Here is a 56,358-nt window from a genome sequence, read left to right as displayed (position 1 = left end):
ACATGCAGCTTGCGATTGCCGATCACACGTGCGTATTCGAGAGCCGTTTCGATGCTGCGGCGGAACTCGTCTTCACGTCCGGGCAGCGTTGCGATGCCGCGCTCGCCGCTGGCCCAGTCGCCCGGCGGCGCGTTGAAGAGCGCTTGTGTCAGACCGTTGGCGTCGAGCCGCGCCTTGATTTCCGCGGCGCGAAAATCATACGGAAACAGAAACTCGACCGCTTTGAAACCGTCTTTTGCGGCAGCAGCGAAACGGTCCAGAAAAGCGTGCTCGTTGTACATCATCGACAGATTGGCGGCGAAGCGAGGCATGGCGGCAACTCCTTTGAAGCTGTGTTCAGCGCGCGGCAACCGAAGCTGTGCAGCAACGTATGGGCCGCGCGGCGCTTTTAGCGATTGACCAGTCTGGCCGGCGTGAGCCACGTAGCAATCGCGCCGATCACCAGCATGCCGGCCAGCACATACATGCCGGTCTGCGTGCTGTGCGTGAGATCTTTCAGGTAGCCGATCATGTAGGGACTCGCGAAACCCGCGAGATTACCGATCGAATTGATGATCGCGATGCCGGCCGCTGCGGTCGCGCCCGACATGAACGCCGTCGGCAGCGACCAGAAGAGCGGCGCGCAAGTCAGCACGCCGGCAGCGGCGAGCGACAGAAACGCGATGGACACCACCGTGTTGCTGGCGAACGAAGCCGCGACCGTGAAGCCCACGGCGCCGAACAACGCCGGCACGATCAGATGCCAGCGGCGCTCACGGCGCTTGTCCGCGCTATGTCCCATCAGATTCATCACGACGATCGCGCAGACAAACGGAATCGCGCTCAGCAGACCGATGTTGAATGCGCCGCTCACGCCCGTGGATTTGACGAGCGTCGGCATCCAGAACGTCAGGCCGTATTGCCCGGTGACGAACGCGAAGTAGATGAGCGACATCCACCATGTACGCGGATCGCGGAACACCGCGCGCAGCGAATGAGCGTTTGCTTTTTCCTTCGGCTGCGATGCGGCGATTTCATCGGTCAACAGGCGCTTTTCGCTTTCGCTCAGCCACTTTGCGCTCGCAATTCCGTTGTCGAGATACAGGATCGTGGCGATACCGATCGCCACCGCCGGAATTGCTTCGATCAGGAACATCCATTGCCAGCCCTGGAGACCCGAGCTGTGATGGAACGCCTGCATGATCCAGCCTGACAGCGGATTGCCGAAGATGCCCGACACCGGAATGGCCGACATGAACACCGCAATGATCTTGGCACGCCGATGCGACGGAAACCAGTAAGTCAGATACAGGATCACGCCCGGATAAAAACCTGCTTCGGCGAGACCAAGTAGAAAGCGCAGTATGTAGAACTGGGTCGGCGTCTTTACGAACACGAATAGCGCTGACATCACGCCCCAGGTAATCATGATCCGTGCGATCCAGATCCGCGCGCCGAGCTTGTGCATCAGAATGTTGCTCGGCAATTCAAACAGGAAGTAGCCGATAAAGAACACGCCTGCACCGAGGCCGAACACCGTTTCGCTGAACGCGAGGTCTTGCGACATTTGCAGCTTTGCAAAGCCGACGTTCACGCGATCCAGATACGCGACCACGTAGCAAAGCATCAGAAATGGCACGATGCGCCAGAACACTTTCTTGTATGTGCGCTCGACTTCCGCGGCGCCGGGTTGACCCGCGGCCGCCGCGAACGGCTGGCTGGATACGGCCTGATACGAACTCATGCAATGTCTCCTGGGATGGTTGTATAACGCGTCGCCTTGGGCGATCTGATTGATGTGAGCGGTTGCTACCAGCGCGCGCCGAACGCGCTGCGCAGTTCTTCGAGCGACGCTTCGTCGAGCGGCGCCGGTCGAGGATTGGTCATGAGCCACAAACGCGCGGTCTCTTCGAGTTCTTCGAGTGCATACGATGCATGCGCGACCGAACGTTCCCAGACCACCGGGCCTAGACGCTCGAGCAGCACCGCGCGAACGCTATCGGCGAGCGCGGCGATCTGCGCGGCCACTTGCGGATCGCCGGGCCGCCGGTAACGAATCAGCGGCACGTGGCCCACTTTCATCACGTAGTACGGCGTAATCGGCGGCAATACGTCGGTCTCACTCCACACGCCCGCCAGTGTCAGTGCGACCAGATGCGTCGAATGCGTATGCACGATGCCGCGCGTTTCGCCGTTGCGCGCATAGATGCCGCGATGCAGCGCGAGCGTTTTCGACGGCTTGCCGCCCGACACCGCATTGCCGTCGAAGTCGACCTTGGCGATGTCGGCCGGATCGAGCCGACCGAGGCACGCGTCGGTCGGCGTGATCAGCCAGCCGTCATCGAGCCGCGCGCTGATGTTGCCTGCGCTGCCGACTGTATAGCCTCGTTGATAAAGACTCGCGCCAGTCACGCATATTTCCTCGCGTACGCGCGCTTCGTTCGTGGCGTGGACTGCGGGCGCGTTGCTCATTGCGCGGCTCCGTTCAGATGACTCAGCGCTTTTTCGAAGAAATCCGTCGTGCCGAAGTTGCCGGATTTCAGTGCCAGCGCGAGCGGTTGCGTGCCTACGGTTGCAGTCGCCGGAACGCCAGGATCGATCTGCGCGCCGATGCGCAACGTGCGAACGTTCAGCGCCTGCACGACCGCGCCCGAGGTCTCGCCGCCCGCTACGACGAACTTGCGCACGCCGCGTTCATGCAGGCCGCGCGCAATCGCCGCCAACGTCGATTCGACCAGATGTCCTGCCCGGTCCACGCCGAGTTCGCGTTGCACCGCTTTCACTTCGTCGGGCGTGGCGGTCGCGTAAATGAGCATGGGTTCGGCTTTGTCGAGATATGTTTGCGCGAAGGCCAGCGCCTGTTCGACAACCGCTTCGCCGCGCGCAGCCGCAAGCGGGTCGATGCGAAACGCAGGCCGTGTTTCGCGCCAGGCGGCGACTTGGGCATTGGTCGCTTTCGACGCGCTGCCGGCGAGCACTGCGGACATTCCTTCGACGTGGGGCAGTTGCGCGGCATCAGCTTGCGAATCGAGCAGGCCCGCGCGACGGAAGTTACCCGGCAAGCCCAACGCAATACCGGAGCCGCCTGTGATCAATGTCAGATCGGCGCACGCTTCGCCAAGCACGTATAGGTCGACGTCGGAGACCGCGTCGGCAATTGCCATGCGCACGCCCTGGTTACGCAATGCGTCGAACGATTCGCGCACGGCCGATACACCTTGGGCCACCGCGTCGTAACGCACGAGCCCGACTTTCGATTGCGTCTGACGTTGCAACACGCGCACGAGGTTGGCGTCGCGCATCGGCGTGAGCGGATGGTTCTCCATGCCCGACTCGTTGAGCAACGTATCGCCGACAAAGAGATGACCGCGAAAAATCGTGCGGCCGTTCTCGGGGAACGCGGGGCAGGCAATCGTGAAAGCACTGGCAGAACCTTGCGCGGATAGCGCGTTCAGCAACGCATCCGTCACCGGCCCGATGTTGCCCGCGTCAGTCGAATCGAAGGTCGAGCAATATTTGAAAACGAACTGGCGGCAGCCTTGGGCGCGCAGCCAGTCGAGGGCGGCAAGCGATTGCGCGACTGCGTCGGCTGCGGGGATCGTGCGCGACTTCAGCGCGACCACGAGCGCGTCGGCTTCGATCGTTTCTCCCTTCTCAGGCACGCCGATGGTTTGCACCGTGCGCATGCCGCCGCGCACCAGCATGTTGGCGAGATCGGTTGCGCCGGTGAAATCGTCGGCGATACAGCCGAGCAGCGCGCGTTGTGTCGTAGCGGTCATGACGCGCTCCTGTTCACTTTGCCGCCGGCACGTCGATGCCGGGGAAAATCTTGATGACCGCGGAGTCGTCTTCGCCGCCGTGACCGGCCGTGGACGCCATCATGAACATCTGGTGCGCCGCCGCCGATAGCGGCAGCGGAAATTTCGAACGGCGCGCGGTATCGAGCACGAGGCCGAGATCCTTGACGAAAATGTCGACGGCCGACAGCGGCGTGTAATCGCCGTTGAGTATGTGCGGTACGCGGTTCTCGAACATCCACGAATTGCCGGCGCTGTGCGTGATCACGTCGTAAAGTGCGTCCGGATCGACGCCTTCGCGCAAGCCGAGCGCCATCGCCTCCGCGGCCACGGCGATATGCACGCCGGCCAGCAACTGGTTGATGATCTTGACCTTCGATCCCGCGCCATGCGCGGAGCCCAGGCGATAAACCTTGCCCGCCATCGCGGCGAGCACGTCCTCACAGGCCGCGTAGGCGGCGGCGGGACCGGACGTCATCATCGTCATCTCGCCCGATGCGGCGCGCGCCGCCCCGCCCGAGACCGGCGCATCGAGCATCTGCAAACCTGATGCCTCAATCCGCTTGCCAAGTTCGATTGCGAAGTCGGGCGCGACCGTCGCGCTCGCGATCACGACGCCGCCCGGCTTCATCGCCGCGACCGCGCCCTGCTCGCCGAACAACACGGCCTCGGTTTGCGCGGCGTTCACGACCAGCGTGATGACCACGTCGCATTGCGCACCGAGTTCGGCGGGCGACGCACAACCCACGCCGCCTTCTTTTACGAACGCCTGCAGGACTTCGCTGCGCAGATCGCACGCGTGGACCCGCAAGCCCGCACGCAGCAACGAACGCGCGACGCCCAAACCCATTGCACCGAGACCGATGACACCGACATTTCTGGACATGCTGCACCTCTATGGAATCTGTTACGCGCTTGTGGGAATTGCATCGCGTGCGCCGAGCCCACGGCACTCGCCGGCGTGCCACGGCATCATCGAATGCCCGCTTCCGCGAGCCGCCTTGCCGCGTTGTACATGTGCGTTTGCGCCGCGTTGCGCGCGGCCATGGGATCGCCGGCACGAATTGCGGCTGCAATGGCCGCGTGCTCTTCGCGCACCTGACGCGAGAAGTCTTCGCGCAGTGCTTCGTTGCGGCGCGTGACAACCGTGCCGGCTTCGAGATACTGATTCAGGAACGTCAGCGTCTTGAGGAAATACGGATTGCCGGTTGCTCCCGCAATCGCGCGATGAAACGCGACGTCTTCGGTCACGCCGTCCTCGCCTTCCGCGACGGCTTCGTCGATCTTCGCGAGGGCCGCGTCGATGGACATCATGTCGGCGTCGGTGCGACGCATCGCGGCCTCGGATGCGACTTCCGCTTCAATCGCCCGCCGCAGCGCGAGAATCTGTACGACCGACCCCGGCTCGACCGCTTCGGCGTAGTCGATACGCAGCGGCCGGATCGCGCCGTGCGCCGCGATGAAGACGCCGCTGCCTTGGCGCGGCTCGACCACACCTTCGTTCTTCAGCCGCGAAATCGCCTCGCGGATCACCGTGCGGCTCACGCCGAATTGCTGCGCGAGCACGGCCTCGGTGGGCAGCTTGCCGCCGCGTGCGAAGGTGCCCTTGTCGATCTGCTTGAGAAGCTGCTGCGCGACGGTGTCGCTCAATGCGCGGGCTGGAATCTTGTCGAACATCGAATCTCTCGATTGTCATGTCATCGGGTCATCATACAAATTTTCGATGCCGGTTACATCCACGCAAACCCTGGGTTTTTTGTCCGAAGACCCGTGAAGTTGGCGAAACAGAAGGCTTAAGCTATCGTCACGCCTTTGCGCACCGTCGCGACCATCGAGTCACCGCGGACGGTATCCAAGCCTTACGAACGCACGTTTCGCACACATTTCCAGGTCCATGAGCAAAGCCCCGCCGCCGTCCCCCGACGTTTCCGCCAGCGCCGAACCGGCCCCGGACAAACCGGGCGACTCGTACGTGCAATCGTTCGCGCGCGGCCTCGCGGTGATTCGCGCGTTCGACGCAACGCGCCCCGAGCAGACGCTTACCGACGTCGCCGCTGCCACGGGCCTCACGCGCGCGGGCGCGCGGCGCATCCTGCTGACATTGCAGACGCTCGGCTACGTCGAAGCCGAGGGCCGCCTGTTTCGCCTGACGCCGAAAATTCTCGACCTCGGATTCGCGTACCTGACGTCGATGCCGTTCTGGAATCTGGCCGAGCCAGTCATGGAAGAACTGTCCGCACAGGTGCACGAAAGCTGCTCGGCGGCCGTGCTCGACCGCACGGAGATCGTCTACGTGTTGCGGGTGCCGACTCACAAGATCATGACGATCAACCTGTCCATCGGCAGCCGCCTGCCCGCGTATTGCACGTCGATGGGCCGCGTGCTGCTCTCCGCACTCGACGACGAGACGCTCGAAACCACGCTGAATTCGTCGCCGCTCTACGCTCACACGCCGCGCACGGTAACGGACAAAGAAGAACTGAAGAAACTGATCGCGCAGGTGCGCCGCCAAGGATGGGCGATTGTCGATCAGGAACTGGAAGGCGGTTTGATTTCGCTGTCGGCGCCTATCCGCAATCGTCAGGGACGCGTGATCGCGGCAATGAATATCAGCGGCAACGCGCAACGCAATTCGGCCAGACAGATGGTCAAGGCGTTTCTCGAGCCGCTGCAGCAGGCTGCGCAAACCGTATCGGAGATGGTGGCAAGGCGCGGTTGAAATTCAGCGACAGTTTTGCCACCGCTGTTCGAATGTTCACGCCCCGCGCCCGCAACTGCGGTCAGCGGCTGAGGTACCTCTCCACCAGCCGCGTCCAGAATGCCGCACCAACCGGCAGGTTCTGGTCGTTGAAGTCGTAATGCGGGTTGTGCACCATGCAGCCGTCCTCGCCCACTCCGTTGCCGATGCGTAGAAACGTGCCCGGCCGCTTCTGCAGCATGAATGCGAAGTCCTCGCTACCCATCAGTATGTCGGTCTGCGCAACGACCTTGTCGTCGCCTACCAGTTCGCGCGCCACTTCTACCGCGAAATCTGTTTCGTCATCCGAATTAACGACAACCGGATAACCTTCGATATATTCGACCACGGCCTTGCCGCCATAACTCGCGGCCTGCGTTTGCGCGAGTTCGGTAATGCGCTTTTTAAGCAACGCACGCACTTCAGGGCTGAACGAACGCACGCTCAGTTCGAGCCTCGCCGTGCTCGCGATCACGTTGTTTGCTGTACCCGCATGCATCGAGCCAACTGTCACGACAGCAGGTTGCGACGGATCGACGTTACGCGCAACGATGGTCTGCAACGCCATGACGATGCTGGCCGCCACCACCACCGGATCGACCGTCAGATGCGGGCGCGCCGCGTGGCCGCCCACGCCTTCTACCGTGATGATCGCCTTGTCGCCCGCCGACATGAACGGCCCCTTGCGGAACAGCAGCACGCCCGGCTCCGCGCCTGGATGATTGTGCAGACCGAACACGGCGTCGCACGGAAAGCGCTCGAACAGGCCGTCTTCGATCATTTTCTTCGCGCCGCTGTCGATGCCGCTTTCTTCGGCCGGCTGAAAGTACAAGTGCACCGTGCCCGAGAAATTGCGCGTGGCGGCGAGACGTTGCGCGGCACCGAGCAGGATCGTCGTGTGGCCGTCGTGGCCGCACGCATGCATCTTGCCGTGCGTGCCGCTTGCGTAAGGCAGACCGGTTTGCTCGATGATCGGCAGCGCGTCCATGTCGGCGCGAATGCCGATGCTGCGCTTGCCGTCGCCTACTTTGAGCGTGCCGACCACACCGGTTTGACCGACACCGCGCGTGACCTGCCAGCCCCATTCCTCGAGCTTTCCGGCGACGAGCGCGCCGGTTTGCAACTCTTCGTAGGCAAGCTCGGGATGGTGATGAATGTGATGGCGAATTTCGCGCAGGCTTTCGGCCGCGGGGATCAGATCGGCTACTTCGGTGTAACGCGCGCTTTCGCTCATTTGCAAGAGACTCCGTGAAGTGAAGCTGTATGAAAGCGGATGCCAAGGCAGCAGTAAGACTGCTACCTGCTTACCGCCGATGCAGCAAAGGCGAGAACTATAGCCCGGCTTTGGCTTCGAGGAATGCGATCAGCGCATGACCCGCCTCTTCCAGTTCGCCTGAATTGTCGATTGATTTGCAGCGGACGCCATCGGGCAAAGAAAAAGGCGCGTGCCGTGCGAGCCGCGCGGCTACTTGCTCCGCCGATTCGCGCGCCCGCGCGCCGAGTCGCGCTTCGAGAATATGCGGCGCAGCGTCCACATGCACGACTTCGGTACGAGGATAGCGCGCAAGCGCATGATGCAAGTACTGGCGCGAGCCATTCACGACTACCGTGCAACCGCGCGCGAGCCATGCGTCGAGTTCGATACCCACGCCATAGCGCAGTGAATGACTGGACCATTCGAGCGCGAAGAGACCCAGCAACGAACGAGCGGCGAATTCCTCGACGCTTAACGCGATATGTTCTTCGCCGTTGCCGCTTGGCCGCGTAATGTAACGATGCGCGAAGAGAATCGGCTCGCCCGCAAGGCGCTTGCGAGCGAAACCCAGCAACGCGTCTTTGCCCGCGCCGGACGGCCCCATCACATAGACCAGGCGACCTGTCATTGGCCCCTCACCTCGTGGCATTGAAACGGCACACTTTGCCATAACGCGACGCTTTGCGGGACCCGCTCAGCGCGACGTTTTCACGTGGACAGCGGCACGCGCTCCGGTTCGTCGGTCTCGAACCAGGCGGGGTTACGCGCGGCGATGGGACCGAGCGACACGAGGATTTCACGCAGATGGCTGCGCATGGCGTCTTCGGCGGCGATGGGATCGTGCGCGCGCAAGCCGGCCAGGATCTTCGCGTGTTGCTTGATCAGCAGATCGAGGGGCGACACGTCCGGCAAACTCAAGTAGCGCACGCGATCCATTTGCGCCTTGATGTCCTGAATGGTTTCCCACGCGGCAGTGCAGTCTATCGCCTGCGAAATCGCGTAGTGGAATGCTTCGTCGAGCGCGAGGAACGCGGCCGTGTCATTCGATTTTGCCGCGAGCTTCTGTTCGCGCAGATTGTCGGCGAGCGCCTGCAATTGCTCATCGGTAATCGACACTGCTGCTTTGCGCACTACCGCCGTCTCGATCGCTTCGCGGATAAAGCGCCCTTCGCGCACCTGGCGCGGAGAGATGCGCTTCACGAAGGTGCCGCGTTGCGGCAAGACCTGCAGCACGCCCGCTTCGACCAGTTTGATGAATGCCTCGCGCACCGGTTGCCGCGACACCTGGAACATGTCCGACACTTCCTTCTCCGAGAGCGGCGTGCCGGGTACCATCTGGCCGACGAAAATGGCCTGTCGCAAAGCGCGGAAGATCTGCTTGCCGATGGGCTCGTGCGAATCGAACGATACGTTCTCGGTTAGATCTGGCAGTGGGACCTGCACGCCCGCCTGCGCGCCCGCACGACGCCGCGCACGAGGTTCAGCGAGCGTGGCGTTCGCTCCAATGGGCGGCTTGCTGGCGGAGAGATTCCTAGTCGACATTTTGCAAACTACGAAAGAGCATCGAGTGGATAGCTGCCTCGGCGCAACGGTGCCTGGCCGTTACTGAATGCACGGTGATGCACCCTGCGAAGCTGTGCACCATACTACCATGCACGTTCCACCGCCAGCGTGCTTGCGCGCGGCTCGCGAATCCACACGAGGGAGCACACCGCGCCGAGTACCGCGATCCCTCCCGCCAGCACGAATGCGCTGCCATACGCGCCGTGGGTCGCCTGAACGATGAAGCCGGTGACAGCCGGCCCGATCACGCCCGCAAGATTCGCCAGCAGATGCACGAAGCCGCCGACGCCGCCCACGTGTTCACGCGGAACCGTGTCCTGAATGACGGCCCAATAAACAGCGCCCGTCACATACAGGAAGAAGATGGACACCGACATCAGCGCAACCGCGCTTTCCGTGCTGGCGACGCGGCCCGCCAGTGCAACGCACACCGCCGCCGCGCCAAGACATGTCCCCAGTACGATCTTGCGCGACAACAGCGGCTTGCCCGTCAAACGCAGAATCAGGTCAGAGATAAAGCCGCCGGCTGCAAGTCCGATGCTGCCGAGCACCCATGGAATCACCGTGGCGATGCTCATGTCATGCAGGCTCAGGTGGTGTGCCTCGGTCAGATAGGTCGGAAACCACGAGAGAAAGAAAAACAGCACGTAGTTGTACGAGAAGAACGCAAAGGCAGTTGCGAGAATAATCGGCTTGCGCAGAAAGTGACCGAGGCCGAGCTTCGAGCCGTCGGCGGAATGCGCGAGCGCGTGTTCATCGGCCTGGCCTGCGAGAATCAATTGCATCTCGTCGCTTGTGACGCGCGAATTCTGTTGCGGATGCTCGGTCGTGGTCGCGGCCCAAAAGACGAGCCATAGCAGCCCGAGCAACATGATCGCGACGAACGCCCAACGCCAGCCGAACTGCACCGCCATGAAACCCACCACCGGGCCCGCCAGCGCGCCGCCGAGCGGCGTGCCCGAACTGATCACGCCAATCGCGCTCGCCACTTCCTTGCGAGGAAACCAGTTGTTGACCATCTTGCTGTTCGACGAACTGAACGGCCCCTCGCCCATGCCGAACAGCACACGCAACACGATCAGCGAACCGATGCCGGTCGCGAGCGCCGTGGCGCCGCAGAACAAAGACCACACGCCCATTGCAGTGCCGAACACGCGTTTCGCGCCGACCTTGTCCGACAGCACGCCGCCAACGAAATTGAACAACGCATAGCCCACGAAGAAACTGCTGAACACAACGCCCATTTGCGCGTGCGAAAAGTTCAGGTCCTTCTGAATGAGCGGCGCGGCGATAGATAGTGCCGAGCGGTCGAGATAATTGATGACGCCCGCCAGAAAGAGCAGTGCGACAACAAACCAGCGTTGACTCTTTATCATGCGATGTCTCCTTCATTGCGCCTCTTGACGGGCGTTGGAACGGCTTGTGAATGTGTTGCGCCCATCGGGGCACGTGTTTGCAACGCGCCTGCGGGCGTGCGGGTTCAGTCGAAACTCAGATGTACCTTCATGGACTGCGAGCGGTCCAGAGCGACCTCGAATGCCCGGTTCGCATCGCTCATCGCGAATGCGTGCGTCATTAGCGGACGCAGGTCGACCTTGCCCGATGCGATTTCATCGGCGGCAATTGCATATTCGTCGGTGAAGCGAAACGAACCTTGATAGCGAAGCTCTTTCGACATCACAAGATTGGCCGCAACCGGCGACTGTCCAGCAGGCAGATTACCGACCTGGATTACCGCGCCGCCTGCACGCGCTGACCGTAAAGCCGTTTCGAGTCCCGCGGGACTGCCGGACGCTTCGATCACCACGTCGAACGTGCCGCGCTGTGCGGACCATTGCTCGATCGTCGCGCTGTCGGCGGCATTGACCGTCTGGTCCGCGCCCAGTTGAGCGGCAACCTGCAAAGCCCGGCTCGACAGATCGACGGCGACGACCCGATGTGCGCCTGCACGCCGCGCCACCGAAAGCAGGATGCAGCCGATCGGGCCGCAGCCGATCAACAGCACGCTTGCGCCGACCAGCGAGCCTGCCCGTTTCACCGCATGCAGCGCGACGGCGAGCGGCTCGGCCATCGACGCCTGCGCGAAGTCGACGCTGTCCGCGACTGGAATGCACTGGCGCGCCGCCACGACAATGTACTGGCGGAACATGCCCTGCGTGTGAGGAAACGTGGACGCGCTGCCCATGAAGCGCATGTTCAGACAATGATTAGCCATCCCTATCGTACAGTACTTGCATGTTCCGCATGCGAGCCCTGGGTTCACGGCGACGCGCTGACCCGGCACGAGGCGCGCATCGGCGCTCACGCCTTCACCCAGCGAATCGATTTCGCCCGCCACTTCGTGCCCGAGCACGAACGGCTCGCGCACCGCGAAATCGCCGCTCTTGCCCTTGAAGTAATACGAGAGATCCGAACCGCAAATACCGCCGGCGCGCACTCGCACTCGCACCTGACCGGGTCCGGGCTCCGGCGGATCGACCTCGTCGATGCGAATCAGTTTGGGTTCGTGAAGCACGGCTGCAAGCATGGTGGACTCCGGTGTGGCAGATGCGCGAATTCGATTAATTCGATTAAGCGCGGCAAAAGGCGGGGTAAATAAGACCTGAGCGACGGCGCCGCATCACTCGTCGGTCACCAGTTCCACAGCGTGCCGTCCTCGAGACGTGCAACGGGCAAATAAGCCGGATCGTAGGGGAAACGCGCAGCGGCGGCTTCGTCGATGTCGACCCCATGACCCGGTGCATCGCCCGGATGCATCATGCCGTGATCGAAGCGCCATGCATGAGTGAACACTTCGAGCGCCTCTTCGGGAAAGCCCATATATTCCTGCACGCCGAAGTTCGGCACCCACAGGTCGAAATGCAGCGCCGCACCCATGCAGACCGGCGAGAGATCCGACGGCCCATGACAGCCCGTGCGCACCTGGTAAAGCGAAGCAAAATCAGCAATGCGCCGAAGATGCGTAATGCCGCCCGCGTGCGTCAACGTCGCGCGGATATAGTCGATCAGTTGCTCCTCGATCAACTGCTTGCAGTCCCAGATACTGTTGAACACTTCGCCGACCGCAATGGGCGTGACCGTATGCTCACGTATCAGCCGGAAGCCAGCCTGGTTCTCGGCGGGCGTGGGGTCTTCCATCCAGAACAGACGATACGGCTCAACGGATTTACCGAGGCGCGCCGCCTCGATCGGCGTCAGGCGATGGTGCACGTCGTGCAGCAGATGCGTGTCGAAACCGAACTTGTCGCGCACCGCTTCGAAGAGTTTCGGCACGAAGTCGAGATACTTTTCCGACGACCAGCTTTGCTCTTCAACGGCGCCCTTCGTCGCCGGCTCGTACATGCCGCTGCCTTTCGATACGCCATATACCGAGCGCATGTTCGGCACACCGCATTGGATGCGAATCGCCTGATAGCCGGCCTCGATGTGCTCGGCGTAACGGTCGAGCGCTTCTGGAATGTCCCGACCCGTGGCGTGTCCGTACACCATCACGCCTTCGCGCGATGCCCCGCCGAGCAGCTTGTACAGCGGCATCCCCGTGACCTTGCCGAGAATGTCCCATAGCGCCATGTCGACTGCGGCGATGGCCGTCATCGTGACTGGACCGCGGCGCCAGTACGCGCCTTTGTACAGATACTGCCAGGTGTCTTCGATACGGCCCGGATCGCGGCCGATCAGTAGCGGACAAACGTGATCTTTCAGATACGAGGCAACCGCTAGTTCGCGACCGTTGAGCGTGGCGTCGCCGATGCCGTGCACGCCTTCATCGGTGACGATCTTGAGCGTGACGAAGTTGCGGCCGGGGCACGTGACGATCACATCGGCGCGAACGATTTTCATGTTTCCTTCCTTGCTTCAATCAGGTCTGGCGTGACACCGAACGCGAGCTTGACGCTGAATTCACGGCTGCGGTGTCATGGCGCTTTCAACGAAGCATGCAACTGCATATCCGGCTTCAGCCTGCTTGCCTCGAATCGTTTGAACGATGCTACCATACAAGTATATTGACACGTCAAATCAGGGTTTTCCCGCTGATTTACGGCGTTTCAAGCCTGTCACGTCATCTGGACTTCACACCATGAGCACGCCAGCTTCAATGCCTCGCCTTACCCGTCATGCGTTGTCCGCCCTGAGTCAGCATGTGTTGTCATCGGAGCATGCTGCGTGGCGCGAGCCGTCCATCGGCATCGTGCATCTCGGCATTGGCAATTTTCATCGCGCGCATCAGGCGCTTTATACGGAAGAAGCCATGCTCGCCGAAGGCGGCGACTGGGGCATCTGCGGCGTCACGCTGCAAGGCGACGTGGCGAAGCGCAATGCGCTGACGGAGCAGGAAGGTGTGTACAGCGTCGTCGAACGTGGACCCGAGGGTGCAAAGGTCACAGTTGTGCGCGCATTGCGCGAAGTGCTTGCAATGCCGCACGACCACGACGCATTGTTCGAGCGGCTCGCTGATCCGTCCGTGCGGATCGTTTCGTTGACGGTCACGGAAAAAGGCTATTGCCGCAATGCGAAGACGGGCGATGTCGCACTCGAAAATCCCGCCGTCGTACACGATCTATTGCATCCGCACGCACCACGCAGCGTGCCTGGCATTCTGGTTGCCGCGTTGCGCCAGCGCCGCGATGCAGCGAGAGAACCCTTCACCGTGCTGTCGTGCGACAACCTCGGGCACAACGGCGCCGCTCTGCGCCAGGTGGTATGTTCTTTTGCACGCGAGTTCGATCCGGCACTCGCTGACTGGATTGCAGCAGAAGTTGCGTTCCCGTCGACCATGGTCGACCGCATCGTGCCGGCCACGACCGACTCCGAGCACGCCACCGTGGCAGCGGCGCTCGGCTATCGTGACGCCGCGCCCGTGCCTTGCGAGCCGTTCCGGCAATGGGTGATCGAAGATCGTTTTCCGGCGGGACGTCCTGCATGGCATGCGGTGGGCGCACAACTCGTCGGCGACGTCACGCCGTTCGAACTGGCGAAGCTGCGCATGCTCAACGGCACGCATTCCACCCTCGCCTATCTGTCGATGCTTGCCGGCTTCGCCACGATCGACGAGGCGATCGCCGACCCCGCCATGCGCAATCTCATCCACGCGATGATGACCGAAGAAATCGCGCCGACGCTGAACATGCCGGCGTCGTTCGATGTCGCCAACTATCGCGATGCACTGCTCGCGCGCTATGCGAACCCGGCGCTCAAGCACCGCTGCGCGCAGATTGCGATGGACGGCAGCCAGAAGATTCCGCCGCGCCTCCTTGGAACCATCGCCGCAAGAATCGACGCGGGGCAGCCGTTCACGCGCCTCGCACTAGCGGTCGCGGGATGGATGACGTTCTTGCGCGGTTATGCAGACGACGGTTCGCGCTATGACATCAGCGACCCGCTCGCCGAAAACTTGAAAGCGCTCGCGGCATCTGCGAATGGCGATCCTCGGGCGCTGATGGATGCGCTGCTCGGCGTGCGCGAAATATTCACCGCGGAGTTGGCCGCGCAGCCCGCGTTCAGAGCGGCGTTGCTTCATGCGTTGCAGTTGCTGCAAGACAATGGCGCACGCGCAGCGGTAGCGGCATTGCAATAACGCGCCGCATTTCATATGTCAGCCAGGCCGTGGGCTCGGCCTCGTGTCACTCGGTCGCACTTTCGCCGGCTTGCAAGTGCACGGCTTCGGTCTGGTCCGCCTGCTTGCGCCGGCGTGCCTCGAGCACGTCGCGATAACGCAAATATGCGCAACGCCCTCCCGATTTCGCCGCATACATCGCGGCGTCAGCGTTCAGCAGCAGTTCCTCCGCCGTGCCGCTGTCGTCGGGGAACTGGCTGATGCCGATGCTCGCGCCCACCGTCATGCCCTGGCCATCCATCACAATCTCTTCGTTGAGCGTAGTCATGATGCGTGAGGCGATGCCCGGCGCCGCCTCCGCCGAGCGCGGTCCCTCGATCAGCACGATGAATTCGTCGCCGCCGAGACGCGCGACGACATCCGCCGAATGAAGCACTTGCTTGAGCCTCAGCGCCACCGCAACGAGCACCTTGTCGCCGACCGAATGGCCGAACTGGTCGTTGATCTGCTTGAAGCGGTCGAGGTCCACGAACAACACCGCGAGTCCTTCGCGGCGGCGCGTCGCATCGTCGATTGCACGCTCGAGCTTCTCCATGAACAGCATGCGGTTCGGCAGTCCGGTGAGCACGTCGTGCGTGGCGAGATGCACGAGTTCGCGCTGTTTCACATGCAGCGCGTCCATCTGCGATCTGATCTCGCGGCGCAGACGATCGAAGCAGCGCGCGAGTATGCCGATCTCGTCCGTGCGTTTGACCGGCAATGTCTCCATCGCGTGTTCGGCGAAAAGATGCGTGGCCGCATACGCGAGGATATGCAACGGCTTGGTTAGCGCACGCGCAAAAAGAATCGCGAGAAGCAGTGCGAGCGCGCTGAAAATCAACACCATGCGAATGATGCTGCCGCCCAGCAGTTGCGCGCCCGACAACACGTCTTCAAGCGGCTTGCCAAGCCCGATCACGATGAAGCGATTGCCCTCGGACGCGCCGAACGGCCGGCGCACGAAGGCGAGTACTTGCCCTTCGGCCTGACGCGGTCGCGCGAGGCCGTTCACGAGTACTTCGCTTTCCTTCTGTTCGAAAAGCGGCTTGGTGACGGAAAAGCTATCCTGCATCAGCACGCGGCGCCCGCTATCGAAGCCGAACGTTTTCGACGCGTCGGGATGAACCAGAAAGTCGCCCCATTCGTTGGCGAGATAGACCTCATAATCGCTTGGCAAATCGCTTTGCAAGCGTTTGAGCAAATCGGCGAGATTGATATCGATCACGACGACGCCGATCACCGAGCCTTGCGCGTTCGCAACGGGCGTGCCGACCCGCAACGTCGGTTTGCCCTGCGCCGCGTGAGCGCCGTACTCATGATTGACGGCAATCGGCGACGTGTAAATGCGTCCGGGCGAAAATGTGAGTGGCTCGAACACATACGGGAACTGCCCTTTCTCCTGCAGATCGCCGCCGTCCACGCGCATCAGTCCGTCGGCGTCGCGGTCAAAACGAATGATTTCGAGGCCGTGATGCGCGCGGCTGATAAGCCGTATCTGCAGGTACTCGGCGTGATGGATCATGAAGCTGGAGTACACCTGCGCGAGCCGTTCGCGCGAAGCGCTCGCCGCAGATCCGTCGCCGGTCGCCAGGACCTCGGCCGACGAAGGCAAGCTCGCGAGCACGAGTGCGTCGGCGCCCACGTCGTCGATGGAGGCGGAAAAACGCTGACCCAGCAGCTCTGTGGACGTCAGCAAGCTGTGGCCGGCTTCCTTCACGAGCATTGCGCGGTTCGCGTGATACGCGTAATAACCGGTCGCGCCCGATGCCAGCACGCCAATGCAGGCGAGCAGAAGGGACAGCTTGAAGGTGAGGCCGGGGCGGATCATCAGAAGCGCTCCGAGCGGTCACCGGAGACGATTCTGATCCACAGGTCCTCGCGCCGTTGAATGTTTTCGACCGGACCGATCCACACGATGCGAGCGCTATCGCTATGCGCAGCCGGATCGGTCAATGTGTTCGCGAGTCCTTGCCGCTGTGTCAGTAACCGGCTCACGTCCGGTTCGAGCATGTAATTGATCCATGCGAGCGCGAGCGCCGGATCAGCGGCTGCACGCGTCATCGACCAGCAATCGAGCCAGGCCAGCACGCCTTCGTCGGGAATCACGTAGCCCACGTCGGCGCCGGCGCGGCGCAGTAATTCCAGTTGCTGCGTGCCGTAGTTCCCGAACATCAGCGCAACGTTATGCTGGATGAAAAACGCGGTCGCCTCTTCAGGCAGCGTGTAATAGGTCAGTAGGTTGCGGCGCAGATCGACGAGCTTGTGCGCAATCGCGCGCATCTGCGTGGCGTTCAGATTGAACGGATCGGGATAACCCAACGCGAGCGCCGTGAACGAGAAATTGTGCTGCGCACTATTGAAGTCCAGCACCTTGCCGCGGTATCGCGGGTTCCACAGTTCACGCATCGAGCGCGGCGCGACTGCGACCTGCTTGCGATCGTAAATGAGGCCCATCGACGAATAGGTAAACGGAATCGCATAGACCTTGCCGTCCGACATGATTCCTTCGATCGCCGAGCGCGCCTGAAAACGCGGCAGTTGTCTTGCGGTATTGGGCAGACTTTGCAGATCGAGCGGCGCCAGCAGATTTGCGTGCGTATAGCGCTGGATTTCCGCGGTGTTCGCCGCGAGCACGTCGAAGCGCGGCGCGTTCCTGGCATGCAGTTGGGCCCATAGCGCTTCGTCGGAATCCACGAGCGTCACTTCCACTTTTACGTCGTAACGCAACTCGAAGTTCCTCACGACGTCGGCATCGGCGTAACCGGGCCACGCAAGCACATGCAAGACTTTTTTCGCGACCTCGGCCGACGCGCTCGACAACAGCCCGAAACTGAGAAACGCGCCCACAACGAGTCGCAACAAAACCGCGCACCCGCTACGCGCTAATGGCGCGCGCGAGGACGCAAGCGCAATTCGCTGCTGACCGTGCTGCGTAAAACAGCGCACTCCATCTGCCGTCGAAATCATGTGCATATGCAACACCGTTTTGCAGAAGGCAGTTCCCGCGAGCAGAAGCCCGCGTAAATGACTCGCGAATCAATACTGGAGACGTTTCCTCTGACCAGAACTGCTCTGTGCGCTGCGTGGAAGCGCGAGGAGCAACGATGATAGCCCCAAGCAATATGTTTTTGGTCTCATTACCGCGTCAATGCCTGGAAATAACTGACCCTCGGCGGGACACGACGGGCATTCATCACGTGATAACGGCAGGCGCTTAACGTTCTTTAATTAATTCGACGAATTAAATGAACGCGTGATTGCTAAATCTATTTAACGATTCGCATTACGACCGGGTTACTACGTTATTACGACATGCGCCGACAGCCGGCCATTCGATGCCGCCCGCATCGTCGCGCGACAATGCGCTCCTCCGGGCACCTCTACTGCCAAGGCATCGCTCATGCGCCATCCGGTATTTCACTAACTACCCAACATTTTTGAACTGATAAGCTTGGCGCGCGCTGCTGGCCGCCCCGGCTGGCGGCTTCAACCCAGGCCCGGTCGTGAGTCGCGCCGGGTTTCCCGCAGCGGCACAACCGCGTGCGGGAGTATTTGAACTACACCGAGGAGTAAAACAGTGAAAAAACTGCTAGCGGCTTTGACGGTTGCTCTGCTTGCCACCGTCTCGATTGGCGCACACGCTAAAGATTGGTCCACCATCCGTTTTGGCGTCGATGCCAGCTACCCCCCGTTCGAGTCCAAAGGCTCCGACGGCAAGCTCGTTGGCTTCGACATCGACCTCGGCAATGAAATCTGCGCGCGCCTGAAAGCCAAATGCGTGTGGGTCGAAAACGACTTCGACGGCATGATTCCGGCCCTGAAGGCGAAGAAGTTCGACGGCGTGCTGTCGTCGATGTCCATGACGCCGCAACGCGCCGAACAGGTCGCCTTCTCGTCGAAGCTGTTCAATACGCCGACGCGCCTCGTCGCAAAGAAGGGTTCGGGCATCCTGCCGACGGCTGAATCGCTGAAGGGCAAGACGGTCGGCGTCGAACAGGGCACGATCCAGGAAACCTACGCGAAGACCTACTGGGAACCGAAGGGTGCGAAGGTCGTGCCGTATCAGAACCAGGACCAGGTCTATGCCGACTTGCTGTCGGGCCGTCTGGACGCAGCGCTGCAAGATGCGGTGCAAGCTGAAATCGGCTTCCTGAAGACGCCGCGCGGCGCCGGCTTCGACTTCGTCGGCAAGAACCTCGACGATCCGAAGATCCTCGGCAACGGCGCGGGCATCGGCATGCGCAAGGAAGACACGGATCTGAAGGCGAAGGTCGACAAGGCGATCGCCGACATCATCAAGGACGGCACGTACAAGAAGCTCGAGAAGAAGTACTTCGACTTCGACGTGTACGGCAGCTAATAGGCCGGCTTGTGTCAGCCAGGGCCGCCACGCGCGTCTAGCGGCGCGCTGAACGGCTCGAAAAAACGGGCCCCGCCATGCGCGGGGCCCGTTTCGTTTTTGAAGCCGCCACGACCACGCCCCGCGCCGTATCGGCTAAGATCGTGCGATCGATATGGCGCCGGGCAGTTGTGAACGACTGGCGTCATCCAGGCTTTTCCCCTCAAATCAACGAGATAGCGGCGCGCCGCACTTTCCCGCGAATTCGACAACCATGCAAACCCAATCCCATCCGCTGATTGCCCCGACGCTCGGTACCGCCCGCAACCTGACCAGTTTCCATTACGGTCCCAGCGGCGGACAGAAGATCTACATCCAGTCGTCGCTGCATGCCGACGAACTGCCGGGCATGCTCGTCTCGTGGGAACTTCGTCGCAAGCTTGCCGCACTCGAAGCAGCCGGCAAGCTGCGCGGCGAAGTGGTCATCGTGCCGGTGGCCAACCCCATCGGCCTGAACCAGCACTTTCTCGGCCACCTGACCGGACGCTTCGAAACCAACACCGCGCAGAACTTCAACCGTAACTTCCATGATCTGTCGGCACTCGTCGCACCGGTAATCGAAGGGCGCCTCACGGATAACATCGACGCCAATCGCACGGCGATCCGCACCGCGATGCGCGAGGCGCTCGACGCGCAGACGCCGGCCACCGAGCTCGAATCGCAACGTCTCGCGCTGCAAAAGCTTTCCTACGACGCCGACGTCGTGCTCGATCTGCATTGCGACTGGGAAGCCGCGATGCACCTTTACACGAACCCCGACCTGTGGCCCGAAGTCGAGCCGCTCGCGCGTTATCTCGACGCAAAGGCGTCGCTGCTTGCGCTCAATTCGGTGGGCAATCCGTTCGATGAAATTCACAGCTTCTGCTGGTCGGATTTGCGTGGCCGTTTCGGCGAGCGTTTCCCGATTCCGAACGGCTCGATTTCGGTCACGATCGAATTGCGCGGGCAGCGAGAAGTGTCTTACGAGTATGCGGAGCGCGACGCGCAGGCGATCGTCGAATATCTGACCTTGCGTGGCGTCATCGAAGGCACGGCCGCGCCGCTGCCGCCGCTCGAGTTCGCTGCGACGCCGCTCGCAGGCGCCGAGCCGATTGTCGCGCCGATCAGCGGCGTGCTGGTGTATCGCTGCGAAGTGGGCACCTGGGTCGACGTGGGCCATGAAATCGCGGATATCGTCGATCCGTTGACTGACCGCGTCGTTACGCTCAAAAGCAACGTTGCCGGCGTGCTCTATGCGCGGCATCTGACGCGTTTCGCCACGGCCGGCCTCGAATTCGCGCGCATTGCCGGCGCGACCGCGTTTCGAAGCGGCTCGCTGTTGAGCAACTGATTCGCGGCTTGACGCTAAAGCGAGGGCGCCGTGAAGGGCGCCCTCGCTTTTATTGCTACTGCTCCTGTTCCAGTCACTGCCGGCGAGGCACGCGACACGGAAGGAAGAGTCCTTTAAAACGCGGGGATGATCGCGCCTTTGAACTGCGTGTCGATGTACTTGCGTACTTCATCGGACTCGTAAGCCGCGACCAGTTTCTTCACCCAAGGCTGGTTGCGGTCCTTCTCGCGCACCGCGATGAGGTTTGCGTAAGGCCCCTTGAGGTCTTCGATTGCAATCGCGTCTTTGGTGGGCTGCAAGCCCGCCTTCACTGCATAGTCGGTATTGATCGACGCGGCATCGAGGTCATCGAGCGCGCGCGGCAATTGCGCGGCGTCGAGTTCCACGATCCGGATTTTCTTGTGATTCTCACCCACGTCGAGCGGAGTCGCATTGACGCCGTTCGTGCCGACGCCCGGCTTCAGCTTGATGACACCGTACTTCTGGAGCAGGAGCAACGCGCGGTTGCCATTGGACGGATCGTTCTGAATGCCCACTTTCGCCCCTTCGGGCAAGTCCTTCAGCGACTTGAACTTCTTCGAATAAAAGCCCATTGGCGACACATACGTCAGGCCGACATTAGCGATCTTGTAGCCGCGCTGTTTGATCTGGCTATCGAGAAACGGCTGGTGTTGAAAACCGTTAGCGTCGAGATCTCCGGCGTCTAGCGCAGCATTCGGCTGCACGTAGTCGTTGAACTCGATCACTTTGACGTTGAGCCCCTCGCGCGCCGCCACTTTGGTCACGACCGACCAGATCTGTGCATCCGGGCCGCTCATCGTGCCGACCTTGAGTTGCGGGCCGTCTGCATGCGCAAACGTTGTCGTGAGCGAGAGAGCGGCGACACCGGCCAGCGCGAGCACATTTCTGATGATATTGCGGCGTTGCATGCGTTTCCCCATAAGCGGTTTGATTGACAGGCGCGCATCGTCGCATGCGGCGGCGGCCGCCTGAAACCAATCGTTTTTCACACGCTTATATGAACGGGCGCGAAGAAGCTTATGCGCGAGATCGCCATTAACTGTCGCTTGCGCGCGACAGATTTCAAAATCAATGCGCCTGTCACATACCTTACTCAGCGTTCCCTTAAATTTCAGCCCGTCGCACGACCTTGCCGAAGAGCATCGCATTGCGATCGCTTAATTTTTAATCGGAGAACGTTTTGAACAAAAAACTATTGACCGCCGCTACCCTCGCAGTCTTCGCCAGCGCCGCACACGCACAAAGCAGCGTCACGCTGTATGGCGTGATCGATGCCGGTATCAGCTATGTGAACAACTCGAAGACCGCCACCGGTCACGACAATCTCTTCAAGTACGACGACGGCGTGGCGCAAGGCAGCCGTTGGGGCCTGCGCGGCACCGAAGATCTGGGTGGTGGCCTGAAGGCGCTGTTCGTGCTGGAAAACGGCTTCAACAGCGGTAACGGCACGCTCGGCCAGGGCGGCGCGTTGTTCGGCCGTCAGGCGTATGTCGGTCTGTCGCAGAACAATGTCGGCTCGCTGACGTTCGGCCGCCAGTACTCGTTCTCGACCGACTATCTCGGCGGCAGCTACTCGACCGGCGGTCAAACGGTCGCGGGCAACTACGCTTACCACATCAACGACGTCGACCAGTTGACGTCGAGCCGTATCAACAACTCGGTCAAGTTCAGCAGCGCGAATTTCTCGGGCCTGACCTTCGGCGCGATGTATGGCTTCTCGAACCAGGCTGGCGCATTCGCCGGCGCGCCCGCAACGGGCACGGCCGCAGCACCGGTCGCAGGTTCGTCGCGCGCTTACAGCTTCGGCCTGAACTACGCTAACGGTCCGTTCGGCGTGGGCGCGGCATACACGGATATCCGCTACCCGAGCCAGGCAACGCCGGCATTCTCGACGACCATCGCAAACGTGACGACGGGCAACATCCGCGATCTGCGCACGTTCGGCGTGGGCGGCCGCTACACGATCGCCGCAGCGACGCTGTGGGCGTTGTACACGAACACGCGCCTCGAGACGGTCACGGGCGGTGCGACGACTTTCGCCGCGTATGAAGCGGGCGCGAAGTACGCGTTCACGCCGGCACTGACGGCAGGCGCGGGCTACACGTACATGCACCTGAGCAACGCAAATCGCGGCCACTGGAACCAGGTCGACCTGAGCGTCGACTATGCGTTGAGCAAGCGCACCGACGTGTACGCACTGGGCATCTATCAGATCGCAGCGGGCCGCAACGGCACGCAGGATCTGCAGGCGCAGATCGGTTCGAGCACGAGCTACTTCAACACGTCGGGCACGGGTGCGGACAACCAGTTGGCATTCCGCGTGGGCGTGCGTCACAAGTTCTAAAGCGCCATCGTGCCGGCGCAGACGTTAGCGCCTCGCCGGCGCTCTGTGTTGAAACGCCGCTGCTTTCGAACCAGTTCCACAAGTTGTAGCGGAGTCGATTGCCCGGCGTTGCAGCTGGACATTACGCAATCACGCAGTTATTCCTATCGGTAAGACGCCGGCGCCGCTGGCGTCTTACTGCTTTCGCTTCCCCCTTCGCAGTTCAAAGCCAACCGATATCGATTCGTTCAGCCGCGTCCGCACACCTGTCATTTCAAGAATACTTGAATTATCGAATCGACAGCCCTATCATGCTGCGATGGACTCGAACCTCGTTGTACGCGCGCTCGGCGCGCTGGCTCATGAATCGCGACTCGCCATTTTCCGGGCGCTGGTGGTAGCTGGTCCCGAAGGCATGGCGGCAGGGGACATCGCGCAGCAGGTCGGACTGTCACCGTCGAGCCTGTCATTCCATCTGAAGGACCTTTCGCACGCCGGGCTGGTTACAGGTCAGCAGGAAGGGCGCTTTATCTATTACTCGGCCAACTTCGACGCGATGAGCGGACTCCTCGGTTTCCTCACCGAGAACTGTTGTGCGGGTGCGGGCTGTGCAGTTGGAGCCGCGCCGCAGTGCAAAGGAGCGGCGACATGAACGTTGCCGAGTTTGCCATCTTGCAGCGCATCTCAGCAGCCGCCACTATTCCATTACGGATTCACCCATGAGCAGTCTCGAGCAAACGGCACGTCATTCACAGGCGCCTCGTATCGGTTTCTTCGAGCGGTATCTGACGGTGTGGGTCGCGCTTTGCATCGTTACAGGCATCGCGCTCGGGCATTGGCTGCCGCTGGTGTTCCAGGCAATTGCCCGCATGGAAGTGGCGCACGTCAACATTCCGGTCGGCGTGCTGATCTGGGTCATGATCGTGCCGATGCTCATTAAGATCGACTTCGGTGCGATGGCGCAGGTGAAGGAGCACTGGCGCGGCATCGGTGTCACGCTGTTCGTCAACTGGCTTGTGAAACCGTTGTCGATGGCGCTGCTCGGCTGGATCTTCGTGCGCCATGTCTTTGCCGCGTGGTTGCCGTCGGGCCAGCTGGACAGCTACGTCGCAGGGCTTATCCTGCTCGCCGCGGCGCCTTGTACGGCAATGGTGTTTGTCTGGTCGCAGCTTTGCAAGGGCGATCCGTACTTCACGCTCTCGCAGGTCGCACTGAACGACGCCATCATGATCGTCGCTTTTGCACCGATCGTTGCACTGCTGCTCGGCCTGTCCGCGATTGCAGTCCCGTGGGACACGCTCATCGCTTCAGTGGGGCTTTACATCATCATCCCTGTTGTCATTGCGCAGATCGTGCGCCGCCGGCTGCTTCGGCATGGCGATGCGCGCTTTCAACGCATGGTTTCCCGACTAGGCCCCTATTCGATCTGCGCGCTGCTCGCAACGCTCGTGCTGTTATTCGCGTTCCAGGGGCAGGCCATTGTCAGCGAGCCGCTGGTGATCGCGATGCTGGCCGTACCGATCCTGATCCAGGTGTTGCTGAACTCGGGCCTCGCCTATCTGCTCAACCGCAAGCTCGGTGTCGCGCACTGCGTGGCCGGTCCGTCGAGCCTGATCGGTGCGAGCAACTTCTTCGAACTGGCAGTGGCAACCGCCATCAGCGTGTTTGGATTCCAGTCGGGCGCAGCACTCGCCACCGTAGTCGGCGTACTCATCGAAGTGCCCGTCATGCTGCTGGTCGTCGGCGTCGTGAACCGGACGCAACATTGGTACGAAACCCGAACATATTGAGGACAAACGATGCGCGTGACCATCTATCACAACCCCGACTGCGGCACGTCACGCAACGTGCTCGCGCTGCTGCGCGAAGCCGGTGAAAACCCGCTCGTGATCGAGTATCTGCAAAATCCGCCTGATCGCGCAACGCTCGAACGCCTGATAGCCGACAGCCGAATGGCGGTCCGGGACATGCTGCGCACGAAGGGCACGCCATACAAGGAACTCGGACTCGACGATCCGGCAGTGAGCGACGCTGAACTCGTCGACGCTATGCTCGCCCATCCGATTCTGATCAACCGGCCGATAGTCGTGACGCCGCGAGGCACACGCTTGTGCCGCCCTTCCGATGCAGCGGCCGGCCTCCTTGCAAGCATGCCCGAACGCGAAATCCTGAAGGAAGAAGGCGCGCCTTTTATCGTGGCCCGGCGCATCGCAGATGACAACGCTGAGTTTGTGCAGGCACTGCGCGATGCGGACCTTCCCATCAACGATCTGAGCGAGTCTGGCCGCTCGTTCTTCACCTTCTCGACGCTGGCAGGTGTCCATCTTGGTTATGGCGGATTCGAGCAATACGGACGCGATGTACTGATCCGGTCGCTTGTCGTTGTGTCCGATCAGCGGGGCAAAGGCATCGGCCGTAACGTGCTCGCCGTTCTGTTGCGCGAAGCTTTCGATGCGGGCGCCCGCACCGGGTGGCTGCTCACCACGAATGAATCGACGTTCTTCGAGAAGTCCGGCTTCAAGCCGGTCAGCCGCGACGCGGCCCCGGCATCGATCCTCGCCACACGTCAGGCGACCGACTTGTGTCCGTCGAGCGCCGTCCTGCTTTCGCGTGCCATCACCCTTTAAGCGCCATAGCCCATGCCGACCGATCTGCCGAACATCAGCCCTCTTCATCTCGACATACCCGATCTCACGAAGCTCGAGCCACGCGCGCTATCGCAACACCCGCCGCGCATTCTTCTTCTATACGGCTCACTCAGGCCAACGTCGTACAGCAGGTTGCTGACGCTGGAAGCAGAGCGGATTCTGCAGCAGTTCGGCGCGGAGACAAAGGTGTTCGATCCGCACGGCCTTCCGCTTGCCGATAGTGTCCCGCCGGACCACCCGAAGGTCGCGGAACTGCGCGCGCTATCGATATGGTCCGAGGGTCAGGTGTGGTGCAGCCCGGAGCGTCACGGCGCGCTCACAGGCGTTTTCAAGAATCAGATCGACTGGTTGCCGCTCGATTCCGGCAGCGTCCGTCCCACGCAAGGGCGCACGCTGGCAGTCATGCAAGTGTCCGGCGGCTCGCAGTCGTTCAATGCAGTCAACGCGCTGCGCGTACTAGGCCGCTGGATGCGCATGGTGACGATCCCGAACCAGAGCTCGGTCGCCAAGGCATTCCAGGAGTTCGACGAGAACGGACGGATGAAGCCGTCCTCGTACTACGATCGGGTGGTCGATGTCATGGAAGAACTCTTCAAGTTCACGCTGCTCGTGCGCGACCGTTCCGATTACCTGACCGACCGGTATAGCGAGCGCAAGGAGCGGGCACCGGCAACCGTAACGGCGCTCGCGAGTGCTGCCATGAGTCATGAACAAAGTGCTCAAATTGCCGACACGGACGACAGCGAGGTTGAGTAGCGCTCGCTGCCATCGGAGTGAATGGCCATGAGGCGTTCCAGTTCGCCTCGCATCGACGCATCGACGCATCGTTATACAGCGGGCGCACGTCTCGCGGGGCGCTGCGGCAGAAGCACGATACAGGCGACGATAAACACAAGCAGAATCACCGACGCGTATAAGCGGCTCACGTGCAACCCGCCCTCCGCGACAGGCTTGTCGAGCAGATCCCCAAGCGTCGCGCCGAGGGGACGCGTCAGAATGAACGCTGCCCAGAAAAGCGCCGTGCGAGACACGCGCGACCAGAAATACAGGGCGGCCACCACGAGCAAGCCCGCGCCGAAGATCATTGCTCCGTATTCGTAACCCACGCCGAGTCCGCCGCGATCTTCGCCCGCGACCCAGTCACCAAGAGCGGTGCCGAGCGTTTGCGAGAACAGGATGGTGACCCAGTAAAACCACTCCGCTTTAGCCGTGACGATACTTTCCACTGACACCGTGCCTTGCGAGCGATACCAGGCCGCGAGACTCGCCGCTAGCAGTGCGACGACTAACGCGACGCCTCCGGGGTAACCGATGCCGAGCGATCTATCCGCGAAGTCGGCCATTGTCGTGCCAAGCGTCGTGGTCGCGATGATGGTCGCCCAATAAAGGAACGGATGGAAGTCGCGCGCCTTGATCTGCGCGGAGACGAGCGCGACGAAGAATACGAAGAAGATCGCCGAGCCAATCAGGTAACCGAGCTTCAGCGACATCGACACCCAGTCTCCGCCCGTTTCACCCAACGTGGTGGCCGCGACCTTGATCACCCAGAAGCCCAACGTCACTTGCGGCACTTTGCTGACGGCCTGGTCTGCAAAGTTCATGGCGCTGTCTTTCATCAGTCACTCCTTTTTTCGTAGCTGCATTAAGCACGCCAATTTAAACGCCCGAGGTTAACGCTTGCTTAAGCTGGCGGAGTTATTGGCGTTCGCAGCCGGGAATAAGTTACCCGCTACACCGGTTAACCGATGCAGAGCACGTCAAAACGAACTCAAACCGGGTTCGGTCGATACGCTCTTAATCCAGGAGCACTGCCATGAAACGCACGTATGCAGACCGCGCAGTATCGCGCTCATTCATCACGATGGTGGCGAGCACCGCGTTGATGATCACATCGACATGGGCGCACGCACAAGCATCGCCCTCCCCCGGCTCGCATCAACTTACGCGTGCTGAAGTCATGCATGAACTCGAAGAACTCGAAGCCGCCGGATATAACCCGTCTGTCGGCGACGACCCCAACTATCCGGCCGACATTCAGGAAGCAGAACGAAAAGTTGCCGCGATGCATGCGGCCCAGCAGAACGCGTCGGTCGACGGCCAACCGGCAATGCAGTCAATGCCGGCAATGCCGATGCAGTGAGAAGAACAGTCGCCGATCTAACCCACGCTACGAGAGAACCTATGCGCCAACCTTGTAAGGCCGCGTCATCAACTCGAGAAAGTGACCATCGAGGTCGTCGAAATAAAGTCCGCGGCCACCGTTGTGCGTGTACGTTTCTCCAGCGCGCCGTTTGCCGGGATCGGCCCAGTATTCGAGCCCCCGCTCGCGTATGCGCGCGAACGCCCGCTCGAATTCTTCTTCGCTGATTAGAAATGCGTAGTGCTGCATGGCGATCGGATCATCGCTTTCATAGAAATCAAGCGACACGTCATTAGCCATTTGCACGACCAGCATTTCCCCGAACGGAATCGGAGCGGGAAGGCCGAGAATGTCCCCCAGAAACTGTGTCGACGCCTGCTTGTCCCGGCACCAGACAATAGTATGGTTTAGCTGCACGCTCATGCTGCGCCTCCATCCGGTAGCTACGCATTGAATCAATATAGTCGAAGCCTCATTAACCAACCGCTCCGTCCTGCAAGTCGTGAGCTATGAAGTCGACAAACGCGCGAATGCGGTTCGACATCTGATGCCGCTGCGAATACACGGCGAAGATATCCGCGTTCGGCGTCTCGTGATCGGGCAGCACCACAACGAGCGAGCCATCGGCCAGATACTGTTTGATGTCCCACTCCGCGCGCAGCAGAATGCCGTGCCCTTCGAGCGCCCATTTCACCGCGATCTCGCCGTCGTTGGTGGTCAGCGTGCCCTTGATCCGCACCGCTTCCGTCTTGCGCGACGCCCCCTTGCCCGACGTCAGTCGCCACACGCCATACGCTTCGTCGCCCTGGCGAATGCCGATACAGTTGTGCCGCGTCAGATCGTGCGGCGTCATCGGCAAGCCGTGCGAGGCGATATACGAAGGCGCCGCGCACAGCAGACGCCGGTTGCCTGCGAGGCGGCGCGCAACGACCCGCGTATCGGGCGGCTCGCCAAAACGGATACAGACGTCGAATGTATCGTCTGTGAGCGGCGGCGGCGTGACCGATAGCTGAAGCTGCACCGACACCTGCGGATACTTCGCGACAAAGCGCGAGATAGCAGGCGCCACGTGGCTGCGCCCGAACCCGAGCGTCGCGTTGACGCGCAGCAGCCCTTTCGGAGTCTTCTTCGACGAACCGAGCAACTCCGCGAGTTCGTCGATCTCGTCGAGAATCCTGCGCGCATGCTGCAAATACAGCTCGCCTTCGGGCGTGAGCATCATCCGGCGAGTGGTGCGATTGACGAGAGCCACGCCGGCGCGGCTCTCCATCTGCGTGAGCCGCTTGCTCACGGCCGCTGCGGTCAGCCCCAGCTCACGTGCCGCCGCGCTCAGGCTGCCGGACGCGGCGAGCGTAGAGAAAAAGCTCAAATCGGCCGGCTGGACGGTGTCGCGCATCAGCGTCACTTGTGAATTAGAGTTAAAGATGCTTTGAGTCTAGCACCGGTTTTTGCGTCCAGATATCGATAGAGTCACTCACATCTACAACATCTGAAGGACCGGAGACATGCAAACCTATCGCATCGCAACCATTCCCGGCGACGGCATCGGCAAGGAAGTCGTGCCGGCGGGCGCGCAAGTCCTCGAAGCGCTCGCCAGAACCACGAAGTCGTTCGCGTTCGAATTCGAGAACTTCGACTGGGGCGGCGACTATTACCGCAAGCATGGCGTGATGATGCCGGCAGACGGACTCGACGCGATTCGCGGCAAGGACGCTATCCTGTTCGGCTCGGCGGGCGACCCGGACATTGCGGACCACATAACGCTGTGGGGACTTCGTCTGAAGATCTGCCAGGGCTTCGACCAGTACGCGAACGTGCGCCCGACCCGCATCCTGCCCGGCATCGACGCACCGTTGAAACGCTGCAAGCCCGAAGACCTGAACTGGGTAATCGTGCGCGAGAACTCGGAAGGCGAATATTCCGGCGTGGGCGGCCGGGTTCATCAGGGCCACCCGATTGAAGCTGCCACCGACGTGTCGATCATGACGCGTGCCGGCGTCGAGCGCATCATGCGTTTCGCCTTCCGCCTCGCACAGTCGCGTCCGCGCAAACTGCTGACGGTGATTACGAAAAGCAATGCGCAACGTCACGCAATGGTGATGTGGGACGAGATCGCGCTACAGGTCTCGAAGGAATTCCCCGACGTCACATGGGACAAGGAACTGGTGGATGCGTCCACGGCCCGCATGATCAATCGTCCGGCGAGCCTCGATACGATCGTCGCCACCAATCTGCACGCGGACATTCTCAGCGATCTCGCCGCCGCGCTCGCCGGCAGCCTCGGCATTGCGCCGACCGGCAACATCGACCCGGAACGCCGCTTTCCGTCGATGTTCGAACCCATCCACGGCTCCGCGTTCGACATCATGGGCAAGGGTCTCGCCAATCCGGTCGGCACCTTCTGGTCGGTCGTGATGCTGCTGGAACATCTCGGCGAACTCGATGCCGCAAACCGCGTAATGCAGGCAGTGGAAGCCGTCACCGCCGACAAGTCGCTGCATACCGGCGACCTCGGCGGAACGGCGACCACCGCGCAGGTGACCGCTGCCGTCTGCGCGTTCATCGAGCGGGCTGCAGCGCCCGCTGCCAACGCCGCGTAAGCCCGAATCACGCGACACCAGTTCGCGCCGTGTAACGCGCGCCGGAACAAGCGCTTCATAGGCGCCCCGCAAGCGCTTCACGAGCGCCTAACGACAGCCGCCCGACAGCCGCCCAACAGCCGCATCCGACGGCTGCGGCGCGCGCGGCGCTGCGCTGCGTTTGCAAGCGAGCACAGCCCACGCCTCCAAGGAGGAGACAATGATGACCGACCTCGAAAGCCGGGTGTCCCGCAAGCTCATGCTGCGGATCATCCCGTTTGTAATGCTGCTGTACTTCGTGAGTTTTCTGGACCGCGTCAACGTTGGTTTTGCCGCGCTGACCATGAACAAGGCCATCGGTCTTTCACCGACTGCATTCGGATTCGGCGGCGGCCTCTTCTTCATCGGCTACTTTCTGTTCGAGGTTCCGTCGAACCTGATTCTTCACAAGGTCGGCGCGCGCCGCTGGATTGCGCGCGTCATGGTGTCCTGGGGCATCGTCTCGCTGGCTTCCGCGTTCGTCGTCGGACCCAACAGCTTCTATGCGCTGCGCTTTCTGCTGGGCGTGGCCGAAGCGGGCTTCTTTCCCGGCATCATCCTGTATCTGAGCTTGTGGTTTCCGACTCGTCAGCGCGCGGTCGCCGCCGCATGGTTCATGGCGGCCGCGCCGATTTCCACCGCCATCGGCTCGCCGATTTCCGGCGCGATCATGAAGCTTCCATCGATAGCCGGTTTCGCGGACTGGCAGATGCTCTACATTCTGGAAGCGCTGCCCGCTGTCGTACTCGGCTTCTTCGTGCTGAAGTATCTGACCGACACGCCGTCGAAGGCGCAATGGCTTGCGCCGGAAGAGCGCGACTGGCTGATCGCGAAACTGAAGACGGAAGCCGACGCGCGCCAGTCGCACGCGGGCCACACGGCCGGTGCGATGAGGGCACTGCGCGACCCACGTGTTCTCGCTCTGGCGCTGATCTACTTCGGGACCTCCGCGGGCTTGTACACGCTCGGCTTATGGGCGCCGTTGATCATCAAGCAGTACGGCTTCGGCTCGTTCGAAACGGGACTGCTCGCCGGCATCCCCAGCATCGCCGCCGTGGTCGCAATGATCCTGTGGGCGAGGCATTCGGACCGTACCGAAGAGCGCACGTGGCACGTCGTCATTCCGTGCGCGCTGGCCTGCCTTGGTTTTGTGTTCGCAGGTAACGCCTCAACAGCACTGATGATCGTGCTCGCTCTCGTCATCGTGAACGTAGGCATCAGTGCGGCAAAGGCGCCGCTGTGGGCAATGCCGAGCATGTTCCTGTCGGGCGCCGGCGCGGCCGCGGGAATCGCCATGATCAACTCGATCGGCAATCTCGGCGGATTCGTCGGTCCGTTCGCGATCGGGTGGCTCAAGAACGTGACGGGCGGCTACTCGGCCGGGCTCTATGTGGTCGGCGCGACGCTGGCTCTGTCCGCTGTCGTCACGCTGATGCTGAGCCGGCAGTCGAAGCAGACACCGGTGGCGGCCGGCGAGCGCCACGGCCACTGACGGCATACGCTCGTGCGGGAACTGGGAACAGGATTCTCCGTCGTGACATCCAACGTCGTATGCAACGAAACGTTGGTTGAACGGGAGAATCCGCATGAAACTCATCCAGCCTCACTGGCTAGGCGCGCTCGCGCTCGTCAGCCTCGCTAGCTGGGCTCAAAGCGCCGGTCCGACCGATCCGCAGATCGCGGCGATCGTCGTCACGGCCAATCAGGTCGATATCGACGCCGGCAAGCTCGCCGAATCGCGCTCGAAGTCGAGCGACGTCAAGGCGTTCGCGCAACAGATGGTCACCGATCACAGCGCGGTCAATCAATCAGCCAGCGATCTCGTGCACAAGCTGAATGTGACGCCCGAGGACAACGGGACGAGCCAAAGCCTGAAGCAAGGCGGCGATGCAAACCTCGCGGCTCTGAAGAAGCTGAGAGGCTCGGCCTTCGATCGCGCGTACATCGATCATGAAGTGACCTACCATGAAAACGTGCTTGATGCGCTCGATAAAACGCTGATTCCGAACGCAAAGAACGAAGAGCTGAAAGCGCTGCTCGTAAAGGTCCGGCCCGCCTTCGTCGCGCATCTCGAACATGCGAAGCATCTGCAGGCGTCGCTGGAGAAAAACAGTGGTTAAGCGGCGGTGTGCGCCCGGCGCCGCCGTTCGTGGATGTACGGCGCTCGCTTGCGCGATGCTGGCGTTGCTTGCGGCAAACGCGATTGCGGCGCCAAAGACATATGTGGTCGCGATTGAAAACATGCAATTCAATCCGCCGGACTTGACCGTGAAGCGAGGAGACCGCGTTGTATGGATCAACAAGGACATCTTTCCCCATACCGCGACGGCCGAGACTCGTGCATTCGATTCGCGCAGCATTGCCGCGAGCGCATCATGGTCGTACGAGCCGGGCAAGGCCGGCACTTTTCCCTACGGATGCACGTTTCACCCGACCATGCACGGTGCACTGACCGTTCGATGAGAGCCCGCTCGCAATGACCGAGACAGCCACTGTGCCGTCGATATCCGGCGCCGACGACGATCTCGCGATCGTACGGCGCATCGTCGCTGGGGATCGGCCCGCATTCGAGTTGTTGATGCGCCGCCATAATCGACGGCTTTACCGGCTCGCGCGCGCCACGCTGCGCGACGACGCTGAAGCCGAAGACGCCCTGCAGGACGCGTACCTCCGCGCGTATCGTTCGCTGAGTCAGTTTCGCGGCGACTCCGCGTTGTCGACCTGGCTTTCGCGCCTCGTGCTCAACGAGTGCTACGGCCGGCTGCGCCGTTATGCGCGCCGCGAGAATGTCTTTCCGATAGTCAGTTCGAACACTGCCGACCTCGATCTCGAAGCCATGCATCCGTCCGACTCCGAATCCCCCGACCGCGCCGTGGCGCGCGCGGAAATGCGCGCGCTGATCGAGCGCAAGCTCGACGAGCTGCCAGAATCGTTCCGCACGGTATTCGTCCTCCGTTCAGTGGAAGAGCTGAGCGTCGAGGAAACCGCGCAATGCCTCGACATTGCCGAAGCCACCGTGCGTAGCCGGCATTTCCGTGCGAAAAGCCTGCTGCGCGAATCACTGGCGCGAGACATCGACCTCGCAGGGAGCGAACTGTTCGGATTCGCCGGCGCGCGTTGCGACAGGATCGTCGCGAATGTGATGTCGCGAATCGACACGCGAGGCGAAAACAGTTAGACGGCTGATGCGCCGCAAGCGACGCCGGCAGACATAACGCCATGTCATGGCCGCTCCAACAATTGCGGCGTTGCCCCGGTCAAATTGACTCACTATATTTCCAGTCAAGCCAGCGCTATTTGCCCCTCCGGCCGCAAGCCGCAGGCGCATTCGCGCCGACCTGGATGATGTCTTTCGCTTCAACCGTATCGAGGAGAAGTCGTGATAAGCATGCCAAGGTTGCGCCCGTTTGCCATGACTCTTGTGTTGAGCGCAATGAGCATGGCGCCTGCTCTCGCCGCAGGAAAAATCACCTTCGTGTCGCAAGGCGGCACGTATCAGGAAGCCCAGACCAAAGCGATTCTCGACCCCGCTGCGAAGGAACTGGGTATCACCATCAACCAGGACAGCATTCCCGACGCGTGGCCGCAGATCAAAGCTCAGGCCGCTACCGGCAAGCCGATCTGGGACGTGGTGGACACGCCCACCTCCAACTGTCTGCGCGGCGGCCGCGAGGGGTTGCTCGAGAAGCTCGACTTCTCGAAGATCCCCAACGCTGCCGCGATGCCGGAAAAGTACCGCACGCCGTACTCGGTCGCGTATGAGTTCTACTCGACTGTGATCGGCTACAACAAGAAAACGCTGAAGAAGGCACCGCAAAGCTGGGCCGATTTCTGGAATGTGAAGGCGTTCCCAGGCACCCGAGCCTTGCGCAACGATCCGCAAACGGTACTGGAAGCCGCCCTGCTCGCCGACGGTGTGCCGCGCGACAAGCTGTATCCGCTCGACGTCGACCGCGCGTTCAGGAAGCTGCAACAGATCAAGCCCGACATCACCGTGTGGTGGACTTCCGGTGGGCAGTCCGCGCAATTGCTGCACGACGGCGAGGTCGACATGACGATGATCTGGAACGGCCGCGCGAGCGCGGTGCGCAAGGACAATCCCGATGTCGATTTCACATTCAACGACGGCATTCTGCAAAACACGCAGTTGTGCGTGCTGAAGAACGCGCCGAATCTGACCGACGCGATGCGCTTCCTCAACGCTGCAATGTCGCCTGAGTTGCAGGCCAACCTGCCGCTTTACATCGACTACGGTCCAGGGAACCCCGCGGCGTTCAAGACCGGCAAGATCACGCCCAAGCGCGCAAGCGAATTGCCAAGCTCGCCAGAGAACGCCGCGAAACAGGCACTGATGTCTGAAGATTGGTGGGCGTCGGATGCAGGCATCCAGGCAAAAGCGCGGTGGCTGAAGTTCATGCAGTAGCTTGCGCACTGCTCGCCATACGATTGAAGCGCCCGCGGGAACACGGTTCATCGCGGGCGTTTTTGTATCTTGCGGCGCTCATTGCATCCAGCGCATTCATCGCATGGATCGCACCGATCGCATTTACAGCCACGAGCCCCACAGTCTTTATCTATCCAACGTGATCGATTATCTGATTCTTGGCGGCGGATCGGCGGGCTGCGTGCTCGCTGCGCTTCTTTCCGAAGACGCCGGCAAGACCGTGTGCCTCGTGGAAGCGGGTCGCGACATCTCGCAGGCGACAATGCCAGCCGACATTCGCAGCCGCTATCCCGGTCGCGCCTACCTCGACAGCACGAACATCTGGCAGCAATTGAAAGCGCGCATGAGCGCGCCTGCCGCATTGCGCCGCTATGAACAGGCGCGGCTGCTCGGTGGCGGCTCCGCGATCAACGCATTAATGGCCAACCGCGGCGCGCCCGCCGATTACGACGAATGGCAAGCACTCGGCGCGCAAGGCTGGAACTGGGAAGCGTGTCTACCCTACTTTCGCAAGCTCGAAACGGACCACGATTTCGGCAATTCCAGCGACGTCAGTATCAGCGCCCTGCACGGCGCGAGCGGCCCGCTGCGCATTCAGCGCACTGCGTGGACGCGCATTTCGCCGTTCGTGAAAGCCGTGCTCGATACGTTGAAACATGAATATCCGTTGCGCGCCGATCAGAACGGCGCGTGGGAAGACGGCACCTTCATCGGGTCGATTGCAGTAAGCGCGGGCGGCGAACGCATACCCACGTCCGTTTGCTATCTGGACGAAGCCGTGCGCGCGCGATCCAACCTCGCCATTTGCACCCACGAGACCGCCGAACGCATTCTGTTCGACGGACGGCGTGCAGTCGGCGCACGCATGATCCGGCCTGACGGTACGCATCACGACATTCGGGCCGGCTGCGTGATCGTGTGCTCCGGTGCGATTCACTCGCCGGCACTGTTACTGCGCAGCGGCATCGGTCCCGCTGACGAACTTGCCGCACTGGGCATCGACGTGCTCGCACATCGCGAAGGCGTGGGCCGCAATCTGATGGAGCATCCGTCTATTGCGGTGTCCGCCTATCTGCCTCGCGCGGCACGCACGCCCTTTCGCCACGAGCATCACGAACAGGCAATCGTGCGCTTTTCGTCGGGCTTGCCGGGCACCGTGCCGGGCGACATGCACGGCGCAATACTGTCGCGCTCGGGCTGGCACTCGGTCGGCTACCGTCTCGGCACGATGTTTTTCTGGGTCAACAAATCGTATTCGCGTGGACGACTGAAACTGAAATCGTCGAGCGCGTTCGATGAACCCGAGGTCGATTTCGCCATGCTGTCCGATGCGCGCGATCTCGAACGGCTGAAGCTCGCGCTGCGGTTAGGCGCACAGACTCTGTCCGCGCCAGCGATGGAGGCGCGTCTCGGCACAGTATTCCCGTCGAGCTATTCGCCGCGGGTCGCCGCCGTTGCAGTGCCAGGCGCATGGAACGCGTTGCAGCGCGGCGCGCTGAGCTTGCTGCTCGATATCGCCGGCCCGCTGCGGGCGTCGCTCGTGCGGCGCGTGGTGACTCAAGGGGTGACGCTGAACGAACTGCTCGCCGACGACACCGCGCTCACGCAGTTCGTCACGCGCTCCGTGGGCGGCACCTGGCATCCGTCGGGGACCTGCCGCATGGGCGCCGCCGACGATCCACTCGCTGTCACCGATGCGCGCGGCGCAGTCTACGGTGTCGAACATCTACACGTGTGTGACGCGTCGTTGATGCCGTCGATTCCGTGCGCCAACACGAACGTGCCGACCATCATGATCGCCGAGCGCATTGCCGACCTGCTGCGCGGCCGTTCGAGTGGCTCCTAATCGCCGTAGCCGACGATACCCTTCACTTCGAGAAACGCCTCGAGGCCCCACTCGCCGTACTCGCGGCCGTTGCCTGACTGCTTGTAGCCGCCGAACGGCGAGCCTGGGTCCCACGACGGATAATTCACATAGACGCTGCCCGCGCGCAGACGGAACGCCACACGCCGGGCGCGCGCCAGGTCCGCCGACTGCACGTAGGCAGCGAGGCCGAATGGCGTATCGTTCGCGATTGCAATGGCATCTTCGTCGTCGCGATACGGCATGATCGCGAGAACGGGACCGAAGATTTCCTCGCGCGCAATCGTCATCGACGGGTCCACGTTCGCGAACACCGTGGGCCGCACGTAGTACCCGCGCATCAGACCGTCGGGCCGCCCGGGGCCTCCCGCCGCCAGTTGCGCGCCTTCCTCGACGCCCTTTTCGATCAGCCGTTGCACGCGAGCATATTGCACGTCGCTGACGACCGGGCCCATCGTCGTTCTTTCATCGTCTGCAGGACCCACGCGGTGCGCGGCCGCCGCGCGCTGTGCAATGCGCACGGCCTCTTCGTGCCGCGCTGCCGGCACGAGCATGCGCGTCGGCGCGTTGCACGACTGGCCGCTGTTGCTGAAGCACGAGTTCACGCCCGACGTCACAGCCGCTTCCAAGTCGACATCGTCGAGAAGAATGTTCGCCGACTTCCCGCCCAGTTCCTGATGCACCCGCTTGACGGTCGGTGCGGCAAGCTTTGCGATTTCGACGCCCGCCCGCGTCGATCCTGTGAACGACACCATGTCGACGTCCGGATGGCTGCACAGCGCGGCGCCGACAGTCGGGCCATCGCCATTCACGAGATTGAACACGCCGGGCGGCACACCGGCTGCGTCGAGAATCTCGGCAAACAGCACGGCGTTGAGCGGCGACACTTCGCTCGGCTTGAGCACCATCGTGCAGCCGGCCGCAATTGCCGGCGCGACCTTGCAGACTATCTGATTGATCGGCCAGTTCCATGGCGTGATCAACGCGACCACGCCGACAGGCTCATGATTGACGAGCGTCGTCCCTTTCTTGCGCTGCCATGCGAACGTCTCGCACGTTCGGAGCAATTCTTCGAGGTGACGCTTGCCGAGCGCGGCCTGCCACGCATGCGAAAGCGCTTTCGGCGCGCCAATCTCGCGCGAGATGATGTCGGCCATGTCGTCGTAGCGCGCCATATAGGCGTCGAGTATCCGGCGGATCAGCGCGATCCGCCCGGTAGGCCCGATCTGCGAGAACGACTCGAACGCGCGCTTCGCGGCGGCCACGGCGCGCTCGACATCGTCTGCATTGCCTAGCGCGACTTCAGCGAAGACTTCTTCCGTGCAAGGATCGACCACGGGCAGACGTGCGGTGCCCGACGGCTCGACCCAGGCGCCGTCGATATAAAACTTCAGTGCGTTCGACATCCGCTTCCCATAGAGAGAGTTCAAAGACATCACGCCCGCGCCGCCGAAGAACGGCGGCTCACGACGACGATCATCACGAGACACAACGTCAACGCGGTCAGCATCGTGCTGATCGCGGCGATGGTGGGATCGATCTCGTCGCGCAGCGTGACGAACATGCGGCGCGTGAGCGTCTGGTTCGTACCGCCCGAGATGAACAATGCGACCACTGTTTCGTCGAGCGCCTGAATGAAGACGAACACCGCACCCGAAATCACGCTCGCCTTGATCTGCGGAAGCGTCACCGCAAGAAAGCTGCGCAGGCGATTCATCCCGAGGCTGCGCGCGACCATCTCCTGCGTGCGGTCGAACGTGCGCAAATCGGCGCCCACGGAAATCAGCACATAGGGCAGGCCGAGCATCGTATCGGCGACGATCAGGCCGCCCAGCGTATTCACATAACCGGCCTGCGTGAATACGAAAAACACGCCCACCGCGACGATGATGATCGGCACCATCAGCGGCAACATGAGCAGCGTGCGCAGATAGCGCATCGACCAGTGCGTGCCGTGCTGGATCGCATAGGCCGCGGCGATGCCGAGCGGCGTCGCGAGCACCGCTGCGCATACGGACGCCACGAGCGTCGTGCGAGCCGCGTCGATCCACGCGGGATTGTCGAAGAACGCGTGATACCAGCGCAACGAATAGGCGGGCGGCGGGAACGTCATGAAGCGCGTGTCGGAGAACGACAGCGGCACGACGATCACCACCGGCAGCATCAGAAACACGAGAATCAGCACGACGAGTACGCCGAGCACGACTCTGCCGAACGGGATCTTGTTCATTTCGCGCCCAGGGTCTTTTCCAGGGGAATCACGCGGCTCGCGGCATAGAAAATCGCGAACACGCAGAGCAGCAGCACGACACTGACCGCGCTCGCAGCGCCCCAACTGTTATAAATCTCGACGTTGCGACTCACCACCATCGACACCATGATGGACTTGCCCCCGCCCATCAGTTCGGGCGTGATGTAAAAACCGAGGCACAGTACGAATACCAGCGTGGCGCCTGCCACGACGCCGCTCATCGATAGCGGCAGGAACACGCGCCAGAACACGTGCAGCGGCGAGCCGCCGAGACTGGCGCCGGCCTGCGAAAGATTAGCGGGGATTTTCTGCATCGCCGAATACAGCGGCAACACCATGAAGGGCAACAGAATGTGCACCATCGCGAGAATGGTGCCGAACTGGTTATACGCAAGTTGCACCGGACGATCGACAAGACCCGTCGCAAGCAGCGCCTTGTTGATGAGGCCGGTGCGCTGCAGCAGCACGAGCCACGCATAAGTACGCACGAGCACGCTGGTCCAGAACGGCAGGATCACCATGCCGAGTATCAACGCACTCCATCGCGGCGATACCGACGCCGCAAAGTACGCAACCGGATAGCCCAGCAGCAACGTCACGCCCGTCACGATGACGCTGAGCTTGAACGTCATGAGGAACGTGTCGAGATAGGTGCCCGTGAAAATGCGCCGGTAATTGACGAGCGTGAAGCCGCCGTCATGCCAGATGGACTGCCACGACAGCCACGCAAGCGGCACCACCAGCAGCACGATCACGACGAACAATGCGGGCGCGAGCAGCAGCAGCATCGCGCGGTCTTCGCGTTGCTGGTGGCGCACCGACGGGTCCGTGGCAACTGTTTGCATCAGGGCGGGGTCCTGGAGAATCCGTTTGGCTGTCGTCATCATGCACCCACGGCGTCGAGAAACTGGTACCACGCGGCAACGACGCGAACGCCGGGCGCACGCAGCGAATGGAACGGCACGGGCCGCAAGCCTTGCTGGCCGAGCAACGCAAGCTCAGGTGTCTCGCCGAGTGCGAGTGCTGCGGCATGCTGGCCAAGCAGGCTCGCCATCGCGACACCCGCTCCGTTATACCCCAGACAAAAGGTTGTGGCGTCGTCGCTGCGGCCAACATGCGGTAACGCATTGAACGTCATGCCGACATAGCCGGACCACTGATATTCGATACGCAGATCCGCGAGATCGGGAAATAGCGCGACCATCGCGCGTTGCAACGCGTCGAAGCCGGTCGCCTGGCCTTCCTTGCCGAACGCGTCGCGTCCGCCGAACAGCATACGGCCGTCGACCTTGCGAAACCACTTCATCATGCGCCGCGTTTCCGTATAGCTGCGGCGCTGCGTCATGAGCCGATTATCGAGTTCCGCGGGAAGGCGTTCCGTCGCAATCATCGCGCTGCGAAACGGCACGAGTTCACGCTGGTAGGCAGCGGTCGCGGACGTGAGATCGGAGTACGCGTTGGTCGCGACAATGACTTGTCTCGCGCGCACCGTGCCGCCGGGCGTTCGCAGCACGACGCCGGCAGGCCCGCCTTGCGAACGCGTCATTTCGACAACCGGCGTCGTTTCGTAAATCGGCACGCCGCGCGCAGTGAGGCCTCGCGCGAGCCCGTACACGTATTCGAGCGGTAAAATCGTGCCTGCATCCGCGCTCAATACGCCGCCCACAAACTCGCTCGATCCTGTCTCGCGCCTCACTTCTTCGCGCGACTGCACTGTCATCGACGTGTCGCCCAACTGCGTCCGCACCCAGTCGGCTTCCGCACAGATCGCGGCGAACGCGCGCTCGGTGTGCGCGCAACGCAGGCTGCCTGTGTGCTCGAAGTGCGCTCGTTCGAGCTTGAACTCGTCGACGAACGATTCGACCACTCGCACGCCGTCGTGCGCGAGCCGGTGCATGCGCTTCGCGGTATCGAGTCCGTGCAATTTGTCGATTTGCGGAAACGACAAACGGAACTTCGACGACACCACCCCGCCGTTGCGCCCGCTCGCGCCCCAACCGACCGGGTTCGCATCGAACACGGCGCAATCGACGCCGCGCTTTTGCAGCGCGTACGCGGCCGACAGGCCCGAATAACCCGCGCCGATCACGGCCACGTCGACCGCCAGATCGCGCGCGAGCGGCGCGCCCGTGCTCACGGGCGGCTGCCGTTGCGCCAAGCGGGCGGCCATCGCACGCCATAGCGAGTCGGGCTGCGGCCGCTGCGAGTCGTTGTGGAGGGCGGGCGCGAGCATGGCTTAAGCAGCGCGCGCTTCGGCTTCGACCGCGTCAGCGAGCGCGCCGAGCGTTGCGAATTTGAACGTGGGCGCGGTGACGGCTTCGGGCACCGGCGTCGCGCCGAAACCCTTCATGCCCTGGCGTCGCTCGATCCAGCAGGTCGAGTAACCCAGCTTCGTCGCGATGCCGATGTCGTGATACTGGCTCTGCGCGGTGTGCAGGATCTCGTTGAACTTGAAGCCGAATGCCGCCTGACGTCCGCGGTTGTAGGCAAAGAACTGCGGGTCCGGTTTCGCGACGCCCGTTTCGTCACAGCACACGGTGTCGTCGAAAGGGTCGCCCAGGGTATGTGCGTAGGCCGACAACGCGACGCGGTCCGCGTTGGTCATCGCGACGAGGCGATAATGTCTGCGCAGGCGCTTCAGGGCCTCGACTGAGTCTTCGAATGCGGGCCACTCCAGCACGTCTCGCTGGAAGGCCGCCGCGGATTGCGCGTCGTCGGGCAGGCCGAGTTCGCCGGCAAGATACAGATACACGTTCGCCATCTCGTGGCTCGAACGACCCGGATACTTCGCGCGTCCGCGCATATACGGCTCGAAGATCTGGTCGTCGGTGAGATCTTTCGCCGCCGCGCCGCCAAGGCGCCGCACGGACGTAAGCACGCCCTGTTCGAAGTTGATCAGCGTGCCGACGACGTCGAACGTCAGGACCTTGAAATCGGTGAGCTTCATTGCATCATCCTTTTGCGGGTTGCGTTAATTTCGTAAGACGTATGCCCGGGCGGGCGGGGAAAGTCAGGCGGGCACGACGATCGTGTCCTGCGGATCGAGCACAACGGTCATGTGTTCGCCCGGTGACGGAATGCGGCTGCGTGCGTTGTGATTGCCGGGCTGGCGCAGACTGATCGAGGTGCCGTCAGCCAGTGTCGCGAACACGCGCAGGCTTTCTCCCTGGTACAGCACTTCGGTCACGCGGCACGAGAGCCGGTTGGCGGCAGGCTCTGCCGGACCGGCGTCGATCACGAGCTTTTCTGTCTGCACGGCAAGCAGCAAACGCTCGCCGCGCGGCAACGGGTGCGCGGTTCGCAACACCGCGTCGCCGAGGCGTACGGCGTCGTCGCCTGCGCGGCGCACCTCGAGCAGCGTCGCCTCGCCTATAAAGCTCGCGACGAACGCGTCGCAAGGCCGGTCATAAAGACGCTCGGGTGTATCGATCTGCACGAGCTTGCCGTTCTTCAACACGGCCACGCGATCGCTCATGGTCAGCGCTTCGCGCTGGTCATGCGTCACGTAGACAATCGTCGCGCCGAGCTTGCGATGCAGACGCCGCAACTCGATCTGCATCGTTTCGCGCAGCTGCTTGTCGAGCGCGGAAAGCGGCTCGTCCATCAGGATCAGTTGCGGCTCGAAGACCATTGCTCTTGCAAGCGCGACGCGTTGACGTTGGCCGCCGGAAAGCTGACTGATGCCGCGGGATTCATAACCGCTCAGTTCGACCATCGCGAGCGCGTCGGCCACTTTCGCCGCCCACCCCGCTTTCGGATCGCGGCGCGCGCGCAGCGGGAACGCGACGTTCTCGCCCACCGTCATGTGCGGAAAAAGCGCGTAGTTCTGGAACACGATGCCAATGTTGCGTTTGTGCGGCGGCGCAAATGTAATGTCCCGCTCGCCGACCCACACCGAGCCGGAACTCGGCTGAACAAAGCCGCCGAGGATGCCGAGCAGCGTCGTCTTGCCCGACCCGGACGGTCCGAGCAGCGACACGAACTCGCCTGGCTCGATGTCGAGCGAGACGTCGTCCAGCGCGATTACGGGTCCATAGCGCTTCGCTGCCGACCGGATGGAGACTCCTGTTTTCGCTCGTGCGTCCATTGCGTTTGCTCTCGCTGAAGGGCCTGCATTAGGGAAAATATAGGTGTCAAACTTTTTGGCGGCAATTCCCAAATTGTTGGATCGGGCATAACATCAAGTCATGCCGAATCTACGCAAAAAACTGCCGAGCGCGAATGCGCTGTTCGTCTTCGAGGCTGCCGCTCGTTGCGGCAACTTCACGCGTGCCGCGCAAGAACTCTATGTGAGCCAGCCTGCCGTGAGCCGCATGCTCGCCCGCATGGAGGACCACATTGGAGTGCGCCTCTTCGAGCGCGTGCGCGGCGGCATTGAACTCACCGAGAGCGGGCGGATTCTGTACACCAAGATCTCCGAAGGATTCAACGGCATAGAAAGCGCGATACGTGAAATAGAAGCGCGTGCTACGGGCGTGGAATCGGTCACGCTGTCGGTATCCACGGGATTTACGACGCACTGGTTGATGCCGCGCATGAGCCGCCTGAACGAAGCGTTCCCGTCAATCGATCTGCGGTTTCAGCTCATTTCCGGGCGCATTGGTGGACCGCTTGTCGATGTCGATCTGGGCATGCGCTTCATGCACGCCGGCGACATCGACGAAAACAGCGTGCTGGTTATGCCCGAAACCCTGTTGCCCGTGTGCAATCCGCGCTATCAGGAAACGTCGCTGACAGACGCCGGCCGTGAGCACGGCGACACCGTCATCGTGATGGACGACGAAGAGCGCGGCTGGCACCATCGTTTTGGAGCGTTCGAGCAGCACGGGCGGCGCGTGGCGAGCATGCTCAGCTTCAACGACTACGCGATCGTCGTGCAGGCGGCGCTGCTCGGCCAGGGCATCGCGCTTGGCTGGCTGAACGTGGTGTCGCACTGGCTGTCGCAACGCGCACTCGTCCCCGCTGAAGAAGAAATCCTCGTGACGAACCGGCGCTGCTGTCTGGTGTCGCCCGCGAACCGGCCTTTGCGGCCCATCGTCGCGAACGTGCGCGACTGGATCGTCGAGGAAATGCGAGCCGATTTACGCACGTTGGAGAGTGCGTACCCGCAGTTGGGATTGCGCGGGGCGTTCAAGGAATGCGGCGTCGCTATCGTTTGACGGAAGGTAATGCGCTGCCGCGGCCACGGCGCTGTATGAGAACAAGTGGTGCGCGGGCCAATTCCGGAATCGCCTGCGAGCAGCGAGACAACGCGACGGACCAACGGCAGATCAAAGCCCGTTTTTCATCGTGTGCATCAAGTCGCCGAACGACTGACGCGTATTGACCGCATTGACGATGTCAGCGAGAAACCAGGGAAGAATCAACTGCGTGCCGGGATCGGTGACACCGACGCTCAGCGCCGGCGGCCTTGTGACCGGCGCGGCTGCCGTGGCTGGCTTTGCGCCCTGATAAGCGGACGAGGTGCGAGTTTCGGTGGTAGCCGAAACGTGTGAGGCGACTGGCTCGCCGGGCGGCGGCCACGCCGACGAACAGCCGGCCAGCAGCATAGTGGCGGCGGCAACAACGGCAGTAGCGGCAACGTAGAACGGCTTCATGATCAACTCCAGCCTACGTTATTTGGACAGAACTGGCTGGCGGGAAGTTCGTCGACTTAGGCACGCCGAATGGCGGCGTGGGGGTGCCAGTTCCTAGTGCCCCGCTGCAGCGGCCGCCGCGGCATTCGTCTTGCCCGGCTTCGTCACCCAGATCAACGGAATGATCAGTACGAAGATCACCGCCGACAACCAGAAAATATCATTGAGTCCAAGCATGGCGGCTTGGGTGTTCATCGAGTGTTCGAAGAAAGCCATTGCTTGAGACCGGCTTCCTCCCAGTGCAACTTGCGCCGAATCCAGTGCCGCGGTGAAAACAGGGTTGGTGACGCCCGTCTGCTCAGCCAGTCTCGCGTGATGCAAGATGGTGCGATCGTTCCAGCCGGTTGCGGCAAGAGACGTTCCCACTGCGCCCGCGAACACCCGCACGAAATTCGACAAACCCGCGGCGGCGGGAATCTTCTCGGGCGCGAGGCCGGAAAGAATGATGGCGGTCAGCGGCACGAAGAACAATGCGGTCGGTATGCCCTGCAACAAGGTGGGCAATACGAGCGTCCAGGTATCCACGCCGGTCGTGTAGTGCGAACGCATGAAGAACACGCCCGCAAAGCCGACAAAGGCCAACGTTGCGAGCACGCGCGCATCCGAGCGCGGCATGATTTTCGCCATCACAGGGGCAAGGATCACGGCGAATATGCCGAGCGGCGCCGTCGCGAGACCTGCATCGACGGACCGGTAGTTCAGGTAACCCTGCATCCACTGCGGCAGCAAGACGAGGTTGGAGAAAAACACCGCATACGCAACCGAAATCGCAACCGTGCCGCCAAGAAAATTGCGGCCGCCGAACAGCCTCAGATCGATGACCGGGTTCTTCTCGGTCAGCTCCCAGATCACGAAGAATGCAAAGCTGATCCCTGCAAAGACAGTCAACGCGACGATCACCGGGGAATTGAACCAGTCGAGGTCCTTACCCTTGTCGAGCATGATCTGCAGGGAACCGACCCACGCGATCAACGAGATCAGCCCGATCTTGTCGATCGGCGAACGCTTCGTTGGGGACTCGCGCGTGCGGTAGATCGCCCATGTCACACCCGCAGCAAAAAGCCCAACCGGAATGTTGATGTAGAAGATCCACGACCACGAATAGCTGTCCGTAATCCAGCCACCGAGCGCAGGCCCCGCAATCGGGCCGACAGTCGCTGTCATTGCCCACAGCGCCAACGCATGCGAACTCTTCTCCTTCGGATACGAGCCCAGCAGAATGGCTTGCGAAAGCGGAATCAACGGGCCCGCTACCGCGCCTTGCAAAATGCGCGCGGCGAGCAGAACCGGCAGATTCGGTGCTATTCCACATAGCCACGAAGACATGACGAACAACAATATCGCCCATACGAACAGCTTGATCTGCCCGACACGCTGCGTGAGCCAACCTGTCAACGGAATCGAAATTGCGTTGGCTGCGGCGAAGAGCGTGATAACCCATGTTCCTTCATCAACCGATACGCCGAGGTTGCCCGCGATAGTCGGGATAGCCACGTTCGCAATCGAGGAGTCGAGCACATTCATGAACGTGGCCAGCGCTACGGCAAGCATTGCGAGCACAAGCTTGCCGCCCGTCAAAGGCGGAAGCGTTGCAGTTCGCGTCGATTGATTCATTTCATCACCTGTCGAATGTCGCTAATATCTGACGTGTCAGCTATTCGCACAAAAAAATGGAAAAACCCTCGCCGCGTATTCAGCCTGCTTTGCGCGTCGCACTCTTTTGCACGCCAGCCGTTGCGGCTGTGCGCGCCATCGGCATGTTCTGCGCGATGATCCGGGCGATCTCCGCATCTGCATCCGCGCCGTACTGCGCAAACACGTCGGTGCGATAGGTAGTATTCACCGCCGCGCCGAGTTGGGTTCCCGACTGGTCGCGAGTTTCGACTTCGACCTGCATTGACAATCCGATCCGCAGCGGATGTGCGTCCAGTTCCTTCTGATCGAGCTGAATGCGCGCGGGCAGACGCTGTACGACCTTGATCCAGTTGCCGGTCGCATTCTGTGCGGGCAGTACGGCGAACGCCGAGCCTGTTCCCGCAGAGAAGCCGACCACGCGGCCGTGGTATTTGACGCTCGAACCATAGACATCGGCGGAAAGCGTGACCGGCTGGCCGATACGCATGCGCCTGAGTTGGCTCTCCTTGAAGTTCGCATCGACCCACACCTCGTTGAGGGGGACGATCGCCATCAACGGCGTGCCGGGCGCGACTCGTTGACCGACCTGTACAGAACGGCGTGCCACATAGCCGGTCACCGGAGCAGGCAAGGTGTTGCGCGCGTAGTTCAGATAGGCGTCGCGTACTTTGGAAGACGCCGCCAGAACGTTCGGATGCTGTTCGATCGACGTGCGGTCGGTCAGTGCATGGTTTGCTTCGGCCTGCTGACGCGCGGCGTCGAGCGCGGCCTGCGCTGCGCTGACCGCATCGCGCGCGTGGGCCACGTCCTCACCGGACACCGCGCCGGTTTCCGCGACCGCCTGACGTCGCTTCAGATCACTGACGGCGCGCGCGAGATCGGACTCGCGCTGCGCGACCGTTGCCGCGTAGTAGTCGTTGTTCACGTAAAGACCGCTGACTTGCCGCACGGTCTGCCCCAGCGTTGCTTCGGCATTGGCAAGCGCGTCTCTGGCATCCGCGTTGTCGAGCGTCACGACCGGCACACCTTGCTTGACGATCTGCGTATCGTCGGCGTTCACTGCAACGACGGTGCCGCTGACCTGCGGCGTCAGTTGCACGAGATTGCCGCTAACGTATGCATCGTCGGTAGCCTCGTGATACTGACCGGTCGTCACGTAATACACGCCGTACGCTGCGCCGGCTGCCACTATCGCGGCGGCCAGCAACGCGAGCAGCAACTTGCGCCGCATAGTGCCTTGCGTTTGTTGGGGTTGGTCTGCGTCCGCCTTCGCTCGGTCGGCGTTGATGCTATCGCTCATTGTGTGACTCCTGACAGGATCTGAAAATCGTCGCGCTCAACGCACGGCGACGACTGGATTGAGTTTGACTGCAGGCGCGGTACCGGCATTGTCGGAATAGCCGCCGCCCAGCGCCGCTGCCAATGCGATCTGCTGATCGCGCCGGTTCATCTTCAGATTCGCGACCTGCTCGTCGGCTTGAAGCGCTGTGGTATCGGCGTTCAATACCGTGAGTTGATTCGCGAGTCCCGCCTTGTATTGCACGAGGGCCAGTTGATCGGCGCTGCGGGCGGCTTCCTGCGCGGCTAGCGCGTCGACCAGCTGCTCGTCGGTAGAACGGATTTGCGCGAGTTGAGTGGCAACTTCGGACAGTGCGGTGACGAGCGTCTGGTTATATGAAGCGACGGCGTAGTCGAAATCGGCATAGCGGCCTTTAAGTTGCGCCCGCAACTGACCGCCGTCGAAAATCGGCAGATGGATCGCCGGACCCACCGATGCCGTGCGGCTCGCCGCGGTGAGGAAGCGGCCGAAGCCGAATGCGTCGAGGCCAATAGCCGCACTGAGGTTGATGTCGGGATAGAACTCGGCCTTGGCCTCCTTCACGTCGTGCACGAGCGCGTCGACACGCCATTTCGCGGCGACCAGATCCGGGCGCCGGCTCACAAGGTCAGCGGGCAGATTGGCCGGCAGACGCACTTCATCGCCGATACCCAGCGACGGGCGGGCAATTGCAAGACCTCGGTCAGGTCCTGCGCCGAGCAATGCGGCAAGTTGATATCGCGTGGTGAGAATGCTGCCGTCCAGCGACGCCAGCGCGGCCCGGCTGCTGGCGAGGTTCGCCTGCGCGGTCTTGCGCTCGACCTGCGTGTCGAGTCCAGTTGCAATCCGGCCGGCCGTAATTCGGTCAATCTGTTCGCGCTGCGTCACTTCCTGCTGCGCGATGTCGCGCAACGCAAAGAGACGAGCAAGCTGGTTATACGCGCGCGCCGTGGCGGATGTCAGCGAGAGTCTGACGACTTCCGCATCGGCCTTGCTTGCTTGCAACTGCGACAGCGAGGCTTTCAGGGCTTCGCGATTCTTGCCCCACAAATCCAGGTCATACGATGCGGACAGCAAACCCTTGTTCTCCGATTGCCATGACCCGCCGTACGGAGGCGGCACGAGTGCCGTGCTTGAATACTGCTGCCGCGTGAACGAGTAAGTCGCCCCGACTTGCGGCATCGTGCTCGCCTTCGCCGTCTCGCTGTAAGCAGCGGCGGCGGCAACGCGTGCGCGCGCCTGTTCGATCGACGGGTTGCCTTTCAATGCTTCCTCTAACAGCGCCTTCAGTTGGGCGTCGCCGAACTGATCGGCCCAGTCGACGGCGGGCCACTGACCGCTGTCAGCAGGAATGCTTTGCTGCGTCGCATAGGTATCCGGCGTCGCAAGCTGCTTGTCGCTCGAGATACCTGCATAGTTTGCGCAGGCCGATAGCACTGCCGCGAAGATCACCGTCATGCCGGATTTCGCAATTCGCGTTCCGATCATCCGTCGATTTAACTGTCTATTCATTTTCTGACATGTCAGATATATGGACAAAAAATTTTGTGCAAACGCTTCGCTCAATCTTCGAGAAACTTGAACAGCAGACGGCGCAGCTCATGGAATTCGGCCTTGGTGAATTTCTTCAGCCGCTTGTTCAGCACGACCGGCACCCTGTCGGGCAGGTGGTCTGCCACTGCTTCGCCCTTCTTCGTCAGCTTCAGGTTGACGACCCGGCGATCTTCAAGACTGCGGGAGCGCTGAAGCAAACCCTTCGTTTCGAGTTTGTCGAGCATGCGCGTCATCAGGCCGGTGTCTATACCGAGCAACGTGGACAGTTCGAACGGAGTGCTCGCAATGTCCTGGCGCATGGACAGAAGAATGCCCATTTGCTGAGCCGTGATGTCGAGATCCTTGAGTTCTGCGTCTATCTCCGTCACCAGAAGGTTGCGCGCCTTGTTGATGGCGAATCCCACGCTCTCGGTCACGGTGAAATTGTCGCTCGTGTAGTGGTTCATCTTTGCTCCTTGCCTGGAGAGCAATATATCTGCATTGTCAGATATATCCAAGCTCGATGCTGGACATCAATGTTTCAAATATTGCGCTAACCGGAGACTTCCGGTCCTGCCGCGAAGAGGAATTGCCGCGTGCCCGCGTCATTCGCGGGCGGGGTCGCGCTCAATTCAATGGGCGGGCATCGTCGCCCTTCTTACACGCCTTCGACGAGAACGGCGCGATAGCGCGCGCCTTTGAACCGGTGCTGCGCGACTTCCTGATATTCGGGACCGTCGTACCAGGCACGCGCTTCCGCAGTGGACGGAAACTCAACGATCACGACACCCTCTGGCGCTTCGCCCTCCAGAACCTGTTGAGGTCCATAGGCAGCGAGAATCTTGACGGGATGGCCTTTGAAAGTGGCGCCGACCTTGCTCTGATAAATGTCGAGTTCCTGCTGATCCTGCGTGCTTTCCTTCGTGAAGACGATATATGTGGCCATGACATACGCTCCTGCGTTGGTGGGAAGGTGCGTACGATGATGCCATGAAATCGCATCGTGCTTCGGCGTACAGCGTCGCTGCCAGGTGGTCCGTCACACTGGCACATCGTGACCGCTGGCATTGCTTATCCGCGATGGTGGCGCCTGGCGCAACCGCGGCGCGCGTCATCGCGTCGCTCGCCCGGGCGTGAATGACCGAGCGTCGGCAGTCGAGCGCTGTGAGAATTGGGCGCCGATGGTCTGCCGCGCGCGCGAAAGCCGGCTCATGACGGTGCCGATCCGCACGCCGACCACGTCGGCCGCTTGCGAATAGCTGAGCCCTTCAACCGCGACCAGCAGCATCACGATCCGTTGCGCTTCCGGCAAACGCTCGACGGCCGCGATAATCAGGTCGAAGCCGTCTCCCGGATCGCGCTCACGGGAATCGCGCACGGTCTCTTGCAAGTCGTTAGCGCATTCCATGATCGAACGGTCTGGCAGCTTGCGCGTGCGCAGTTCGTCGGTCCATGTGGAATGAATGATCGAGAACATCCAGCTTAGCGGCGCAGTGCCGGGCTCTAACTGGTCGGCGCGCTCGAGTCCCCGCGCACAGGCGCGCTGAAGTACGCGTTCTGCATCATGCCGGTTACGGCACAGGCGAATAGAGAACGCCCAAAGGCGCGGAAGCATGCCTGGCAGAAGACTGTGCAACTTCCCGGCATCTGCTGTTGACATGATCGACTGGGTGAAAACGGGTTACCGGACGACGCGCCCGCCGGGTACCGGCGATGATCAAGGGCCGACGGAAGTCGCGGTCGAACTGTGCCGCGACCACCGCGACTACCGCAACCAACGCAACCAACGCAACCAACGCAACCAACAATGCGCCGGTCATTTCCCAGTAGCCCAATGCGAGTTGCGCATCAGCTTGCTGAAGTCTCTGCGGACGAAACCAGGGTCCTTGTAGGCCATGACATCGGCCAGACCTGTTCCCTGCGTGGTCTCCGGACGATGCTTGAGGCTATCGTAGAGGGCCTGCATGAAGTCCTCAGCAAATTGCGGCGGATGCGGATGAGCCGCCTCGACGGCGCTCCGCTGAGCGACTGTGAAGTCGTCATAGCCTGCGCCCACGAGATCCATGTTGGCGCCTTCGGCAACCAGTGCGGCCATGGGGAACAGATTTGCGGAAATTCCATTGGTCGTGTGCAATGCAATCGCAAGCCAGACCATCTGGCTATTGGCCTCGGAAACGCCGTGACTTCGCAAAAAGTCACGTGCCGCGTTCGCGCCATCCACTTCATAGCGCAAGTGGCTTTGCCCATAGCCGGCCGTCAGGCCGAAATCATGGAACATGGACGCAACGTAAAGAAGTTCCGGGTCGAAAGCGAGACCTTTGCGCTTTCCTGCCAGGGCAGCCCAATAATAGACACGCGTGGAATGCTGAAACAGAAAATCGCCCTCTGAATCGCGAATGAGTTGCGCTGCGTCGCGCGCCAATTTGCTGTCGGGGATTTTTACGCCAGAAACCTCGTCGCCGGCATTCGCCGTGGATTGATTGAACGTGGGCTGCGCTTGCGCGTGCGCGTCGAGGGTCGGGACCATTCCCCCAACCGCAAGAGCAACAGCGGCGCAAATTGCAGCGACAGTACTGCGGGACTTCATGATGTTCTCCTTCTCGCAAAGAAATGCACCCTTAGCGGGTAGTTCGCTGTTCCCAATTCGAGTTGAGAATGATGCTGCAAACGTTCGTTCGCACGAATTCCGGGTCCTTGTAGGCGAGGAAGTCGTCGTTGAATGTGCCGAACGTGCTGCCCGGGCGATGCTTCATACCGTGATAGAAAGCATCGATGATCCTGTTTGCAAAACCGGGGTCCCGGGGATACGCAGCAATCACCGCGTCGCGCTCTTCGTCGGTGAATTCGTCGAAGCCGCGCCCCGCTACGTCCATTCCTGCGCCTGCCTGCAACAGGGCAATTTCGCCGTGCATGTGTTCCGGGATGCCAGGCGTCGTGTGCAAGGCGACGGCATTCCAGACCTTGTCGATATCCGCCTCGGCGATGCGGTGGCTTCGCAGAAAATCCCGCGCGGCGTTCGCGCCGTCCACTTCGAAGCGAAGCTGGCTCTCGTGATAGATCGACGTCAGACCAATGTCGTGGAACATAGCCGCGACGTAAAGCAATTCCGGATCGAAGGTCACGCCTTTGCGTTCTCCGAGCAATGCGCCCCAGAGATACACGCGAGCGGAGTGCATAAACAGCAATTCATCTTCCGTGTCCCGGATAAGCTCAGTCACCTCACGTGCCAATCTGCTGTCAGGTATCTTCACGCTGGATTTTCCGTTCGTCTGCATCGCTCTTCTCCATTCATCTGGTCCTGCATTTACGGGCACCTGGCAACGGCTGCTGCCTGTCGCTGGCTCGCGCACCGACTGCGTACTTCAATGAAATCGCCACTGTCGAGCCGCTGTATAGGGAGGAAGTTACGCTCCTATCGGGCCACAATACAGACCCAAGATTGACGATTCTGGATGTACCATTGAAGGCTATGACGACGCTCCCAATTGGCCTGGATCGCTCCGCGAGCACATCGCTGTCCACACAAATCTACGGCGCGGTTCGACACGCCATAGAGACGGGGCAGCTTGCCGCCGGCGCACGGCTGCCATCGTGGCTGGATCTGGCCGCGCAGATCGGCGTCTCGCGAGGCACGGTCCGTGTGGCCTATGAACGTCTGATCGATGAGCAGTTCGCGGTCGCTTGTGGAGCGGCCGGCACCCGGGTTGCCGAGCGGCCGCCCTTGCCTGCATCGCCCGCGCGGTCACCGGAAGCGCCGCCGTTTCCCGATCTGTTCCACGCATTCGGCGCGGCTCCTTTGGCGTTTCAAATGGGTGTGCCTTCCGAGGACGCCTTTCCTTTCAAGCTATGGTCGCGTGTACTCACGCGCGCGGCGCGGCGGGCTGCGGCTGCGCCGGTCGGCTACCCTGATCCGCGGGGCGATCCGGACTTCCGGAAGGAAATTGCAGCCTATCTGGGCGTAGCACGAGGCTTGCGGTGCAGTCCGTCACAGGTTCTCGTCACTGCGGGATTCTCGGCAGCACTCGGCCTCGCGATCAGAGGGCTCGGTGTTGAAGGTAAAGAAGCATGGTTAGAAGATCCGGGTTTTCCGCTCACGCGTACCGCGCTCGATCTGGCAGGAATGACTGTGAGAGCCATTCCAGTCGATGCAGACGGACTCGACGTGGAAGCCGGCATCCGGAGTTCTGCTGAAGCCGCTCTGGCAGTCGTGACACCGGGCCAGCAGGCGCCCCTCGGAATGGCCATGTCGCTCCCCAGGCGGCTAGCGTTGCTCGCATGGGCTCGACGAAACGACGCATGGATCATCGAAGACGATTACCTCAGTGAGCTCCAGTTGAAGGGCCGCGCAGCGCCGGCCTTGGCATCGCTGGATCCAGACGGACGGGTGTTGCATATCGGCAGCTTCAGCAAGACTATTAGCCCGGCGCTCCGACTTGGCTTTCTGGTGGTCCCGGTTGAAATGGTTCGCCGTTTTGGCGACATCGCAGCGTGCCTGATGCCGGCACCGGGGTCGTTCGTGCAACACGCCGTGGCAGAGTTTCTGCGCGATGGGCACTATCTTCGGCACCTTCGGCATATGAAGCGTCTTTACGCCACGCGGCGCGATAGCCTGCTTCGTTGTCTCAATGAGTTGGCGCCGGACTCGATAAAAGTGCACGCGGCTGCGGGTACGGCCATCGTGACCACGCTTCCCCGCTCTACATCTGACGTAGACATTGCCATGCGAGCATTGCAATCCCGCCTGGCGCCGGCGCCTTTGTCGCCTTGGTATCTGCAGTCTTCTGGCCCACAGGGCTTATTGCTGAGCGTGACCAACCTCGATGAACGCAAGATGGTCGAACACTGTCGCCGGCTGGTGGAAGTGGTTCGCAAGGGTAGCTAGGCGACAGGCAATGCGGGCTTGCTGCCCGCTGAATGGTACATAAAGAATGTTCATTCTTGGTTCTTTCTTGTGGTCCGGCCCGGACCCACAATGCGAGAACACCAAGGAGATGCAACATCATGAACATTCGATCTATCGCCGGTGCTGTCGCCGCAGGCATTGCTCTTTCCATTGCCGTACCGGCTACCGCGCATGACACGGCTGAGACCGTCACGCCGAACTTCCAGCACGCGATTCCCAACATCCCCGGCAAGTCGTTGATTGCGGTCGTTGTCGACTATGCGCCCGCCACAGCGTCGCACGCACACGAGCATGCGAAGTCGGCTTTTATCTATGCATACGTCGTGTCGGGCGCCATCGAGTCGCAAGTCGACGACGGCCCGAAGCGGATCTACCACGCCGGCGAAAGCTTCTTCGAGGAGCCCGGCGCGGTTCACCGTGTCAGCCGCAATGCAAGCAAAACCAAGCCGGCGAAGTTGCTGGCGGTGTTCGTGGTGGACAGCAACGACAAGGCCCTGACCACCCCGGTCGAGTAATCAGTACATCAAGGAGTAAAAGTATGAGCATGCGTCTGGACTACAACCACATCGCACCTGCGGGCGCGAAAGCCCTCGGTGGTGTTTACGGCTATGTTCTGCAGAGCGGCCTGTCGCCTGTTCTCGTGGATCTGGTCTACCTTCGCGTTTCGCAGATCAACAACTGTGCGTACTGCCTCGACATGCATACACGCGATCTGCTGAAAAAAGGCGTGAAAGTCGAAAAGCTCGCGCTCCTGCAGGCCTGGGCGGAAGCCGGCAATCTGTTCGACGAACGTGAGCGTGCCGCACTTGCGTGGGCCGAATCGGTCACACGCGTTGCACAGACCGGCGTACCCGACGAAGCCTACGAGGCAGCCCGTGCAGTGTTCGACGAGCGCGAACTGGTCGACCTCACGATCGCCATCGGACTCATGAACACTTATAACCGCATGGCGATCAGCTTCCGGAACACACCTCAGGCCGCAGTAGGACGGTGATAACGCTTCGCATCGCTGCGGACACATCAATCGGGACGCATCGCAACGGCGTCGTTACCCAACCAGTTCGACCATCACGATGTCGGTGTCGTCTCGCGCTGTCATCGTAAGCTGCGATTCGCCAGTAACCACGACTCCATCGCGTGGCGCGAGCCGAACCTCTCCCACGTCGAGGCGGCCGTGATCGGTAACCAGATACGCGTGGCCTGGCGGACGCAACACGTGATGCAGCGTTGCGCCTTCGCGTATCGTCGCGATGCGCACGCGAGCGTCGGCATTGATAGACAACGCGCCTGCACGCACGTCGTCCGGATCGCCGCTCGCCAGCGTGACGAAGCGGCCTTCGCGGCACTCGCGCGAACAGACACGCGTCGCCCAACGCGGCGTGCCACCCAGCGTGCGCGGGTGCAACCAGATCTGAAACAGCCGCGCCGGCGAACTCTCCTCGTTGCGCTCGGCGTGATGTACCGCGCAACCCGCGCTCATTGCCTGCACGGAGTCGGCGACCAGACGTGCCCGATTGCCGGCGTCGTCTTCGTGCGTAATTGCGCCTGAGCGCACCCACGTCACGATCTCGACTTCACGGTGAGCATGAAGGCCGAAGCCCGAGTGTGCAGCGAACTCGTCGTCGTTCCACACGTAGAGCGCGCCGAGCGGCACATGACCGGCGCGTCCGCACTCGCCAAAGCGAAAATGCAGCCGCGCTTCCAGCCAGTCGCGACTGATTACATCCAGCGACAGAAAAGGACGATGTTCGATCATGATGTGCCTGAGTTGGATCGCGCGCACGCGTGCGCGCGCCGGTGCAATCGTCGAAGACTGCACCAGACGCGCCCTCGCGTGCTCAAGGAACGCTTAGACCTGCTGCTGGCCGCCGTCCACGAACAGCTCGGCGCCGTTCACGAAGCTCGCGTCGTCGGAGGCGAGGAACAGTGCCGCACTCGCGATCTCGCCAGGCTCGCCGAGGCGGCCCATCGGGATCTGGGCGGCCAGGTAATCGGCCAAGCCTTGTTGCTGCGCCGCATCCGGACCGGCGAGGTCGAGCAGGCCAGGAGTGCGGGTTGCGCCAGGGCTGAGCGTGTTGACGCGGATGCCGCGGTCCTTGAGATCGAGAATCCAGCTGCGTGCAAAGGCGCGCACCGCGGCCTTCGAAGCTGAATAGACGCTGAATGCAGCCGTGCCCGAACTGCCAGCCGTCGAGCCCGTGAGGATCACCGACGCACCTTGTGCGAGCAGCGGCAGCGCTTTTTGCACGGTGAACAGCACGCCCTTCACGTTGCGGTCGAAGGTGTCGTCGAACTGTTCTTCGGTAATGCTGCCCAGCGGCAGCATTGAACCGCCACCAGCATTGGCGAACAGCACGTCGAGACGCCCCTT

At 61.7% G+C, this 56,358-nt stretch carries 56 protein-coding genes (2 of these 56 cut by a window edge); 21 read left to right on the top strand and 35 right to left on the bottom strand.

Annotation, left to right across the window (positions count from 1 at the left end; translation table 11 throughout):
* The 6 genes from otnI to ACTJLB_RS17685 all read right to left on the bottom strand — a co-directional run.
* Window positions 1-311, bottom strand: partial view of a 2-oxo-tetronate isomerase gene (gene otnI, locus ACTJLB_RS17710; RefSeq protein WP_131318216.1) — the start only. The gene continues 475 nt to the left of window position 1, outside the view; the window shows 311 of its 786 coding nt (coding positions 1-311); the start codon lies at window positions 309-311; its stop codon lies beyond the left edge, outside the window.
* A gap of 77 nt (window positions 312-388) precedes the next feature.
* Complete coding sequence (locus ACTJLB_RS17705; RefSeq protein WP_020066536.1) at window positions 389-1,723, bottom strand: MFS transporter; 1,335 nt, start codon at window positions 1,721-1,723, stop codon at window positions 389-391.
* Window positions 1,724-1,788: 65 nt separating this feature from the next.
* Window positions 1,789-2,451, bottom strand: a complete 663-nt coding sequence (otnC, locus tag ACTJLB_RS17700; protein WP_310351426.1) for a 3-oxo-tetronate 4-phosphate decarboxylase — start codon at window positions 2,449-2,451, stop codon at window positions 1,789-1,791.
* Window positions 2,448-3,758 (bottom strand): 3-oxo-tetronate kinase, encoded by a 1,311-nt coding sequence (gene otnK, locus ACTJLB_RS17695; RefSeq protein ID WP_440784001.1) that lies wholly within the window; start codon window positions 3,756-3,758, stop codon window positions 2,448-2,450. Before otnK ends, otnC begins: the two co-directional genes overlap by 4 nt.
* A gap of 13 nt (window positions 3,759-3,771) precedes the next feature.
* A complete protein-coding gene (gene ltnD / locus ACTJLB_RS17690) occupies window positions 3,772-4,662 on the bottom strand; it encodes an L-threonate dehydrogenase (RefSeq protein ID WP_440784000.1) in 891 nt (296 codons plus the stop codon).
* Window positions 4,663-4,748: 86 nt separating this feature from the next.
* Window positions 4,749-5,453, bottom strand: a complete 705-nt coding sequence (locus ACTJLB_RS17685) for a FadR/GntR family transcriptional regulator (protein ID WP_020066540.1) — start codon at window positions 5,451-5,453, stop codon at window positions 4,749-4,751.
* 217 nt (window positions 5,454-5,670) lie between these two features.
* Here ACTJLB_RS17685 and ACTJLB_RS17680 point away from each other — a divergent pair, with 217 nt between their 5' ends.
* Window positions 5,671-6,495: an IclR family transcriptional regulator gene (locus ACTJLB_RS17680; RefSeq protein ID WP_020066541.1), complete on the top strand. Its 825-nt coding sequence runs from the start codon at window positions 5,671-5,673 to the stop codon at window positions 6,493-6,495.
* Window positions 6,496-6,556: 61 nt separating this feature from the next.
* Here ACTJLB_RS17680 and ACTJLB_RS17675 read toward each other — a convergent pair whose 3' ends face one another.
* From ACTJLB_RS17675 to manD, 6 genes are all read right to left on the bottom strand, one after another.
* Window positions 6,557-7,747: a M20 aminoacylase family protein gene (locus tag ACTJLB_RS17675; protein ID WP_087753531.1), complete on the bottom strand. Its 1,191-nt coding sequence runs from the start codon at window positions 7,745-7,747 to the stop codon at window positions 6,557-6,559.
* A gap of 97 nt (window positions 7,748-7,844) precedes the next feature.
* Window positions 7,845-8,396, bottom strand: a complete 552-nt coding sequence (gene phnN / locus ACTJLB_RS17670) for a phosphonate metabolism protein/1,5-bisphosphokinase (PRPP-forming) PhnN (protein WP_087753532.1) — start codon at window positions 8,394-8,396, stop codon at window positions 7,845-7,847.
* Window positions 8,397-8,476: 80 nt separating this feature from the next.
* On the bottom strand, window positions 8,477-9,310 hold the full coding sequence (locus ACTJLB_RS17665; RefSeq protein ID WP_440783998.1) for a GntR family transcriptional regulator: 834 nt from the start codon (window positions 9,308-9,310) through the stop codon (window positions 8,477-8,479).
* Between the two features lie 104 nt (window positions 9,311-9,414).
* Window positions 9,415-10,707 carry an MFS transporter gene (locus tag ACTJLB_RS17660; protein WP_020066545.1) on the bottom strand — a complete coding sequence of 431 codons (1,293 nt, stop codon included), beginning with the start codon at window positions 10,705-10,707 and terminating at the stop codon, window positions 9,415-9,417.
* Window positions 10,708-10,811: 104 nt separating this feature from the next.
* Window positions 10,812-11,858, bottom strand: coding sequence for an L-idonate 5-dehydrogenase (locus ACTJLB_RS17655; RefSeq protein ID WP_440783997.1), 1,047 nt, complete (start codon window positions 11,856-11,858; stop codon window positions 10,812-10,814).
* A gap of 104 nt (window positions 11,859-11,962) precedes the next feature.
* Entirely contained in the window at window positions 11,963-13,171 is a 1,209-nt protein-coding gene (gene manD / locus ACTJLB_RS17650; RefSeq protein ID WP_440783996.1) for a D-mannonate dehydratase ManD, read from the bottom strand.
* A gap of 238 nt (window positions 13,172-13,409) precedes the next feature.
* On the opposite strand from manD, the gene ACTJLB_RS17645 reads away from it, so the two are divergent.
* Entirely contained in the window at window positions 13,410-14,906 is a 1,497-nt protein-coding gene (locus tag ACTJLB_RS17645) for a mannitol dehydrogenase family protein (RefSeq protein WP_440783995.1), read from the top strand.
* Window positions 14,907-14,952: 46 nt separating this feature from the next.
* Here the strand turns inward: ACTJLB_RS17645 and ACTJLB_RS17640 are convergent, their stop codons facing one another.
* On the bottom strand, window positions 14,953-16,752 hold the full coding sequence (locus tag ACTJLB_RS17640; protein WP_440783993.1) for a diguanylate cyclase domain-containing protein: 1,800 nt from the start codon (window positions 16,750-16,752) through the stop codon (window positions 14,953-14,955).
* Window positions 16,752-17,897: an extracellular solute-binding protein gene (locus ACTJLB_RS17635; protein ID WP_440783991.1), complete on the bottom strand. Its 1,146-nt coding sequence runs from the start codon at window positions 17,895-17,897 to the stop codon at window positions 16,752-16,754. The genes ACTJLB_RS17640 and ACTJLB_RS17635 overlap by 1 nt, the downstream gene beginning before the upstream one ends.
* Window positions 17,898-18,501: 604 nt before the next feature.
* On the opposite strand from ACTJLB_RS17635, the gene ACTJLB_RS17630 reads away from it, so the two are divergent.
* Both ACTJLB_RS17630 and ACTJLB_RS17625 read left to right on the top strand, forming a co-directional pair.
* The gene (locus ACTJLB_RS17630) at window positions 18,502-19,284 is read left to right on the top strand and encodes an ABC transporter substrate-binding protein (RefSeq protein WP_020066551.1); all 783 of its coding nucleotides are present in this window, start codon (window positions 18,502-18,504) and stop codon (window positions 19,282-19,284) included.
* A gap of 253 nt (window positions 19,285-19,537) precedes the next feature.
* A complete protein-coding gene (locus ACTJLB_RS17625; protein ID WP_440783989.1) occupies window positions 19,538-20,653 on the top strand; it encodes a succinylglutamate desuccinylase/aspartoacylase family protein in 1,116 nt (371 codons plus the stop codon).
* A gap of 113 nt (window positions 20,654-20,766) precedes the next feature.
* Here the strand turns inward: ACTJLB_RS17625 and ACTJLB_RS17620 are convergent, their stop codons facing one another.
* On the bottom strand, window positions 20,767-21,582 hold the full coding sequence (locus ACTJLB_RS17620) for a MetQ/NlpA family ABC transporter substrate-binding protein (RefSeq protein ID WP_088174358.1): 816 nt from the start codon (window positions 21,580-21,582) through the stop codon (window positions 20,767-20,769).
* 272 nt (window positions 21,583-21,854) lie between these two features.
* Here ACTJLB_RS17620 and ACTJLB_RS17615 point away from each other — a divergent pair, with 272 nt between their 5' ends.
* The 5 genes from ACTJLB_RS17615 (at window position 21,855) to arsH (ending at window position 26,401) form a co-directional block, all read left to right on the top strand.
* Complete coding sequence (locus ACTJLB_RS17615; RefSeq protein WP_020066554.1) at window positions 21,855-23,018, top strand: porin; 1,164 nt, start codon at window positions 21,855-21,857, stop codon at window positions 23,016-23,018.
* 298 nt (window positions 23,019-23,316) lie between these two features.
* Window positions 23,317-23,649: an ArsR/SmtB family transcription factor gene (locus ACTJLB_RS17610; protein WP_440783988.1), complete on the top strand. Its 333-nt coding sequence runs from the start codon at window positions 23,317-23,319 to the stop codon at window positions 23,647-23,649.
* Window positions 23,650-23,716: 67 nt separating this feature from the next.
* Window positions 23,717-24,787 carry an ACR3 family arsenite efflux transporter gene (gene arsB / locus ACTJLB_RS17605; RefSeq protein WP_440783987.1) on the top strand — a complete coding sequence of 357 codons (1,071 nt, stop codon included), beginning with the start codon at window positions 23,717-23,719 and terminating at the stop codon, window positions 24,785-24,787.
* A 9-nt stretch (window positions 24,788-24,796) separates the two neighbouring features.
* Window positions 24,797-25,624, top strand: a complete 828-nt coding sequence (gene arsC, locus ACTJLB_RS17600) for an arsenate reductase (glutaredoxin) (RefSeq protein ID WP_440783986.1) — start codon at window positions 24,797-24,799, stop codon at window positions 25,622-25,624.
* A 12-nt stretch (window positions 25,625-25,636) separates the two neighbouring features.
* Window positions 25,637-26,401 (top strand): arsenical resistance protein ArsH, encoded by a 765-nt coding sequence (gene arsH / locus ACTJLB_RS17595; RefSeq protein ID WP_204521844.1) that lies wholly within the window; start codon window positions 25,637-25,639, stop codon window positions 26,399-26,401.
* A gap of 71 nt (window positions 26,402-26,472) precedes the next feature.
* Here arsH and ACTJLB_RS17590 read toward each other — a convergent pair whose 3' ends face one another.
* Window positions 26,473-27,261 (bottom strand): COG4705 family protein, encoded by a 789-nt coding sequence (locus ACTJLB_RS17590; RefSeq protein ID WP_020066559.1) that lies wholly within the window; start codon window positions 27,259-27,261, stop codon window positions 26,473-26,475.
* A gap of 197 nt (window positions 27,262-27,458) precedes the next feature.
* Here ACTJLB_RS17590 and ACTJLB_RS17585 point away from each other — a divergent pair, with 197 nt between their 5' ends.
* A complete protein-coding gene (locus ACTJLB_RS17585; RefSeq protein WP_310351450.1) occupies window positions 27,459-27,785 on the top strand; it encodes a DUF4148 domain-containing protein in 327 nt (108 codons plus the stop codon).
* 39 nt (window positions 27,786-27,824) lie between these two features.
* On the opposite strand, the gene ACTJLB_RS17580 is transcribed toward ACTJLB_RS17585, so the two are convergent.
* The gene (locus ACTJLB_RS17580) at window positions 27,825-28,208 is read right to left on the bottom strand and encodes a VOC family protein (RefSeq protein WP_131318247.1); all 384 of its coding nucleotides are present in this window, start codon (window positions 28,206-28,208) and stop codon (window positions 27,825-27,827) included.
* Window positions 28,209-28,260: 52 nt separating this feature from the next.
* Window positions 28,261-29,181, bottom strand: a complete 921-nt coding sequence (locus ACTJLB_RS17575) for a LysR substrate-binding domain-containing protein (RefSeq protein ID WP_440783985.1) — start codon at window positions 29,179-29,181, stop codon at window positions 28,261-28,263.
* A gap of 109 nt (window positions 29,182-29,290) precedes the next feature.
* Here ACTJLB_RS17575 and ACTJLB_RS17570 point away from each other — a divergent pair, with 109 nt between their 5' ends.
* The 7 genes from ACTJLB_RS17570 to ACTJLB_RS17540 all read left to right on the top strand — a co-directional run bounded on the left by ACTJLB_RS17570 (window position 29,291) and on the right by ACTJLB_RS17540 (window position 36,693).
* The gene (locus ACTJLB_RS17570) at window positions 29,291-30,385 is read left to right on the top strand and encodes a tartrate dehydrogenase (RefSeq protein WP_020066563.1); all 1,095 of its coding nucleotides are present in this window, start codon (window positions 29,291-29,293) and stop codon (window positions 30,383-30,385) included.
* A gap of 199 nt (window positions 30,386-30,584) precedes the next feature.
* Window positions 30,585-31,895: an MFS transporter gene (locus ACTJLB_RS17565; protein WP_027776185.1), complete on the top strand. Its 1,311-nt coding sequence runs from the start codon at window positions 30,585-30,587 to the stop codon at window positions 31,893-31,895.
* A gap of 94 nt (window positions 31,896-31,989) precedes the next feature.
* Window positions 31,990-32,523 carry a DUF4142 domain-containing protein gene (locus tag ACTJLB_RS17560; RefSeq protein ID WP_440783984.1) on the top strand — a complete coding sequence of 178 codons (534 nt, stop codon included), beginning with the start codon at window positions 31,990-31,992 and terminating at the stop codon, window positions 32,521-32,523.
* Entirely contained in the window at window positions 32,516-32,866 is a 351-nt protein-coding gene (locus ACTJLB_RS17555; protein ID WP_408474575.1) for a cupredoxin domain-containing protein, read from the top strand. The genes ACTJLB_RS17560 and ACTJLB_RS17555 overlap by 8 nt, the downstream gene beginning before the upstream one ends.
* A gap of 13 nt (window positions 32,867-32,879) precedes the next feature.
* A complete protein-coding gene (locus ACTJLB_RS17550; RefSeq protein WP_440783983.1) occupies window positions 32,880-33,581 on the top strand; it encodes an RNA polymerase sigma factor in 702 nt (233 codons plus the stop codon).
* 234 nt (window positions 33,582-33,815) lie between these two features.
* Window positions 33,816-34,826, top strand: coding sequence for an ABC transporter substrate-binding protein (locus ACTJLB_RS17545; RefSeq protein WP_440783982.1), 1,011 nt, complete (start codon window positions 33,816-33,818; stop codon window positions 34,824-34,826).
* A 160-nt stretch (window positions 34,827-34,986) separates the two neighbouring features.
* Window positions 34,987-36,693, top strand: a complete 1,707-nt coding sequence (locus ACTJLB_RS17540; RefSeq protein WP_440784020.1) for a GMC family oxidoreductase — start codon at window positions 34,987-34,989, stop codon at window positions 36,691-36,693.
* On the opposite strand, the gene ACTJLB_RS17535 is transcribed toward ACTJLB_RS17540, so the two are convergent.
* From ACTJLB_RS17535 to ACTJLB_RS17510, 6 genes are all read right to left on the bottom strand, one after another.
* Window positions 36,690-38,117, bottom strand: coding sequence for an aldehyde dehydrogenase family protein (locus ACTJLB_RS17535; RefSeq protein WP_440784019.1), 1,428 nt, complete (start codon window positions 38,115-38,117; stop codon window positions 36,690-36,692). The two genes, ACTJLB_RS17540 and ACTJLB_RS17535, sit on opposite strands and share 4 nt — an antisense overlap.
* A gap of 29 nt (window positions 38,118-38,146) precedes the next feature.
* Window positions 38,147-38,941 carry an ABC transporter permease gene (locus tag ACTJLB_RS17530; RefSeq protein ID WP_440783981.1) on the bottom strand — a complete coding sequence of 265 codons (795 nt, stop codon included), beginning with the start codon at window positions 38,939-38,941 and terminating at the stop codon, window positions 38,147-38,149.
* Window positions 38,938-39,849 (bottom strand): ABC transporter permease, encoded by a 912-nt coding sequence (locus tag ACTJLB_RS17525; protein WP_288827970.1) that lies wholly within the window; start codon window positions 39,847-39,849, stop codon window positions 38,938-38,940. Before ACTJLB_RS17525 ends, ACTJLB_RS17530 begins: the two co-directional genes overlap by 4 nt.
* The gene (locus tag ACTJLB_RS17520) at window positions 39,846-41,195 is read right to left on the bottom strand and encodes an NAD(P)/FAD-dependent oxidoreductase (RefSeq protein WP_440783980.1); all 1,350 of its coding nucleotides are present in this window, start codon (window positions 41,193-41,195) and stop codon (window positions 39,846-39,848) included. The genes ACTJLB_RS17525 and ACTJLB_RS17520 overlap by 4 nt, the downstream gene beginning before the upstream one ends.
* A gap of 3 nt (window positions 41,196-41,198) precedes the next feature.
* Window positions 41,199-41,909 (bottom strand): HAD-IA family hydrolase, encoded by a 711-nt coding sequence (locus tag ACTJLB_RS17515; protein ID WP_440783979.1) that lies wholly within the window; start codon window positions 41,907-41,909, stop codon window positions 41,199-41,201.
* 63 nt (window positions 41,910-41,972) lie between these two features.
* Window positions 41,973-43,049 carry an ABC transporter ATP-binding protein gene (locus tag ACTJLB_RS17510; protein WP_392393880.1) on the bottom strand — a complete coding sequence of 359 codons (1,077 nt, stop codon included), beginning with the start codon at window positions 43,047-43,049 and terminating at the stop codon, window positions 41,973-41,975.
* A gap of 100 nt (window positions 43,050-43,149) precedes the next feature.
* Between ACTJLB_RS17510 and ACTJLB_RS17505 the strand changes: the two genes are divergently transcribed.
* On the top strand, window positions 43,150-44,121 hold the full coding sequence (locus tag ACTJLB_RS17505) for a LysR family transcriptional regulator (RefSeq protein WP_087753557.1): 972 nt from the start codon (window positions 43,150-43,152) through the stop codon (window positions 44,119-44,121).
* A 111-nt stretch (window positions 44,122-44,232) separates the two neighbouring features.
* Here the strand turns inward: ACTJLB_RS17505 and ACTJLB_RS17500 are convergent, their stop codons facing one another.
* The 9 genes from ACTJLB_RS17500 to ACTJLB_RS17460 form a co-directional block, all read right to left on the bottom strand.
* Window positions 44,233-44,559 (bottom strand): hypothetical protein, encoded by a 327-nt coding sequence (locus ACTJLB_RS17500; protein WP_440783978.1) that lies wholly within the window; start codon window positions 44,557-44,559, stop codon window positions 44,233-44,235.
* 93 nt (window positions 44,560-44,652) lie between these two features.
* Window positions 44,653-46,212 carry a DHA2 family efflux MFS transporter permease subunit gene (locus ACTJLB_RS17495; RefSeq protein WP_440783977.1) on the bottom strand — a complete coding sequence of 520 codons (1,560 nt, stop codon included), beginning with the start codon at window positions 46,210-46,212 and terminating at the stop codon, window positions 44,653-44,655.
* 79 nt (window positions 46,213-46,291) lie between these two features.
* Window positions 46,292-47,533: an HlyD family secretion protein gene (locus ACTJLB_RS17490; RefSeq protein ID WP_288827979.1), complete on the bottom strand. Its 1,242-nt coding sequence runs from the start codon at window positions 47,531-47,533 to the stop codon at window positions 46,292-46,294.
* 36 nt (window positions 47,534-47,569) lie between these two features.
* Window positions 47,570-49,063, bottom strand: a complete 1,494-nt coding sequence (locus ACTJLB_RS17485; protein WP_440783976.1) for an efflux transporter outer membrane subunit — start codon at window positions 49,061-49,063, stop codon at window positions 47,570-47,572.
* A 50-nt stretch (window positions 49,064-49,113) separates the two neighbouring features.
* On the bottom strand, window positions 49,114-49,551 hold the full coding sequence (locus tag ACTJLB_RS17480) for a MarR family winged helix-turn-helix transcriptional regulator (protein ID WP_020066582.1): 438 nt from the start codon (window positions 49,549-49,551) through the stop codon (window positions 49,114-49,116).
* Between the two features lie 191 nt (window positions 49,552-49,742).
* Window positions 49,743-50,030: a DUF1330 domain-containing protein gene (locus tag ACTJLB_RS17475; RefSeq protein WP_020066583.1), complete on the bottom strand. Its 288-nt coding sequence runs from the start codon at window positions 50,028-50,030 to the stop codon at window positions 49,743-49,745.
* Between the two features lie 165 nt (window positions 50,031-50,195).
* Window positions 50,196-50,744: an RNA polymerase sigma factor gene (locus tag ACTJLB_RS17470; protein WP_440783975.1), complete on the bottom strand. Its 549-nt coding sequence runs from the start codon at window positions 50,742-50,744 to the stop codon at window positions 50,196-50,198.
* A gap of 156 nt (window positions 50,745-50,900) precedes the next feature.
* Complete coding sequence (locus ACTJLB_RS17465) at window positions 50,901-51,671, bottom strand: HD domain-containing protein (RefSeq protein WP_440783974.1); 771 nt, start codon at window positions 51,669-51,671, stop codon at window positions 50,901-50,903.
* A gap of 31 nt (window positions 51,672-51,702) precedes the next feature.
* Window positions 51,703-52,359, bottom strand: a complete 657-nt coding sequence (locus ACTJLB_RS17460; RefSeq protein WP_440784018.1) for an HD domain-containing protein — start codon at window positions 52,357-52,359, stop codon at window positions 51,703-51,705.
* A gap of 194 nt (window positions 52,360-52,553) precedes the next feature.
* Between ACTJLB_RS17460 and pdxR the strand changes: the two genes are divergently transcribed.
* The 3 genes from pdxR (at window position 52,554) to ACTJLB_RS17445 (ending at window position 54,981) form a co-directional block, all read left to right on the top strand.
* On the top strand, window positions 52,554-53,966 hold the full coding sequence (pdxR, locus tag ACTJLB_RS17455) for a MocR-like pyridoxine biosynthesis transcription factor PdxR (RefSeq protein WP_440783973.1): 1,413 nt from the start codon (window positions 52,554-52,556) through the stop codon (window positions 53,964-53,966).
* Window positions 53,967-54,085: 119 nt separating this feature from the next.
* Complete coding sequence (locus ACTJLB_RS17450) at window positions 54,086-54,502, top strand: cupin domain-containing protein (protein ID WP_440783972.1); 417 nt, start codon at window positions 54,086-54,088, stop codon at window positions 54,500-54,502.
* Window positions 54,503-54,525: 23 nt separating this feature from the next.
* Window positions 54,526-54,981, top strand: coding sequence for a carboxymuconolactone decarboxylase family protein (locus ACTJLB_RS17445; RefSeq protein WP_087753567.1), 456 nt, complete (start codon window positions 54,526-54,528; stop codon window positions 54,979-54,981).
* A gap of 54 nt (window positions 54,982-55,035) precedes the next feature.
* On the opposite strand, the gene ACTJLB_RS17440 is transcribed toward ACTJLB_RS17445, so the two are convergent.
* The gene (locus tag ACTJLB_RS17440; RefSeq protein ID WP_204521858.1) at window positions 55,036-55,743 is read right to left on the bottom strand and encodes a pirin family protein; all 708 of its coding nucleotides are present in this window, start codon (window positions 55,741-55,743) and stop codon (window positions 55,036-55,038) included.
* Between the two features lie 93 nt (window positions 55,744-55,836).
* Window positions 55,837-56,358 carry the 3' portion of an SDR family NAD(P)-dependent oxidoreductase gene (locus tag ACTJLB_RS17435; RefSeq protein WP_131318270.1) on the bottom strand. The gene runs 243 nt beyond the window's last position, so only the last 522 of its 765 coding nucleotides appear in the window; its start codon lies beyond the right edge, outside the window — the gene reads right to left on this strand; its stop codon occupies window positions 55,837-55,839.

The sequence above is a fragment of the Paraburkholderia sp. 22098 genome, assembly GCF_052045935.1.
Taxonomy (GTDB): Bacteria; Pseudomonadota; Gammaproteobacteria; order Burkholderiales; family Burkholderiaceae; genus Paraburkholderia; species Paraburkholderia caledonica.
The sequence above is the reverse complement of the archived record's forward strand: the minus strand, read 5'-3'. Positions and strand labels throughout refer to the sequence as shown.

Coding starts and splice junctions, on each gene's coding strand:
- ACTJLB_RS17705 (WP_020066536.1), bottom strand. CDS start 1,723: ATGAGTTCGTATCAGGCCGTATCCAGCCAGCCGTTCGCGGCGGCCGCG.
- otnC (WP_310351426.1), bottom strand. CDS start 2,451: ATGAGCAACGCGCCCGCAGTCCACGCCACGAACGAAGCGCGCGTACGC.
- otnK (WP_440784001.1), bottom strand. CDS start 3,758: ATGACCGCTACGACACAACGCGCGCTGCTCGGCTGTATCGCCGACGAT.
- ltnD (WP_440784000.1), bottom strand. CDS start 4,662: ATGTCCAGAAATGTCGGTGTCATCGGTCTCGGTGCAATGGGTTTGGGC.
- ACTJLB_RS17685 (WP_020066540.1), bottom strand. CDS start 5,453: ATGTTCGACAAGATTCCAGCCCGCGCATTGAGCGACACCGTCGCGCAG.
- ACTJLB_RS17680 (WP_020066541.1), top strand. CDS start 5,671: ATGAGCAAAGCCCCGCCGCCGTCCCCCGACGTTTCCGCCAGCGCCGAA.
- ACTJLB_RS17675 (WP_087753531.1), bottom strand. CDS start 7,747: ATGAGCGAAAGCGCGCGTTACACCGAAGTAGCCGATCTGATCCCCGCG.
- phnN (WP_087753532.1), bottom strand. CDS start 8,396: ATGACAGGTCGCCTGGTCTATGTGATGGGGCCGTCCGGCGCGGGCAAA.
- ACTJLB_RS17665 (WP_440783998.1), bottom strand. CDS start 9,310: ATGTCGACTAGGAATCTCTCCGCCAGCAAGCCGCCCATTGGAGCGAAC.
- ACTJLB_RS17660 (WP_020066545.1), bottom strand. CDS start 10,707: ATGATAAAGAGTCAACGCTGGTTTGTTGTCGCACTGCTCTTTCTGGCG.
- ACTJLB_RS17655 (WP_440783997.1), bottom strand. CDS start 11,858: ATGCTTGCAGCCGTGCTTCACGAACCCAAACTGATTCGCATCGACGAG.
- manD (WP_440783996.1), bottom strand. CDS start 13,171: ATGAAAATCGTTCGCGCCGATGTGATCGTCACGTGCCCCGGCCGCAAC.
- ACTJLB_RS17645 (WP_440783995.1), top strand. CDS start 13,410: ATGAGCACGCCAGCTTCAATGCCTCGCCTTACCCGTCATGCGTTGTCC.
- ACTJLB_RS17640 (WP_440783993.1), bottom strand. CDS start 16,752: ATGATCCGCCCCGGCCTCACCTTCAAGCTGTCCCTTCTGCTCGCCTGC.
- ACTJLB_RS17635 (WP_440783991.1), bottom strand. CDS start 17,897: ATGCACATGATTTCGACGGCAGATGGAGTGCGCTGTTTTACGCAGCAC.
- ACTJLB_RS17625 (WP_440783989.1), top strand. CDS start 19,538: ATGCAAACCCAATCCCATCCGCTGATTGCCCCGACGCTCGGTACCGCC.
- ACTJLB_RS17620 (WP_088174358.1), bottom strand. CDS start 21,582: ATGCAACGCCGCAATATCATCAGAAATGTGCTCGCGCTGGCCGGTGTC.
- ACTJLB_RS17610 (WP_440783988.1), top strand. CDS start 23,317: ATGGACTCGAACCTCGTTGTACGCGCGCTCGGCGCGCTGGCTCATGAA.
- arsB (WP_440783987.1), top strand. CDS start 23,717: ATGAGCAGTCTCGAGCAAACGGCACGTCATTCACAGGCGCCTCGTATC.
- arsC (WP_440783986.1), top strand. CDS start 24,797: ATGCGCGTGACCATCTATCACAACCCCGACTGCGGCACGTCACGCAAC.
- arsH (WP_204521844.1), top strand. CDS start 25,637: ATGCCGACCGATCTGCCGAACATCAGCCCTCTTCATCTCGACATACCC.
- ACTJLB_RS17590 (WP_020066559.1), bottom strand. CDS start 27,261: ATGAAAGACAGCGCCATGAACTTTGCAGACCAGGCCGTCAGCAAAGTG.
- ACTJLB_RS17585 (WP_310351450.1), top strand. CDS start 27,459: ATGAAACGCACGTATGCAGACCGCGCAGTATCGCGCTCATTCATCACG.
- ACTJLB_RS17580 (WP_131318247.1), bottom strand. CDS start 28,208: ATGAGCGTGCAGCTAAACCATACTATTGTCTGGTGCCGGGACAAGCAG.
- ACTJLB_RS17575 (WP_440783985.1), bottom strand. CDS start 29,181: ATGCGCGACACCGTCCAGCCGGCCGATTTGAGCTTTTTCTCTACGCTC.
- ACTJLB_RS17570 (WP_020066563.1), top strand. CDS start 29,291: ATGCAAACCTATCGCATCGCAACCATTCCCGGCGACGGCATCGGCAAG.
- ACTJLB_RS17565 (WP_027776185.1), top strand. CDS start 30,585: ATGATGACCGACCTCGAAAGCCGGGTGTCCCGCAAGCTCATGCTGCGG.
- ACTJLB_RS17560 (WP_440783984.1), top strand. CDS start 31,990: ATGAAACTCATCCAGCCTCACTGGCTAGGCGCGCTCGCGCTCGTCAGC.
- ACTJLB_RS17550 (WP_440783983.1), top strand. CDS start 32,880: ATGACCGAGACAGCCACTGTGCCGTCGATATCCGGCGCCGACGACGAT.
- ACTJLB_RS17545 (WP_440783982.1), top strand. CDS start 33,816: ATGACTCTTGTGTTGAGCGCAATGAGCATGGCGCCTGCTCTCGCCGCA.
- ACTJLB_RS17535 (WP_440784019.1), bottom strand. CDS start 38,117: ATGTCGAACGCACTGAAGTTTTATATCGACGGCGCCTGGGTCGAGCCG.
- ACTJLB_RS17530 (WP_440783981.1), bottom strand. CDS start 38,941: ATGAACAAGATCCCGTTCGGCAGAGTCGTGCTCGGCGTACTCGTCGTG.
- ACTJLB_RS17525 (WP_288827970.1), bottom strand. CDS start 39,849: ATGATGACGACAGCCAAACGGATTCTCCAGGACCCCGCCCTGATGCAA.
- ACTJLB_RS17520 (WP_440783980.1), bottom strand. CDS start 41,195: ATGCTCGCGCCCGCCCTCCACAACGACTCGCAGCGGCCGCAGCCCGAC.
- ACTJLB_RS17515 (WP_440783979.1), bottom strand. CDS start 41,909: ATGAAGCTCACCGATTTCAAGGTCCTGACGTTCGACGTCGTCGGCACG.
- ACTJLB_RS17510 (WP_392393880.1), bottom strand. CDS start 43,049: ATGGACGCACGAGCGAAAACAGGAGTCTCCATCCGGTCGGCAGCGAAG.
- ACTJLB_RS17505 (WP_087753557.1), top strand. CDS start 43,150: ATGCCGAATCTACGCAAAAAACTGCCGAGCGCGAATGCGCTGTTCGTC.
- ACTJLB_RS17500 (WP_440783978.1), bottom strand. CDS start 44,559: ATGAAGCCGTTCTACGTTGCCGCTACTGCCGTTGTTGCCGCCGCCACT.
- ACTJLB_RS17495 (WP_440783977.1), bottom strand. CDS start 46,212: ATGAATCAATCGACGCGAACTGCAACGCTTCCGCCTTTGACGGGCGGC.
- ACTJLB_RS17490 (WP_288827979.1), bottom strand. CDS start 47,533: ATGAGCGATAGCATCAACGCCGACCGAGCGAAGGCGGACGCAGACCAA.
- ACTJLB_RS17485 (WP_440783976.1), bottom strand. CDS start 49,063: ATGAATAGACAGTTAAATCGACGGATGATCGGAACGCGAATTGCGAAA.
- ACTJLB_RS17480 (WP_020066582.1), bottom strand. CDS start 49,551: ATGAACCACTACACGAGCGACAATTTCACCGTGACCGAGAGCGTGGGA.
- ACTJLB_RS17475 (WP_020066583.1), bottom strand. CDS start 50,030: ATGGCCACATATATCGTCTTCACGAAGGAAAGCACGCAGGATCAGCAG.
- ACTJLB_RS17470 (WP_440783975.1), bottom strand. CDS start 50,744: ATGTCAACAGCAGATGCCGGGAAGTTGCACAGTCTTCTGCCAGGCATG.
- ACTJLB_RS17465 (WP_440783974.1), bottom strand. CDS start 51,671: ATGAAGTCCCGCAGTACTGTCGCTGCAATTTGCGCCGCTGTTGCTCTT.
- ACTJLB_RS17460 (WP_440784018.1), bottom strand. CDS start 52,359: ATGCAGACGAACGGAAAATCCAGCGTGAAGATACCTGACAGCAGATTG.
- pdxR (WP_440783973.1), top strand. CDS start 52,554: ATGACGACGCTCCCAATTGGCCTGGATCGCTCCGCGAGCACATCGCTG.
- ACTJLB_RS17450 (WP_440783972.1), top strand. CDS start 54,086: ATGAACATTCGATCTATCGCCGGTGCTGTCGCCGCAGGCATTGCTCTT.
- ACTJLB_RS17445 (WP_087753567.1), top strand. CDS start 54,526: ATGAGCATGCGTCTGGACTACAACCACATCGCACCTGCGGGCGCGAAA.
- ACTJLB_RS17440 (WP_204521858.1), bottom strand. CDS start 55,743: ATGATCGAACATCGTCCTTTTCTGTCGCTGGATGTAATCAGTCGCGAC.